Below are 57,671 nucleotides of genomic sequence, written 5' to 3' on the forward strand. Positions count from 1 at the left end.
AGAACAAATTATATCGGCATACTGTTGGGTCCTGAGAGAACACGCGAGTGTTTCCTCGAAGGAAGTAACGACAATGTTCAGGCGCGGTCATACCGCAAGAATTTTTTTCTTGTTGGTGTCTGCTTGGAGCCTGAGTGTTGTGTGTTGTTTGAGAACTGCACAGTGGACGCGAGCATCTTTGTTGTAAGTAATGAAGAGCGTACGGTGGATGCCTTGGCACCAGGAGCCGATGAAGGACGTAGGAGGCTGCGATAAGCCTCGGGGAGCTGTCAACCGAGCTGTGATCCGAGGATGTCCGAATGGGGAAACCCAGCACGAGTGATGTCGTGTTACCCGCGCCTGAATATATAGGGCGTGTGGAGGGAACGTGGGGAAGTGAAACATCTCAGTACCCACAGGAAGAGAAAACAACCGTGATTCCGTGAGTAGTGGCGAGCGAAAGCGGAAGAGGCTAAACCATGGGTGTGTGATAGCCGGCAGGTGTTGCATTCGTGGGGTTGTGGGGTTCATTTTGTCTGTTCTGCCGAGCAGGCCAACAGTAAGAAATCACAGGGTTAGTGGAAGTGGTCTGGAACGGCCTGTCGTAGAGGGTGAGAATCCCGTACACGAAAACTTTGTGACTGTTGTAATGGAAACCCAAGTAGCACCGGGCCCGTGAAATCTGGTGTGAATCTGTCGGGACCACCCGATAAGCCTGAATACTCCCTGGTGACCGATAGCGGACTAGTACCGTGAGGGAAAGGTGAAAAGTACCCCGGGAGGGGAGTGAAATAGTACCTGAAACCGTGCGCTTACAATCCGTCAGAGCCTTCGAACAGTTTACTGTTGGGGGTGATGGCGTGCCTTTTGAAGAATGAGCCTGCGAGTTAGTGGCATGTCGCGAGGTTAACCCGTGTGGGGTAGCCGTAGCGAAAGCGAGTCCGAATAGGGCGATCGTAGTGGCATGCTCTAGACCCGAAGCGGAGTGATCTACCCATGGCCAGGTTGAAGCGACGGTAAGACGTCGTGGAGGACCGAACCCACTTAGGTTGAAAACTGAGGGGATGAGTTGTGGGTAGGGGTGAAAGGCCAATCAAACTCCGTGATAGCTGGTTCTCCCCGAAATGCATTTAGGTGCAGCGTCGCGTGTTTCTCACCGGAGGTAGAGCTACTGGATGGTCTAGGGGGCCCACAAGCTTACCGAAATCAGCCAAACTCCGAATGCCGGTGAGTGAGAGCGCGGCAGTGAGACTGCGGGCGATAAGGTTCGTAGTCGAGAGGGAAACAGCCCAGATCGCCAGCTAAGGTCCCTAAGCGTGTACTAAGTGGAAAAGGATGTGGGGTCGCGAAGACAACCAGGAGGTTGGCTTAGAAGCAGCCACCCTTGAAAGAGTGCGTAATAGCTCACTGGTCAAGTGATCCTGCGCCGACAATGTAGCGGGGCTCAAGTACACCACCGAAGCTGCGGCATTCACGCAATAGCCCCCAGTTGATCCAAGGATTTTCTGGCAGGTGTGTGGATGGGTAGGGGAGCGTCGTGTGGCCATGGAAGCGGCAGGGTGACCTAGCCGTGGAGGCCACACGAGTGAGAATGCAGGCATGAGTAGCGAAAGACGAGTGAGAAACTCGTCCGCCGAATGACCAAGGGTTCCTGGGCCAGGTTAATCCGCCCAGGGTGAGTCGGGACCTAAGACGAGGCCGACAGGCGTAGCCGATGGACAACGGGTTGATATTCCCGTACCCGTGTGAACGCGCCCATGGTGAATCAGTGATACTAACCATCCTGAAGCCACGAGAAGACCTTCGGGTCTCGAGTTGGTGGATGCATGGGACCTGATCTGGTAGTAGCCAAGCGATGGGGTGACGCAGGAAGGTAGCTGAGCCAGTCAGTGGTAATACTGGTGTAAGCGTGTAGGGCGTGACCTAGGCAAATCCGGGTCACACATAGCCTGAGACGTGATGCGTAGCCGATTGAGGCGAATTCAGTGATCCTATGCTGCCGAGAAAAGCCTCTAGCGAGCTTTCACACGGCCCGTACCCCAAACCGACACAGGTGGTCAGGTAGAGAATACTAAGGCGATCGAGATAACTATGGTTAAGGAACTCGGCAAAATGCCCCCGTAACTTCGGGAGAAGGGGGGCCCTGTTTGGTGACGACATTTACTGTCTGAGCTGGGTGGGGCCGCAGAGACCAGTGAGAAGCGACTGTTTACTAAAAACACAGGTCCGTGCGAAGTCGTAAGACGATGTATACGGACTGACGCCTGCCCGGTGCTGGAAGGTTAAGAGGACCGGTTAGTTCCTTCGGGAGCGAAGCTGAGAATTTAAGCCCCAGTAAACGGCGGTGGTAACTATAACCATCCTAAGGTAGCGAAATTCCTTGTCGGGTAAGTTCCGACCTGCACGAATGGCGTAACGACTTCTCAGCTGTCTCAACCGTAGACTCGGCGAAATTGCATTACGAGTAAAGATGCTCGTTACGCGCGGCAGGACGAAAAGACCCCGGGACCTTCACTACAGCTTGGTATTGGTGTTCGGTTCGGTTTGTGTAGGATAGGTGGGAGACTGTGAAACGGTGACGCCAGTTATCGTGGAGTCGTTGTTGAAATACCACTCTGATCGAATTGGACCTCTAACCTCGGACCATGATCTGGTTCAGGGACAGTGCCTGGTGGGTAGTTTAACTGGGGCGGTTGCCTCCCAAAATGTAACGGAGGCGCCCAAAGGTTCCCTCAGCCTGGTTGGCAATCAGGTGTCGAGTGCAAGTGCACAAGGGAGCTTGACTGTGAGACTGACAGGTCGAGCAGGGACGAAAGTCGGGACTAGTGATCCGGCACCGGCAAGTGGAAGCGGTGTCGCTCAACGGATAAAAGGTACCCCGGGGATAACAGGCTGATCTTCCCCAAGAGTCCATATCGACGGGATGGTTTGGCACCTCGATGTCGGCTCGTCGCATCCTGGGGCTGGAGTAGGTCCCAAGGGTTGGGCTGTTCGCCCATTAAAGCGGCACGCGAGCTGGGTTTAGAACGTCGTGAGACAGTTCGGTCTCTATCCGCCGCGCGCGTTAGAAACTTGAGGAAGGCTGTCCCTAGTACGAGAGGACCGGGACGGACGAACCTCTGGTGTGCCAGTTGTTCCGCCAGGAGCACCGCTGGTTAGCTACGTTCGGAAGGGATAACCGCTGAAAGCATCTAAGCGGGAAGCCTGTTCCAAGATGAGGTTTCTCACCCCCTCGAGGGGGTAAGGCCCCCGGCAGACCACCGGGTTGATAGGCCAGAACTGGAAGTGCAGTAATGCATGCAGGTGACTGGTACTAATAGGCCGAGGACTTACCACAAAGAAGCTACGCGTCCACTGTGCGGTATCTGAAACAACACACAGATACTGATGAGAAACTCTGTTTTCTCCGTCATCCATCCACCCGGTAACGGGTTCGGGTTGGTGCACGGTGAAACCAGGTGATCAGAAGTTGGTTACTGTGACAGTTTCATAGAGTTACGGCGGTCATAGCGAAGGGGAAACGCCCGGTCCCATTCCGAACCCGGAAGCTAAGCCCTTCAGCGCCGATGGTACTGCACTCGACAGGGTGTGGGAGAGTAGGACACCGCCGAACACCCGTTAACCGAAAGGGGACCCAACATATTGGGTCCCCTTTCGTGCGTTGTATGAGAGGAATGACTGTGTCGGAGAATGGCGACGAGCGTCGGTCCTTCCGTGGGGGAGGAGCGCCTCGATCAGGTGGCCCCCGTCGTGACAACGACGGGCGTGGATCACGCGGCGCTGCAGGCGGAGACCGCCGCGGTGGTGCCGGAGACAACAACCGTGGCGGTGCTGGAAACAGTAACCGTGGCGGCGGATTCAACGGAGGACAGCGTCGCGGCGGCGAGGGTGGGTTCACCCCTCGTGGACGCGACGGCGACCGCAACCGTCAGCAAGCACGACCTGACGAACCGGATTTGCCCGACAACGTAGAGCCCACCGAGTTGGATCCGGCCGTTCGTCGGGATCTGCTCAGCCTCGACAAGGACAACGCCAACACAGTTGCGCGTCACCTGGTCATGGCAGGCAAGCTTGTCGACGAAGACCCGGAACTTGCACTGCTCCACGCTCGTGCTGCTCGTCAGCGCGCCGGCCGAATTGCGGTCGTTCGTGAAGCTGCTGGAATCACCGCGTACCACGCCGGTGAATGGGCTGAAGCTCTCTCCGAGCTTCGTGCTGCCCGTCGAATGGCTGGTGGACCGGGTCTGATCGCTGTCATGGCCGACTGCGAACGCGGTTTGGGTCGACCCGAACGCGCCATCGAGCTCGGCCGTAGCGACGAGGCTGCCCTGCTTTCCGGCGACGAGGCTTCGGAGTTGAGGATCGTGGTCGCCGGCGCCCGCATGGATCTCGGTCAGTTCGATCAGGCAGTTGTCACACTGCAGACCAAGGATCTGGACGCAGCGCGTACCGGTGAAGCGGCGGCTCGGCTTTTCTATGCGTACGCTGATGCCCTCGTTGCAGCAGGTCGTGTCGAAGACGGATTGAAGTGGTTCCTCAATGCTGCAGCTGCAGACCTCGAGGGTGACACGGATGCTGAAGAACGGGTGGCCGAGTTGACCGGAGAAGATCAGTGACCGTGCTTCGTACTCAGTACGACGTACTTTTGCTCGATCTCGACGGCACGCTGTACGCCGGAGCTCATGCGATTCCCGGCACCCAGGCTGCGTTGGGTCAGGGTACGCAGGCTTTGTACTACGTGACCAACAATGCGAGTCGCTCGCCTTCGGCAGTGTCCGCGCATCTGACCGAACTCGGTTTCGATTCCGAAGACGATCGCGTGGTCACCAGTTCTCAGACGGCGGTGCGTCTGTTGGCTGAGCGTCTCGAACCCGGTGCCGCTGTACTCGTCGTCGGTACCGATGCATTGGCCGACGAGGTGACGCGCGTCGGGTTGCTTCCGGTGCGCGAAGTCGCGGATTCCCCGGTTGCAGTCGTCCAAGGACATTCGACGGAGACCAACTGGTCGATCCTCGCCGAGGCATGCTTGGCGATCAGGGCCGGGGCGCTGTGGGTGGCTGCAAACCTGGACACCACACTGCCGTCGGAACGAGGTTTGGTGCTCGGCAACGGCTCGATGGTGGCGGCTCTGCGCGCCGCCACGAGGCAGGAACCCTTGGTGGCAGGCAAGCCTGCTGCTCCGCTGATGGAGGATGCGCTTGCACGCAGTGGGTGCTCGCGTCCACTGGTCGTCGGCGATCGCTTGGACACTGATATCGAAGGCGCACATGCTGTTTCGATCGACTCACTGTTGGTACTGACCGGTGTGAGCACGCCGGTCGACGTACTGCGGGCTCCGATTGAGCAGCGCCCCACCTACATTGCAGCAACTCTGGATTCGCTCAATCAGCCGGCTGTCGAATCGCTGGTCGGTGCGGACTCCAAGTGGTCTGTCTCCGTGAACGGGTCGGCGCTGGTTGTCGACGGCCCGGTTGTCGGGGACGAAATGTCACTTCTACGTGCGGTTGCGCCTGTCGCATGGGCTAATCCGTCGTTCCAGACGCTGGAAGCGTCGGATGCCGGCGTGGCGGATCTGTTTGCTTCCTGGCTGGCCTGATTTCTCGCATATGTGTTCGACTCGCGGGGGTGCGGGTGTATGCGCAACGGAGAGTCATGCACTAACGTTGTGCCCGATGAGCACGCCGACACCGCACCCCGGAAACTCGAGCAACGGATCACCGCTGCCCGGGTCACGCCCTACCGTCGATCCGGAACGAATACGTTCTGACGTCGACGGTTTGCTGGCACGCCTCGGCGGCATCGAACACGATCCGAACGATCATCACGGAGCAGGTGTGATTCCGCAGAAGGCACATATTTTGGAACAGGCACACGAGGTGCTCGTCCAGGCACTCGCCTCTGTGGACAGGGCTTGACGTGGCACGTAGAGCACGGGTGGACGCCGAATTGGTCCGTCGCGGTCTGGCACGATCGAGAGATCATGCGCAAGAACTGATCTCCGCGGGCCGAGTTCTCATTTCCGGAGCCGTTGCGACCAAGCCCGCGACGGCGATCGAAGCCGGAACGCCGCTTCGGGTCGTCGAGGTGGAGCAGGAAGTCTCGTGGGCGTCGCGCGGTGCTCACAAACTGATCGGTGCCCTTGACGCCTTCGGTGCCGAAGGATTGACGGTCGAAGGTCGCCGGTGCCTCGACGCCGGCGCTTCCACCGGCGGGTTCACGGACGTTCTGCTGACACGCGGTGCGAAGGAAGTTGTCGCCGTCGACGTCGGTTACGGCCAATTGGTGTGGCGCCTGCAGTCCGACGACCGAGTGCATGTCATCGACCGAACCAATGTTCGCGCTATCGATGCCGAGACGATCGGCGGAACTGTCGATCTCGTTGTCGCGGACCTGTCGTTCATCTCTCTCAAACTGGTACTCGGGGCGTTTGTCGCCTGTACCGCTGACGGCGCGGACCTGGTTCCGATGGTCAAGCCTCAGTTCGAGGTGGGCAAGGACCGCGTCGGTGCCGGTGGCGTCGTACGAGATCCGGAATTGCGAATCTCCGCTGTGCTCGACGTGTCGGAGGCTGCTGCAAAGGTAGGTCTGCGGACGTTAGGTGTCGTGGCCAGCCCATTGCCCGGTCCGTCGGGAAATGTCGAGTATTTCCTGTGGCTTCGAAAGACGGGTACATCCGGCGACGAAGAGACGGATACCGACGCCGAGACGAACACCGAGGGAATTCCTACGGTGGAGGACATGATTCGCAAGGCTGTAGAGGAAGGGCCCCAGTGAACGCGGTCACGAACGGCGAGTCGCGCGAGATCCTTCTTGTCGCACACCCTGGTCGACGTGACATCACGGAAACTGCCAAGCGGGTCGGGAAGATCTTCGAGCGCGCGGGAATCGGACTGCGAGTCCTCGTCGACGAAGCAGACAGCTCGCGCATCGAAGCAATGACGGAACCCGAGGGTTTCTCTGCGCCGGGTCTCGACGTCACGGTTGTTCATCCCGGCCCTGATGCTGCCGTTGGATGCGAGTTGGTACTTGTCCTCGGTGGCGACGGCACGTTTCTGCGCGCCGCCGAACTCGCTCAAGAAGCGTCCATTCCTGTACTGGGCATCAACCTCGGACGGATCGGATTTCTGGCAGAGACCGAGGCCGAGCATCTCGACGAGGCTCTCGCACAGGTAGTTCGCAAGGAATATCGCGTCGAGTCCCGTATGACACTCGACGTCGTGATTCGGGTGGACGACGAGATCATCGACCGCGGGTGGGCGCTCAACGAGGCCAGTATCGAGAACCGTTCGCGTCTGGGAGTTCTCGAAGTTGTCCTCGAAGTCGATGGCAGACCGGTGTCCGCGTTCGGTTGCGACGGTGTTCTCGTGTCCACTCCCACAGGCTCGACCGCTTATGCATTTTCCGCAGGCGGCCCCGTCGTGTGGCCCGAACTCGAAGCATTGCTCGTCGTACCCAGCAACGCGCATGCGCTGTTCGCGCGGCCGTTGGTCACCAGCCCGAATTCGATCATCGCGGTGGAGACCGTCGCAGGCAGCCACGACGGCCTGGTCTTCTGCGACGGCCGTCGTACCTTGGAACTGCCTGCCGGCGCTCGCGTCGAGATCGTTCGCGGCGCCACTCCCGTCAAGTGGGTCCGGTTGGACTCTGCGCCTTTCGCTGATCGGATGGTTCGCAAGTTCGAGCTTCCGGTTACCGGATGGCGAGGAAGGAAGCCTTAATCGTGCTCGCAGAGATCCGTATCGACAGTCTTGGTGTGATCTCCGAGGCCAGCGCCCAGTTTCACGAGGGCCTGACCGTCCTGACCGGTGAAACCGGCGCAGGTAAAACGATGGTCGTCACCAGCTTGCACCTCCTCAGCGGAGCGCGAGCGGATGCCGGTCGAGTGCGGTTGGGCGCGTCGCGAGCCGTTGTCGAAGGACGATTCATCGCCGACGACGTCTCACCGGCCACCGAGCGTGAGATCGTCCGAATCCTGGAATCGTCCGGCGCCGAGCGCGACGAGGACGGGACCATCATCGCCGTGCGGACAGTCGGCAGCGATGGGCGGTCTCGGGCTCATCTCGGCGGACGAAGCGTGCCGGCGGGAGTTCTCTCCGAATTCACGGACCCACTTCTGACTGTCCACGGACAGAACGATCAGCTGCGATTGCTTCGTCCCGACCAGCAACGCAACGCGCTGGACCGCTTCGGGGACAAGGCAATCGGAACGCTGCTGACGAGGTACCGCAAACACCGTCGTGAATGGCTCGATGCTCGTTCGGAGTTGATCGAGCGCACGTCGAAGGCTCGTGAACTGGCACAAGAAGCAGATCAGTTGACCTTCGCGCTCAACGAAATCGACGGCGTGGCACCCGAGCCCGGCGAGGACACGGCGATCGTTGCCGAAGTTCGTCGACTCAGTGAACTCGATTCGCTCCGCTCGGCTGCGGAAGAGGCGCACGCTGCGCTCGCCGGTAGTGACGACATGGCAAGCGGCGACGTCGGTGTCATGCCGGCGCTAGACCTGATGTCCGAAGCGAGGGCGCGCATCGAGTCGGTCACCGACGCCGATCTCGATGGCCTCGGTTCCCGGTTGGCCGACGCTATTGCCGTCGTCACCGACGTCGCCGGTGACCTGAACACCTACCTGTCCGGGCTGCCCGCAGACCCGGGTGCTCTGGACTCTTTGTTGTCGCGGCAATCGGAACTGAAGACTCTGACTCGCAAGTACGCCGCCGATGTCGACGGTGTTCTCGAATGGGCAGATACTGCTCGCGCTCGTCTATCCAAACTCGACGTGTCCTCGGATGCGTTGTCACTGTTGGCCAAGCAGGTCGAGGAGACGGCTGGCCTGACCGCGGAGGCAGCTACCAAGCTGAGCGCCGCGCGAGTCAAGGCGGCGGCAAAGCTCGCCAAAGCCGTCAGCGCGGAACTCGCCGGTCTGGCGATGGGACGTGCGGGCCTCGAAGTGACTGTGCGTTCGCAGCCTGCCGGCCCGCAGGACTCGGCGCCGCTCAGTGTCGGGGGAGTAGACCTGCATGCCGGGTCTGCCGGCGTCGACGAGGTGGAATTTCGCCTGTCCGCGCACAGTGGGGCACCGTCACTTCCGATCAGCAAGAGCGCTTCCGGTGGTGAGCTGTCACGCGTCATGCTGGCGCTCGAGGTTGTTCTCGCTGGTAGCGACACCGGTGCGACGATGGTTTTCGACGAGGTGGACGCGGGGGTCGGTGGCCGCGCTGCTGTCGAGATCGGCCGCCGATTGGCGAAACTTGCTCGCACGCATCAGGTTATCGTTGTCACCCACCTTCCGCAGGTTGCTGCGTTTGCCGACACCCACCTCGTGGTGGACAAGGTCGACGACAAAGGCGGAGTGGTGAGCAGTGGCGTGCGGACCTTGTCGGATTCGGATCGGGTGGTCGAATTGGCCCGTATGTTGGCAGGGCTGGACGACACCGAAACCGGTCGTGCGCACGCCGAAGAACTGCTCGAGATCGCGAATGCGGCCCGCGTCACAGATTGAAGGTTCTGTGGTGTTGGTGTGACTGATGTGGTAGTTGTCGGCGCGCCTCCACCGGTCAACGCGGTTTCAGGTTCATCATCGAAGCCATGAAGATGCCCGGATTGCTCTCACGTAACACCGAATCCTTGCCTGGGATCAGTGGCATCGCCAGGGCCGATCGGAACACGGCGAAGCTTCTGCGCCGTGTCGGTCCTGGAGACATCGTGATCCTCGACGAAATCGACATCGATCGCCGGACCGCCGATGCTCTGGTGAAAGCCGGAGTCATGGCCGTGGTCAACGCGTCGCCGTCGATTTCGGGGCGGTACCCCAACCTCGGACCGGAAGTGATCGTCGCCAACGACATCGTTCTGATCGATGCCGTCGACGGTGATGTCTTCAAGAACATCAAGGACGGCAGCAAGATCCGCCTGCACGAGGGCGAGATCTTCAACGGCGAGAAGAGCCTCGTCAAGGGTGAAGAGCAGACCGAGGCCGAAATCTCCGACCGGATGATCGAGGCCAAGACCGGCCTGGTCGATCACTTGGAAGCGTTCTCGGGTAACACCATCGAGTTCATCCGCACCGAAAGCCCGTTGCTCATCGACGGAATCGGTGTTCCGGACATCGATATCGACTTGAAGGACCGCCATGTCGTGGTCGTCTCCGACGGCCCCGAACGCGAGACCGATCTGAAGAACCTCAAGCCCTTCATCAAGGAGTATTCGCCGATCTTGATCGGTGTCGGCGCAGGTGCGGACGTGTTGAGCAAGGCCGGATACCGCCCCGATCTGATCGTGGGCGACCCGGAGGAAATCACCAGTTCCACGCTCAAGTCCGGCGCGGAAGTTGTTCTGCCTGCAGACCAGGACGGTCATGCGGCGGGGCTTTCCCGAATCCAGGATCTCGGTATCGGGGCGATGACGTTCCCGGCGACCTGCTCACCGACCGACCTTGCCCTGCTGCTTGCCGATCACCACGGAGCTTCACTGATCGTGACGGTCGGCAACGTGGTGTCCTTGGACGAGTTCTTCGACCGTGGGCGTCGTGAAAGCAATCCGTCGGCGTTCATGACACGGCTCAAGGTTGGACCGAAACTGGTCGACGCCAAGGCCGTCGCAACGCTGTATCGAAGTCGAGTGTCCGGCGGCGCGATCGCGCTCCTGGTGCTCGCCGCCCTGGTGGCAGTGATCGTCGCCCTGGTCGTGTCCAATGCCGGTAGTGAAGTTCTCGACTGGGCAATCGCAACGTGGAACAGCTTCGCGCTGTGGGTTCAGGGGCTCTTCAAGTGATTTCGATGCGTCAACATGCAATTTCCATAGCGGCAATCTTTCTGGCACTCGCGATCGGCGTGGTGCTCGGTTCCGGAATGCTGTCGAGTGGATTGCTGTCCGGTCTGCGTGACGACAAGGCGGACCTGCAGAACGAGATCGAAGACCTCAATCAACAGTCCAATCAGCTTCAGCAGCAACTCAATTCCGCGGACGGCTTCGATGCCGCTGTCGGCGGTCGCGTCGTGCGTGACAGTCTCGCTGGTCGCACCGTCGTCGTCATCACGGCACCGGACGCGGATCCCAGTGATCTCGACGGTGTCAACCGACTCGTCACTGCCGCCGGCGGTGCCGTGACCGGACGCGTCTCGCTCACCGATTCGTTTGTCGACGCCACCGGCGGTGACCGTTTGCGGACTGTCGTCACCAATGTCATCCCTGCGGGGATCACCCTCAGGACCGGCGCGGTCGATCAGGGCAGTCTCGCGGGTGATCTGCTCGGTTCGGTTCTGCTTCTCAACGGGCAGAACAGCGAACCGCAGAGCACTCCGGACGAGATGAATCTCGCGCTCGACTCGCTGCGTAGCGCCGGTTTCATCAGCTACGACGACGGAGCGGTCAAGCCGGCTCAGCTCGCCGTGGTTCTCACCGGCGACAACAAGAGTGAATCCGACGCAGCCACGGGTAACCGCGGCGCCGTCATCGCCCGGTTTGCCGGTGCTCTCGACGGACGCGGCGCAGGAACGATTCTCGCGGGCCGGCCTGGCTCGGCCGAGGGCAGTGGTCCGGTTGCCGTCGCGCGTGCGGACGCGGCGCTCTCAGCGGGCTTGACGACCATCGACAACATCGACCGGGAATCGGGCAAGATCACGACGCCGTTGGCACTTCAGGAACAGTTGAACGGCGGCGCCGGCCGCTACGGCACGGGACCGGGAGCGGCGGCGGTTACCGTCGGCGCACCCACCAACTGAACACCCCGGTATTGATACGCCGGTCACATCGGGGGCGGAAAGTCGGCGCGTTGTAGGCACCGACCCCCGATAGGTGTTACCGTGAAATCCCGTGGGTCGGCAGGCCCCAGCATGCTTCATCAGACCAAGCCCTGCACAGTCGTCACGGGAGCCCCTTTGCCACAGTCACGCACTAACACGCGTACCGCCACCAAGCACATCTTCGTCAGCGGAGGTGTAGCTTCCTCGCTCGGCAAAGGTTTGACCGCCTCGAGCCTGGGACAGTTGTTGACCGCGCGGGGAATGCGCGTGACCATGCAGAAGCTCGATCCCTATCTCAATGTGGATCCGGGCACCATGAACCCCTTCCAGCACGGCGAGGTTTTCGTCACCGAAGACGGTGCCGAGACCGACCTCGACGTCGGGCACTACGAGCGGTTCCTCGACCGTGACCTATCCGGTCAGGCGAACGTCACCACCGGCCAGGTGTACTCGACGGTCATCGCCAAGGAACGCCGCGGCGAGTACCTCGGTGACACCGTTCAGGTCATCCCGCACATCACCGATGAGATCAAGCGTCGCATCCTCGAGATGAGCGGCCCCGATCTGCAGGGACACCGCCCGGATGTCGTGATCACCGAAATCGGTGGAACCGTCGGCGACATCGAATCGCAGCCCTTCCTCGAAGCCGCTCGCCAGGTCCGCCACGACGTCGGCCGCGACAACGTCTTCTTCCTGCACGTCTCCCTCGTGCCGTACCTCGGCCCCTCCGGAGAACTCAAGACCAAGCCCACGCAGCACTCGGTTGCGTCGTTGCGTAGCATCGGCATTCAGCCCGACGCGCTGATCCTTCGTTGCGATCGTGACGTTCCGCAGGGCCTCAAGAACAAGATCGCGCTGATGTGCGACGTGGACGTCGACGCCTGCATCTCGACGCCCGACGCTCCCTCGATCTACGACATCCCGAAGGTTCTGCACCGTGAGGGCCTCGACGCCTACGTCGTTCGCCAGCTCGGTCTCCCGTTCCGCGACGTCGACTGGACCGTGTGGGGCAACCTCCTCGATCGTGTTCACCAGCCGCGTGAGACCGTGCGTGTCGCGTTGGTCGGCAAGTACGTCGACCTGCCCGACGCATACCTCTCCGTCACCGAGGCACTGCGCGCCGGTGGATTTGCCAACCGGTCGAAGGTCGAGATCTCCTGGGTCCCGTCGGACGCCTGTGAGACCGAAGCCGGAGCGCAGGCCGCTCTCGGTGACGTCGACGGTGTTCTGATCCCGGGCGGCTTCGGCATCCGCGGCATCGAGGGCAAGCTCGGCGCGATCCGTTTCGCACGTTCACGCAAGCTGCCGCTGCTGGGTCTGTGCCTGGGTCTGCAGTGCGTCGTCATCGAAGCTGCTCGCAGCGTCGGCCTCGACGATGCCAACTCGGCCGAGTTCGAGCCGGACACCAAGCACCCGGTCATCTCCACGATGGCTGATCAGGAAGACGTCATCGCCGGTGACGCCGACCTCGGTGGCACAATGCGTCTGGGTGCTTACCCGGCCGTGCTGACCAAGGGTTCCGTCGTCGCTCAGGCCTACGGAACCGAGGACGTCTCCGAGCGTCACCGTCACCGCTACGAGGTCAACAACACGTACCGCGACCGGATTGCCAAGTCCGGCTTGCAGTTCAGCGGAACCTCGCCGGACGGTCACCTGGTCGAGTTCGTCGAGTACCCGCGTGAGCAGCATCCGTTCTTCGTTGCCACCCAGGCACACCCGGAGCTCAAGAGCCGCCCGACGCGCCCGCACCCGCTGTTCGCCGCCTTCGTCGAAGCAGCGTTGACGTACAAGCTCGAAGAGCGCCTGCCCGTCGACGTCCACGGTGACGAGAAGATCGACACCGCTGCCACCGAGACAGCGCTCGACGCTGCAGTCGAGAACGTGGAAAAGGTCTAGCCACAGATGAGCGATCCCGGTCGGCACGAATTCGACACCCTCGGCTCCAAGACGGTCTACACCGGCGCGATCATCGCGTTGCGCGTCGACACCGTTGCGATGCCTGGTGGTCAGCGTGCCGATCGGGAAGTCGTCGAACACCACGGCGCCGTTGCCGTCGTGGCACTGGACGAGCACGACAACCTGGTGCTGATTCACCAGTACCGTCACCCGCTCGGGCACCGGTTGTGGGAAATCCCTGCCGGTCTGCTCGACGCTGCGGGGGAGAGCCCGGTCGAGGCGGCGGCGCGTGAGCTGGGCGAAGAAACCGGACTCGGCGCCGATCGATGGTCGGTGCTGGTCGATGTAGCTCTCTCACCCGGGTTCACGGACGAGGCGGTTCGCGTCTTCCTCGCCGAGGGGCTGCACGAGGTGGAGCGCGACGATCCCGAACACGAAGAAGCCGATCTCGAGATTTCGCGAGTTCCGCTCGCCGACGCCGTCGACATGGCGCTGCGCGGTGACATCGTCAATGCCACCGCGGTATCGGGCATTCTCGCGATCGCTACCGCACGCTCGACGGGAAAGCCGCTGCGCCCCGCCGACGCACCGTGGCCCGATCGTCCTCGCGCATTCGGAGAACGCAAGTCGCGAGCCTGAAGTGCTTGCCCGACAGGTGGACTCGTATCTCGACCATCTAGCGGTCGAGCGAGGATCTGCGCGCAACACTCTGCTTTCGTATCGCCGCGACCTGAATCGGTACGCGGAGTATTTGAACGGGCGCGGCATCGACGACGTTGCGGGCGTGACGGAGAACGACGTCACCGAATTCGTGACTCATCTGCGCCTGGGTGACAAAGATGCCGGAGTCGTACCGTTGGCGGCCAGTTCGGCAGCGAGGACCCTGATCGCGGTCCGCGGATTCCACAAGTTTTCCGCCGCCGAGGGCCTGGTCGGTGTCGATGTGGCTCGAACGGTCAAGCCGCCGACGCCCGGACGCAAGCTGCCCAAGGCTCTGCCGCTCGACGACGTGATCGCCCTACTCGACGCTTCGGGTGGCGGTGCGGCCGGTGACGGGCCCCGCGACCTGAGGGATCGCGCTCTGCTCGAGCTTCTGTACTCGACCGGAGCACGCATCACCGAGGCGATCGATCTGGACGTCGACGACATCGACACCGAAACCCGTTCCGTGCTGCTCAAGGGCAAGGGCGGCAAGCAGCGGATCGTCCCCGTCGGCAGGCCGGCGATCTCCGCCGTCGACGCGTATCTCGTCCGCGGGCGCCCCAGCCTGGCGACGCGTGGTGTTCCTGCCCTGTTTCTCAACGCTCGCGGGGGACGCCTCTCGCGTCAGAGTGCATGGCAGATTCTTCAGGACGCGGCCGCGTCGGCCGGGATCAAGGCGGACGTCTCACCCCATACGCTCAGGCACTCGTTTGCCACACACCTGCTCGACGGCGGCGCGGACGTACGTGTCGTGCAGGAACTTCTCGGTCACGCTTCGGTAACCACGACGCAGATCTACACACTGGTCACCGTCACAGCGCTGCGCGAAGTGTGGGCTCAGGCACACCCACGCGCCCGTTAGGCGTTGGTTGGCTCATGCGTGTCTGCGAGACCATTCGGTGATGTAAGCGGTAGCGTTCAAGGAGCGCGAGCGGCCTCCACCGCAGTTTCGGAGGTTTGCCGGCGCCGAGAGCAACCGCCGAAAGAGTAGGGGAGCATCGGACCGTGTCGACATCGCAGCCACCAGCGGCGGAGTCCGCGCCGCCGCATGTCAATGCCCAACTCTTCGAGCGCGTGAACGAATCAGCACCAGCTGTACCCTCCGAACCAGAGGCGATGTTCGAAATAGATACGACGCCAGTAGCCTCTCCACCTGCGGAAACCCCTGCTGTTTCCACGGAAGAACTCGGTCCGACGGGCCGGCCGGTCCGCGAGGTACCTCAACCGACACCGTTGGCGCACCACGGACCCGCGATGATCATCGCGATGTGCAACCAGAAGGGCGGCGTCGGCAAGACGACGTCGACGATCAACCTGGGCGCGTCGTTGGCCGAATACGGTCGCCGAGTGCTCTTGGTGGATCTCGATCCCCAAGGAGCGTTGTCTGCTGGTCTGGGCGTTCAGCATCACGACCTGGAACTGACCGTCCACAATCTCCTGGTCGAACCGCGTGTGTCCATCGACGACGTGTTGATGCGCACTCGGGTGGACGGTCTGGACCTGCTCCCCAGCAACATCGACCTTTCGGCCGCCGAGATTCAATTGGTCACCGAGGTCGGGCGTGAGCAGACTTTGGGGCGCGTGTTGCACCCGGTTCTCGATCGGTACGACTACGTGCTCATCGACTGCCAGCCGTCGCTTGGTCTGCTCACCGTCAATGCGCTGGCGTGCGCCGATTCGGTCATCATTCCGATGGAATGCGAGTACTTCAGCCTGCGCGGCCTGGCACTTCTCAACGACACCGTCGAAAAAGTGCACGACCGTCTCAATCCGAAGCTCGAGTTGGCCGGCATCGTCGTCACGATGTTCGACGCCCGGACCCTGCACGCTCGGGAGGTGATGGCGCGAGTGGTCGAGGTGTTCGGCGACGTCGTCTACGACACGGTGATCAACCGCACCGTTCGATTCCCCGAAACCAGCGTCGCCGGTGAGCCGATCACGACGTGGGCGCCGAAATCGGCTGGCGCCGAGGCATATCGAGCCTTGGCCCGCGAGGTCATTCACCGGTCTGGTCGTTAGTGGAACTGATTGCATCGCAAGAAGATCCGGTCGAAGTCGAGCCGGATTCGATCGATCCGAACGTCCCGACCGACGCTCAGACCGCAGCCAAGGCTGCCGGTTTCCGAGTCACTCTCCGGAACTTCGAAGGCCCGTTCGATCTGCTGTTGAACCTGATCAATCAACGGCAGCTCGACGTCACCGAAGTCGCCCTTCACACCGTCACGGACGATTTCATCGCGTACACCAAGGAACTCGGCAGTGCGATGGGCCTTGATCAGACGACGGAATTCCTGGTCGTCGCAGCTACGCTTCTGGATCTGAAAGCGGCCAGGTTGTTGCCCGCCGGGCAGGTCGAGGACGCGGAGGATCTGGCGCTTCTCGAAGCACGTGATCTTCTCTTCGCGAGACTGCTGCAGTACCGGGCGTACAAACAGGTTGCGGCGCTGTTCGGTGAGTTGGAGGAAGCAGCGCTGCGGCGCTATCCGCGCTCTGTTGCCGTCGAGGATCAGTTCACCGAACTCCTGCCCGAGGTGTTGTTGGGCGTCGACCCTCAGCGTTTTGCGGAGATCGCGGCGACGGTGTTCACACCGCGTCCGGTGCCGACAGTGGGCCTCGATCACCTCCATGTGTCCAATATCTCGATACCCGAACAGGCCGAGCGAATTCTCGAGTTGCTGCGCGAGCGAGGCATCGGGGAGTGGACACCATTCGGGGACCTTGTTGCCGAGTGCGAAATCACTGTCGAGATAGTGGCAAGGTTTCTCGCATTGCTCGAGCTGTATCGCCGGCAGGTCATCGTGTTCGAGCAACCCGAGGCCCTCGGACCGCTGATGGTGAGTTGGACCGGAGACGACCCGGCCGCGCCGGTCACAGAGGAGGACTACGGATGAATGCCGAACCGACGGAATCAGAGTCTTCGCAGCTAGACGAGATTATCGAACCTACCGACGACGCCTCGGAGTCCGAAGAGTCTGCACACGATTTCGACCTCGACGACGATCAACTCGACGCAGTGCTGGAGTCGCTTCTGCTTGTCGTGGATTCGCCGGCCGAAGTGAACCAACTCGCATCTGTCACCGGAACCGCACCGGAGCGCGTCGAAGAACGCCTGACGTCGATGTCGGCCGCATTGACCGCTCGCGGCAGCGGAATGGACCTTCGCTACGCGGGCGACGGATGGCGTCTGTACACGCGACAAGAGTTTGCCCCGTACGTGGAAAAGCTGCTATTGGACGGCGCACGCACCAAATTGACCAGGGCGGCATTGGAAACTTTGGCCGTAGTCGCATACCGTCAACCGTTGACTCGTGCGCGGATCAGTGCGGTACGAGGCGTCAACGTGGACGGGGTGGTACGCACCCTCCTTGCCCGCGGACTGATCGCGGAAGCCGGGCCTGACCCGGACACCAACGCGACACGGTACTCCACGACCGAACTGTTCCTCGAACGGCTCGGGCTGGCCTCGCTCAGCGAGCTCCCGGAGTTGGCCCCGCTCTTGCCTGATGTCGATCTCATCGACGACATCAGCGAAAGCCTGGAATCCGATCCGCGATTTGCGAGAATGAACAAGGCAGACGTGCCCACTGAGGTAGTGGACACCGAAGTCGACGACTGACCGGAATTCCGGCCGTCGTCAGCACCGAGAAAGACCCGACCACGCTCGGGAAACAGTAGAAAACTGACAGGAAAAAAGTGAACAATCCCGCTCGCCGAGATGGCACACCGGACCGTAACAACTCCCGCGACAACCGCGGCGCACGCAGCGATGCCCCCCGTGGTGGTCGCAGCGACGCCCCCCGCGGCGCACGTAGCGAAGCGCCCCGTGGTGGACGCAGCAACACTTCCCGCAGTACCTCCGGATACGACCGCAACGCCGGATCCGACCGTCCCCGCACGGACGACCGTCGCGGTGGATTCAATGATGACCGTCGCCCGCCGCGCAGCGATGACCGTCGCCCGCCGCGCAGCGACGACCGTCGCCCTCCGCGCAGTGACGACCGTCGCCCCGCACGTACGGACGACCGCCGCGGCGGTTACAACGACGATCGTCGCGGACCGCGCACTGACGACCGCCGCGGACCCCGCAGCGACGACCGCCGTACCCCCCACGTAGACGCCCGTCGGGCACCGCGCGGTGGCGCCGACCGTCGTAGTGACGATCAGCGCGGCGCACGCCCCGACGCTCCTCGCGGCGGCGCATGGTCGAACGCACCTCGTGGATCCAAGTTCGACGGACCTCCGCGCAAGCGCCCGGCAGCTCCCACACCGCCGGCGACCAACAAGCGTGGCAAGCCGAAGACCGAGAAGCCGCAGCGCGTGGTCTCTCAGAACCCGTTGGTGTCCAACGCCAAGCCGGCACGTCATCAGCACGCCGAGATCACCAAGCACGACGGCCCGCCGAAGGGCGACGGCGTCCGCTTGCAGAAGGTACTGGCTCAGGCCGGCGTCGCATCACGCCGTGCAGCTGAAGAACTGATCGACCAGGGTCGCGTCGAGGTCGACGGCCGCATCGTGGTCGAGCAGGGTCTGCGTGTCGACCCCGAGAACGCAGTGGTTCGTGTCGACGGCGTCCGCGTCGTCGTGCAGAAGGACCTCGTCTACCTCGCGATGAACAAGCCGCGTGGCTGGCAGTGCACCATGTCCGACGATCTCGGTCGTCCGTGCGTCGGTGACATCGTCTCCGAGCGCGTTCAGTCGGGTCAGCGGCTCTTCCACGTCGGCCGTCTCGACGCCGACACTGAAGGCTTGCTCCTCTTCACCAACGACGGCGACTTGGCTCACCGCCTGATGCACCCGTCGTTCGAGGTTCCGAAGACGTACCTCGCCACGGTTCACGGCGTTGTCGAGCGCAGCACCGGCAAGCAGCTGCGTGACGGTGTCACTCTCGATGACGGTCCGGCCAAGGTGGACGCGTTCACCGTGCTCGAGATCAACGAGGGCAAGACGCTCGTCAAGCTCGTACTGCACGAGGGCCGTAAGCACATCGTGCGTCGCCTCCTCGATGCAGTCGGTCACCCCGTTGTCCGTCTGGTTCGCACCAACGTCGGAGTTGTCGCTCTCGGCGATCAGCGTCCGGGAACGCAGCGCGTCCTCGGTCGTAGCGAGGTCGGTGGACTGTACGAGGCGGTCGGCCTGTGACCGATTCGTCCATGCCGCTGGTAGTCGCTATGGACGGACCGTCCGGAACCGGCAAGTCCAGCGTCTCTCGCGCGTTGGCGCAGCGTTTGGGCGCTCGCTACCTCGACACCGGAGCCATCTACCGGATCGCGACCCTGCACGTGCTGCGTCAGCGAATCGATCTGGCTGATTCCGCCGCGATCACCGCTGCCGTTGCGGCATTGCCGTGGTCCATCGGTACCGATCCAAGCAGTGAGCAGGTGCATCTCGACGGCGCGGACGTCAGTGAGGAGATCCGCGGCGACGCGGTCACCAAGGCTGTCTCCGCGGTCTCGGCTGTGCCCGAGGTTCGCGACCTGCTGGTCGCCACTCAGCGTGAGTTGGCGGCCGGTGCGGAGCGGATCGTCGTGGAAGGTCGCGACATCGGAACCGTCGTACTCCCCGATGCAGACGTCAAGATCTTCTTGACCGCGTCGGCGGAAACCCGTGCAGCACGGCGCAATACGCAGAACGTCGGCCAAGGCCGTGAAGACAATTACGAAGCGGTGCTGGCTGATGTGCAGCGCCGTGACCATCTCGATTCGACTCGGGCAGTGTCGCCGTTGCGCCCTGCCGAGGATTCCATCCTGGTGGATACGAGCGAATTGGGAATTGAAGATGTGATCGCCAAGTTGCTGTTGGTGGTCAGCGACAGAACTGGAGCAGTGCAGTGAGCGACGATCTGGTAACCGAATATGCCGGTGACGGAACTTGGTCCGAGGAATCGGAGTGGGATTACGCCGATCTCGAAGCGGACGGCGAAGGCGAAGCGCACATTGCCGTCCCGACCTTGGCTGTTGTCGGTCGACCGAATGTCGGCAAGTCGACGCTCGTCAACCGCATCATCGGCCGTCGTGAAGCGGTAGTCGAGGACATCCCCGGCGTTACCCGTGACCGCGTCTCGTACGAGGCGAACTGGGCCGGACGACGCTTCCTCGTCCAGGACACCGGCGGATGGGAACCCGACGCAAAGGGTCTTCAGCAGGCCGTTGCCCGCCAGGCCGAATTGGCCATGGGAACGGCTGACGCCATTCTCCTGGTCGTCGACGCCGTTGTCGGCGCTACGACGACGGACGAAGCTGTCGCTCGAGTGCTTCGCCGCTCGAAGACTCCGGTCATCCTCGTTGCCAACAAGGTGGACGACGGACGCACCGAGTCCGAGGTTGCAGCGCTGTGGTCCTTGGGTCTTGGTCAGCCGTACTCCGTGAGTGCGACGCACGGGCGCGGCACCGGCGACCTGCTCGACGAGGTTCTGGAGAAGCTTCCGGAAACCCCGCGTGAAGGTATCCCCGGCGGCGGTCCGCGTCGTGTTGCGCTGGTCGGAAAGCCGAACGTCGGAAAGTCCAGCTTGCTCAACAAGCTGTCCGGTGACGAGCGGTCCGTCGTGCACAATGTTGCCGGCACCACCGTCGACCCGGTCGACTCCATCGTCGAACTCGGCGGGCGCCCTTGGCGTTTCGTCGACACGGCTGGTCTGCGCAAGCGCGTCAGCCATGCCAGCGGCGCGGAGTTCTATGCGTCGCTGCGTACGAAGAGCGCGATCGAGGCTGCTGAGGTCGCGATCCTGCTGATCGACGCACACGAGCCGATCACCGAGCAGGACCTCCGTGTTCTGAGCATGGTGGCCGACACGGGTCGTGCACTGGTGATCGCGTTCAACAAGTGGGACCTCGTGGACGAGGACCGTCGACTCATGCTGGACAAGGAAGTGGACCGCGATCTGGTCCGCGTTCCGTGGGCTCAGCGAGTCAACATCTCCGCCCACACCGGTCGCGCCGTGGCGAAGCTCGTCCCTGCGCTCGACACGGCACTCGAATCCTGGGACAAGCGCATCCCCACGGGTCGCCTGAACACCTGGCTCAAGGAAGTTGTGGCGGCCACACCGCCGCCGATGCGTGGTGGTCGCCTGCCTCGCATCATGTTCGCGACTCAGGCAAGCACACGCCCGCCGACATTCGTTCTCTTCACCACAGGCTTCCTCGAGGCCGGCTACCGCCGCTTCATCGAGCGGCGTCTGCGTGAAGAGTTCAACTTCGACGGCAGCCCGATCCGCGTATCCGTACGAGTGCGCGAGAAGCGTGACCGTAAGGGCCGCTGATTCTGCGTCCAAATCGGTACCGAAAAGGCTCTGACCAGCCGATTGGTACTTCGGCCCGTCCCTGATGTAATCTTTCCAAGCGCCCGAAACAAGGGCGTGGGACGGGCTGTGGCGCAGCTTGGTAGCGCACTTGACTGGGGGTCAAGTGGTCGCAGGTTCAAATCCTGTCAGCCCGACCGAAGTAAGATCAAAAAGGCAGTTTCTCAGAAATGAGAAACTGCCTTTTTGTATGTGCCTCACAGGTTCGGCAACGGATCTCGTGGGAAGTCCTGCGGTGACGTGAGCTCCGCGTCGGCAGCATTCACGACTGCAACATATTCTTCGTCGATCTCGTACGTAATGCCCGCCGCAGTGAAGTGCGGTGTGGATGCAGTATCGACCGGGCCGAGAACGGTCATCCTCGGAAACCGTGTAAGGACCGTCCGCGGCACTTTTCTGGACCGAAAGCTCGTGGAGAACACGGTGATCGCCTTTCGGCTCACCACGGCAAACACACTCGGTTTCGCGCTCATCAGAACGTCTGCTGGAAATACGTCCCGGATCTCGTCATCTGGATCCAGGTAAGACCGAAGGCGCTCGCGAACATCCGCAGAAACCGGCATGCGCGGGAGGCTAGCTCAGTTTCGCTGACTGAGGCGAATATTGTGGACGGCAACGGTTGCTCCGAAGAGCACGATCAGAATGGCGGTAAAGATTGCTGCCAACCACCACGGCGCCGAACCTGCTGTATTCAGCCAGATGGCCAGTGCACCGAATATCGTAGTCGGAATGCCGACAGCACGAGACAGGTCGACGTTCCTCGGATTGACCGGCGGTGTTCTCCACCAATGAAGGCGATGTTCTCGATTCTCACGCAGCATTCGCAGGATGGACCAGACAGTAAGCGGCAGACCAATCGCGAGGATGACCATCCCGCCAATGATCGCCAAAGTGGACCCGTCTCGGAAGTACGTCACGGCAGCGCCCACAACACCTGCAAAACCGATGGCCGTGAATACTTTCCACGCCGGGGTTATGGACTGGCCATGCGGTTGTGTTGCCATGCAAGCACCCTTCCACAAAACATGCTCGAAAACTTCAAGCCTGTTGCGGCCGTCGATTGTGCATCAGAGTGACAGTCAAACTCGGCAGGCAGTTAACTATTCCGAGTACAGCGACTGCGATACCCGCCCTCAAAAGAGGTGCTGTCTCCCAATAGTTGTCAACGACGCGGAATGTCCCGATCAGGCTCAAAACCCAACCTGCGAGTTGCGCACGCCGAACATGGTGTGCCGCTCGCGATGAGGACGGTCCCACCGCGAGAGGTATTCTCCACCCGTAGTTTCCGTGAGCTGCGAGGCGAGCGCCGTAGACATGGGCAGCAGTAGCAAGAATCAGTGCGCCCAATGCGATCAACGTCGTTGGTCCCTTCTTCGATTACCGTCGACGTTATCGCTCCTTCGTGCATTTTGGGTTGCAACCGATTTCTGCGCCGGCGCACAATTTTCCCTACTGGCATGATCTCTTCGTATGACGGGGATTCGGATCGCGTGGGTTGTACTAGCGGTTGCCACCGGGATCTTAGGATCCGCGACGGCACAGTGGCCGCTGTACGAGATCACCGATTGCGAAATAGGTCTAGGCCCGCTCAGTTCTGCTGATTGCTACCGCTCGATTCATGACTATTTCGGGCGGGAGCTCTTCTTGGTGCTGGCGTTGCCGGTGGCTCTGTGCGTCATTCCAGCCGTGATTCCGCGACCATTAGTTTCCTGGATCGTCTCGGCGACAATGCTCTGCGCTGCAGTAGTGGGTTTCTTTACCGCTTTCAGCTCGGATATGCCTTCTCTGCTCTCGATGGTGGGGAGCCTCCCTGCGGCAGTGCTGGCATTGGTACTTGCCGCAGTGCATCAGGGGATCGCATTGCGCAACAAGGGCGGGCTTCGGTGCGGGCTAGGCGCGGAGTGACGCAATAGGTCGGAACTCGGGATTCAATGTCCGCGGGCCAGGAATTTTGCGTTGCTCGAGCGAGATCTTTGATATTGGAAGGTCTTGGCGAAGACATGTGGCCGCGCCTCCATCTCCCGTTAAGCTCGAGCGCTACTACCCGTCGCCACTCAACTCCGCATTGGTAGATCTATGCGCGGTGGGGTTCAGTCGGCGGAGGTGCCCTTCAAGTGCAATTGATTCTGACACGAGGCTGTGGTGCTGAGTCCACATGCGCAATACGTTGTTAGGTAGAGTGGCGCGAAATTGTTGCTTGTTTCGCTGCGGCGAATTCCGCTTCGTCGAGTATTCCCTGATGGTGGAGGTTGGCGAGGTTTTGGAGTTCTCCCGCTAGACCTATCGGCGGTGCGGTGGTGATCGAACTCGGAGTGTGCTGCACATTGATCGTAGGACGCTTGTAGTCGATGATCTTCTTCTGCAGGTCGGTTAGGCGCGGAAGGGCTATTCTGTGTTGCGCTTTGGGGAGGGGGAGGCAGTTTGAAAGAGTGAATGGACTGGCACCGGCCTTGTTTGGGCCCGCGCCAGCAGACCTCCAGTAGTCGTGGTTCGAAGTTCCCTGATAGCTCGGCGTCAGTACTTCGAGAACGCCAGTCATCATCCCGCTGTTGTATTCGATGTTGGTGATGTCGGAGTATGGGAAGGACGTAACTCGACCACCACCCATCGACCCCGTCATAAAGCCGGCCATACCACCGACTTTCGCGACGATGAGACGGTCTTCGAACGCAGCAAGGAATCCAGCGGAACCAGCGTTGATTACGAACCAGGGCAATTCGTCTGGGGTTGTGTGTTCGTCGATGGTTCGCCACGCGACTTCCTTGAGCGGTGCTCCAATGATTTCCACTTCGGATCGGCCGACGTCACGTGCGCGCGCAGATTCGGTTGTGGCCATGCTTCGCGTTATGAGGATCTCACGCATTCCGGGAGGAAAACCCGCTGACGCGAGATGATGGACATAGTGACAGACGAAGTCGACGTCCGCGTCATTGATTGCGCCAAACTGAAGCGTTTGCTGTCCGAGATCTGTGACGTGAAGGTGTTTGCCGGTCATCTTCTTGACGATTTCGAAGCGGGCGATGTTGTCTGCCTCCACGGACACTCGAGGTCCGGCCGTGGCGACATCGATGCTGCTGAAAGCCATGACGCGGGCATTCGTAATTGCCAATCCCTCCAGCGTAGGCCTGACTTGATTCGTCTTGGCCAAGGCCCAAATCTCTTCGCCTGGAAAGAGTTGTCCTCGAATGCTTGTCGCCCACTTCTCGGCAACTTTTTCCTTCAGCTTGGGGGCGTGTTGGGGTGCCAAAGTATGTTCCTTCGTCAAGGGCTGAATGCCGTTGAGTGGCTGATGCTTCAGTTGAGTACTTTATCGCCGCAACGGTCGGTAATGTTTCTCGCTCAGAAACCACTCAGGCTAAAGCCGTCGATCTCCGAACTCGGACTGCGACGCTTTGAAGTACTTTGGACGTGCACTCGCGGATGTTGGTCAACTGTCGGTGAGCGGTGATGAACGCGTGTTTCGAATGCGGCGCAGTGTGATCAATTTATGATCGGTCGCTTATCAAGTCAATGCTTGGTCGCTTCGAGTGTCGCCTCGTAGTACATGCGTCATGACAGACCAAAGCACTTCCAACTCCGAGTCTGTGGGATGCTGGTGACACTAACGAAGCGCAGCAGATTTCCGAATCGGACTTCCCAGAAGTCTAACCACTTCGGAATCGCGCTCGGCGACCCAGTTGTCAGCACAGCTCAGGTACACCTCACGCTTCGTTTGCTCCCGTTCGCCCCTTGTGCTCGCCGGAAAGTAATGGGTGAGCTCCGCGGGCTGCGGGCGACCACCGTCGACAACTTCGTCCTCGTCTTTGGAGTTGTGGCAGCGAAGGATCAGGTAGTGAATGACCGGTGTGACGTGTCGTTCGAGTCCGAACATCCCACTGGCGCATGCCTCGTTGCGGCTTTTTCAGTCGGGGCTGAAGAACAGTTCCATCGAGATCCAGAACCACGCCACCATTGCAGCGACCGGAAGGAACGCAAACACCAATGGCATCGCGAATTGCCGGCCGGTGCGACTGGGAATAGTCATAAGTCCGAGCAAGACGAACACGGCGGCAGGCGCCGCCCAACTTATCCAGTAGGTGAGCGGTGGTGGGTTGGGCCCGAACGACGTGAACGAACGGTTCGGATACAGCTGCGGCTGCGGGACATCCGCGAAGTGTTGCCACAGGAGTACCAATGGCAGGTAGCCGAACAGCCCCAGTAGGAGGCCGACGACGAGTCCCGCGAAGATTCGTTCGCCCCTCATCTCAACGCACCCGTCCGAATCAATCGTCCCACTGCCTATGCGACTTCTGGTAAGTCACGAGGCTGAATCCGTAGAGCCCACGCCCGGGCCGCAACGAACGTCATGGCCAATACGAGAACCACCAGCAGTACGACCGCGATCCAGGTGGGAGCGGCGGTGGAAAAGCCCAGCCTCCACGCAGTACCGACACCTACAGTCGTCGCCGCCAACGCCCCGACCGGAAGCATCGCCGCCACCGCCTGCGCCGTGCGCGTAGTAAGTCGATCCCCGGCAGCGCGAAGAACTCCGAACACGGCGGCGACCGCCAGACCGTAGGCCAGGAAACCGCTGACGGCATAAACCAGGAGCGGGGACCATCCGATGTCAACCGACCTGGTGAATGCCATGCTGATCAAGACCAACAGGGGCGTCAACCCAAGCGTGACTCCCACGAGGCCTGCCACCACAGTTCGAAGCATTCGATTGTCCTGACCTCCGGAGATTCGCACACCCGCGAGGTGGAGTACGAGCCCGGTCAGCGCGCCCAGAACGGCGCCGATCACCGCAGCCTCGATGGGCCAGGCCCATTGCGATTCACCCGCGAAGCCCGAGATTGTCGTGCCACCCGAAAAGAGGGTGATCGTGGCCGACGCCTGTGACGATCCTTGTGTCAGCGCCGCCGTGACGATGGCAACGGTCGCACCGAACAAAGCAAACCCGAGTGCCTGTTTCCACATCAAGCCATCTTGACCCATCCTGCGCGAGGATTCGGCACAACGGCAGTCTCATTCGGATGACGACCCGCTGCGCAGGTTCGGGGCTCAGTCGAATTTCGGTGAACGGGCTGGTGGTGATGCCCTCGTCGTATCACCACCAGCCACGTTCGACACTCACCTCTTGCTGTCACGCACGCAATCGGCGACGCGCTGCCAGAGCTGCCGGGAATCCGAGATCTGCATCGATCACTTCACCGGAGAGACGTTCCGAGATTTCGAGGAGTCGACTGCATCCGGTTTCACCGATCGCTTCGTACGGGTACGACCCCAGCACATCAGTCTGATGCTCAACCCTCTGCCGGCGATCACGACCCACCTCGTTCAGGTGAAGCTCGGGACCGTCTTCGAGCCATCCACGCGCCCGCACACTGGCGACGCCTTCCGCCCACTGATCGTTGTCCCATGCCCGGCTCATTTGCAGAGCAGCAGCAGGAACATCACCGGTTGCGGCGTGGACTACCAACGCTTCGACACCGTTGAGTCCTTCGGTGTGAAGAAGTGCGACATGAGAATCTCCGCGAAACTCCCGGAGCAAGGATTGGGCATGCCACAACACGAGATGAGGCTCATCAGGCCACGGCAATGATGCGTGCCCACCGAACAGGGGTCGCCCTTGTGGTCTGTTGCAGGCGCGTTCCGCGGCTCGACGTGCGAGTTCGGCAGCTTCGCGAACTTCGGTGCCGTCGACATGTTCTCCCCAGGCCTTGCGCAGCGAACGGTCGACAGCGTCGAGTCGAGCGGTGAGGATCTGTTCGGGGGTGGCGATTGTCCAGGCTTCCGGCAGCACCGCGTATACCAGTGCTGGGTTGAAGTTGAAGAACGTAGCGATGGTGACTTCAGCCGCTACTGCGCCCATGGGCGCAGACCGCGAAGCGAAGTAACCCATTCGAGGGTGTGTAAAGCCCAGTGCGGCATATGCTTCCGCGCCGAAAGGGGTGAAGTAGATCATGCCGTGTATCGGTTCGGCTCCACGGAAGACGCGGCGCGCGGTTTCTGGTGCGATCGAGGTCATCGATATTCCTTCATGCTGGTGGTGTGGTCTTCGAACAGTCGAGTCGGATGGTTGTTCTACGCCAGCTATCTCCCTCTGACATACATGCGGTCCCGGACGGCATCACCCACTCGGTAGACGGCCAGGACGACCAATGAAATCAGAATGCCGGAGGGGAGAATCTGTTGTGGTGCACTCAAGATGTGCAGGTACGCATCGGATAAGTCACCGCCCCAACTCGGAGTGGGGGGCTGTATTCCCAACCCCAGGAATGAGAGTGCCGCCTGCGCGAGAAAAGTCAGGCCGGTGAGCACGGTCACCTGAACGACAACCGGCCCGATTGCGTGCGGAAGAAGATGACGCAGGAGCACTACGTGCGGAGGGCATCCTGAGAGTCGCGCGCTCAGAACGAAGTCTCGGTTCCTCGTTTCGCTGACCCCGGCAGCCAGAATTCTTGCAATTGTGGGTGCATAGACGACTCCGAGCGCGGACATCGACGTGATCAGGCTCGGCCCCAGAACACCGGTAATAGCCACTGCGAGAACCAAACCTGGGAATGCCAGCAATGCATCCGCCACCCGGAGGAGTGACGCGCCGATCCAGCGTGGCCAATATCCGGCGATCAACCCCCACGGAATTCCCAACAGCAGACTGACGGCGACAGCGATCGCGACGCCGAAGAAGGCGGAGCGTCCTCCCCAGATCAATCGACTGAGCACGTCACGACCGAAGCCGTCAGTGCCAAGCAGGTGCTGTGCACTCGGACCGGCGAACGTGTTGGTCAGGTTCTGATCGGTCGGACTGTGCGGAGCCACGAACGAGGCCAAGACGGACGCCGCTATCAGCGTTCCGAGAAAGCAGTAGCTGAGCCATAATCCGGGGTGCAGTCGAGGGAGAGCCCACTTGGCGCGGGTCTCGCCTGCGGTGGTCAGCGCGAGTTGGCTCACGAGATCGTTCCCTTCCTTAATTGTGGGCTGATCATGTTGTTGGCGACGTCGACCAGGATGTTCACGAGAAGCACGATCACGACGAACAACAACACAATGCCTTGAAGCATCGGATAATCTCGCGTGTCGATCGCAATGACGAGAGCGCTCCCGAGGCCCGGCAGCACGAAGATCTGCTCGAGAATGACCGTCGCACCCAGCATCGCCACGGCGAGCAATCCATAGACAGTGACAATCGTGGGAACGATGTTTCGTAGCGCGTAGCGCCACACGATCTTCCGCTCGTCGATGCCCATCGCACGCGCAGTTCGTACGTAGTCACTTGACAGTGTCTCGATCATCGCAGCCCTGGTCTGCCGAACCGCAATCGATGCTGCGCCGGCAGCGAGCGCCGTTGCTGGTAGGACCAAATGGCTCAGGTTGTCGATCACACTGTTCTCGAGAGGAACCCAGCCGAGCACCGGTAGAACTCCCAAACCGAGGGCGAAGACATCGACCAGCACGATAGCGAGGAAGAAGTCCGGTACCGCGAGTCCGATCCCCGAAACCGTGCGAGTCAGACCATCGCTGCGTCGTCCCTGCCGCGTCGCGGTCCACACACCGAGCGGTATGGCGACGACGGCGGACAGTAACAGTGCGAGTACAACGAGCTCGGCGCTCGCCGGCAGGCGCGCAAGGATCTGTGGGCCGACGGGGGCGCTGTTCTGTAGCGACGTTCCCAGATCTCCGTGCAGAGCCGACACCACCCAGTTCCAGTACTGGACCAGCAGAGGTTGATTCAATCCGAGGCGCTCGTTGAGTGCCGCGATCGCTTCATCGCTGCCGTTCGGACCGAGAAGTGCCTCGGCTGGTCCACCGGGGATTATCCGGATAAGGGCAAAGGTTATGAAACTAGCGATAATCGCGGTAGGAATTATCTGTGCGAACCGGACGCCGATCATCCGTATGTAAGGATTCACCGGCGATCGGTGAGGGTTTCGGGTCGGAACGCTCTCAGGCTCGGGGGCCAACGAATTCTCTTGCGATACAACGGTCGTCGTCATGACTTCGAGAGGTACGTCAGATTGGGGGAGCCGTTCAGTGCGGGAACGGCCCCGTGGACGTTCTTCGTGTAAGCGACCACGTCGGGAGTGAAGTACAACGGTACGTACTCAGCGGACTTGATCACGACTTGATTGATCTGTTTGACGATGTCGAGCTGAGCGCTTTCGTCATACGTGTTGTTCAACAGTGCGATCAACTTCTCCAACTCCTCGTTGGGAACGGAATTCTGCCGGAAGTACGACCGCGAACCCAGCGAGGCTTCGAAATTGAGCGGTGCGGATGCTCGCGTGGGCCATCCCACGCTGAAGACGTCCGCGCTGTTGTGTGCGACGAACTCCGTAATCGCCTGAGGTCCACTCATTTCGACGAAGTCGACCTTGATGCCGACCTTCTCCCACTGTTCTCCGACAAGGACCGCGTTGGTCGAGTACGGCGGTAGATTGCCTGCTAATCCGCGCACGGTGACCCCGTTCGGATACCCAGCCTCCGCTAGCAGCGATTTGGCCTTCTCCGGGTCGTACGGCCATGCATCTTCGGTTTCCTCGTCGTAGAACTGCGAACCGGGAGGATATTGACCGAAGGCCGCAGTACCTTCCGCGCTGTCCAGTGCGGCTCGCGCAATTGCTTTGCGGTCGAGCGCATACTGCATCGCCAGACGAACCCGGACGTCGTTAACCACGGGGTTCTTGTTGTTGATCACTACGAGCGCAACTCCGAGTCTCGGGTCGTGACTGACGTTCAGGTTGGGATTCCGTTCGAGGATCGGAGCACTCGACGGTGTGAGCCCGTATGCAAAATCCGCGGCGTTCGATGTAAGGGCATTTGTCAGCGCTGTGGGGTTGGAGATCACCTGGATCTGGATCTTGGCGAGCTGGGGGTTTGGAGGACCTGCCGGTTTGTAGTCGTCGAATCGACTGAATGTGTACGAACTGTTCGGGACTGCGCTGGTGAACGTGTACGGCCCGGCGCCTACAGGCTTGTTGGCGAAGTCCGTCCCGGCCGCTGTCAGTGCAGTGGGGGAGACAATCATTCCCAGTCTGCCGTTGAGCCACCCTGGTAAGCCGGAGGTAGGTGCGCTCAACGAGATCTTTATCTGATCCGGGGACGTTGCTTCGACGCTCTTGATCGTCGGGACGGAAACGATTCCGAGACTCAAGCAGTGTTCCATGCTTGCCTTGACTGCTGCTGCATCGAGAGTTGTTCCGTCGTGGAAGGTCAAGCCGTTCTGCAACGTCATCTCGAACGTGAGGTTGTCCGGTCCGGAGAAACCCCACTCGCTGGCGATTCCGGGCCGCAGTTTCTGGGTGGCAGGTTCAGCATCGATCAGTGGTGCATACATCAACTGTAGGTAGTCGATGTCGTATCCGATGTTTCCCGCACACGGGTCGAGCGAAGCTGGGACGTGTGAAGTCGCGACCTTCAGTTCGGCGTTCGGATCAGCAGGTCCGGTACCGCCGGCGGTACCGGTGGCGCTGCTCGAACAGCCGCTGAGCACGAGGGCAGAAAGTGCGAACGCAGCCACGAGGATATGGGGTCCACGCTTCCCATGATTCTGGAAGCGTGTGATCGGATATCGGGATCGCAAAGACAGACGTGGATTCATATGGTGGACTTTCGCTTTGGTCTTCTCGGAATGGGGAGACTGACGCGGCACGCATTTACTGCGGCAGGTTCGAGATGCCGGTCGATGTGGCCGGGGACGATAGATGGCACGCGGAGCTGTGTGCGGAATTCGAGGCCGCGCGAAGTGCCGGCGATTCCGACGCGCAGCGATCCATCGCAAACGGACAGCGGGTGCGGAATCGACAGCCCGAGGGTGGATTACGCGGGTCGGGTAACTCCCCGCGCACCAATGCTTTTCGACGACTGCGGCGCTCGAGTTCGATGTGCGGGGCCGCGGCGAGAAGTGCCTGCGTGTAGGGGTGCGACGGAGTCCTCAGGACCGTGGCAACCGGTCCGATCTCGACGATTCGCCCGAGGTACATCACCGCGACGCGATCGGCGATCCGTGCCACCGAACCCAAATCGTGCGAAATGAAGATGTACGTGAGGTCGTGCTCATCCCGGAGCTCGGCAAGAAGTTGCAACACCTCTTCCTGCAGTGAAACATCGAGGGAAGCAACAGGTTCGTCGCAGAGAATCAAGGGTGCCTTGGAGGCAAGTGCGCGAGCGATGGTCACGCGTTGGCGTTGGCCGCCGGAGAGCTGGGTCGGGAGACGGTCGGCAAGCTCGGCGCCGAGACCGACTCGACGCAACAGCTCGACGGCTTTCGGCCGCAACGACTGCGGGATGCGTACGCGTCCTGGCGCCATCGGCTCGGCCACGCAAGCCCAAGAGGCCATCCGTGTGTTCAATGCAGACGTGGGATTTTGAAAGATGAGATGGGACGATCCGCCCTTGCCGAAAGCCGGGCTGTCGAGGTTCGTCGTGATGGAGCCTGCGGCTGTACCGACCAGGCCGGCCAGAGCGTGGGCCGTCGAAGATTTTCCCGACCCTGATTCACCGATGATCGCCAGGGTTTCACCTCTGTGCACGGAGAAGCTGACGTCGTCGACCGCTCGAAGAGTTTTGCGCCCTCGTCCGTACTCGACGGCCAGATTCCGAACATCGACGATGATGTCGGTGTTGCGCATCAGCTCACCAGTCCGAGCAACTGGAGTTCGGAACTGCGATGACATCTCGTTGCCGATTCCGGTGATCCGATCAGAGGTGGATGATCGGATGCGCAACGCTCCTCGGAGTAGTTGCACCGGGCGACGTATCGGCAACCCACGCCGTCAGCACGGGCGCTGGTGGTGAAATCGCCTCGAAACTTGGGTGATCGGTAGGAGATGTCTTCGAAGGTCGATCGTGCCGCCTCGAGAAGGCTGAACGTGTACGGATGCGCGGGCCGGCGAAGCAGCGCGTCCCGCGGCGCGACGTCGACGATCTCGCCGCGAAACATCGTGACTACTCGATCCGCGACCTCGGCGACAACCGCTAGGTCGTGACTGATCAACAACACGGCAAGATCGCGTTGTTCGGCCAGTTCTCGAAGGAGATCGACAATCTGAGCTTGGATCGTCACGTCGAGCGCTGTTGTCGGTTCGTCTGCGATCAGCAACTTCGGACCGCACGCCAGGGCCATCGCGATCATCACCCGCTGACACATCCCACCGGAAAGCTCGTATCCGTACGACTTCAAGGTTCTGTTCGGGTCGGCCAGACCGACCTGGTGGAGAAGATCTGTAGCTACGTCCTCCGCGTCGGCCTTCGTGATGTCGCGGTGGGCCTTCAACACATCGACGATCTGGCGACCGATGCTGACGGAGGGATTGAGCGCCGAACTCGGGTCCTGGAACACCATACTGACGTCGCGACCGCGTATTTTCCTCAACTCGGCGGCGGGCAGGCCGACAAGTTCCCGTTCCTCGAAGCGGATACTTCCGTTGACTGTCGCCGTGCGTGGCAAGAGCCCGAGCAGAGCGAGTCCGGTCAGTGTCTTTCCGCTCCCACTCTCGCCCACGAGGCCGGTGACCTCGCCGGCTCCCAACTCGAAGCTCACTCCGTCGAGGAGCCTGTTCGAAATCGTTTCTGTCCCAATGTCAACCGTGAGATCTCGGACTTGCAGAAGTGGGCTCATCGTCGAGTCGTCCACTGGTGATCGTTCATCGCATTCCTCCGTAAACAACTGAATTGTTGTGACTGGAATCACGTACCGGGGAACCATAAACACTCACCTGCAACAAAGTCAATGAATGTTGCAACGATTGTCGTTGATGGCTCTCGTTCGCTGTCTCCGGCTACCGACCAGCACGTCGTCAGGGATACATTCACTGCATGGCCGAGACACGTGACGTTCGCGCGGAGGCGTTGAGTGCTGCCCGCCGACAGTTCGCAGCCGGAAAACCGCTCGATGTGAATGCTTTGGCTGCCGAGTTGGGCGTGGATCGGACTACGTTGTTCCGGCGCGCAGGGAATCGCGACACGATTACCGGGGACGTGCTCGATTCTCTGGCGCGTCGAACGTGGCGAATGGGCCTCGCGGAGTGCGGCGGAAGCGGAGCGTCAAGGGTTGTCGACGTCCTCACTTACCATGCGCGGGCGACGATCGAGACCGAATTCTTCCGGGCATATTTGACTCGCGAGCCGCAAAAGGCGCTATGCATACTCACTACTGGACTCGGGCCGATTCAGGGGACGATGGTCGAATCCGTGCGGAGGCTGATCGAAGCCGAAATACCGGAGCAGATTCGGCCCGACCTGCCCGTCGAGGACATGGCATATCTGCTGGTTCGCGTGGGTGAGTCGTTCATCTACAACGATTTGCTCACCGGTGGCACTCCGGACGCAGAGAAGGCTCGCCTGGCGTTCCGGCTCATCCTCTCGCGTGACTAGCGCGCCGAGTTTTCGTTTTCTAAATTTTCGTGAAAGCGCTTCGAATGTAAGCTATTTCACAGCTATGCTGGTTGTGTGACAAACTCAGGCGGGTGGGATCGGCGCGAAGTTCCGCATCTCGTCCCGTCCGGGCCGGATGACGCCTGCGGCGGATTCGGGAACCTCGTTCCAGGCGCCGGGAAGGTCGCGCAGAGGCTCGGATACAACGATTCGGGTCTCCTCGCTCAGATGGTGCAGGGCTTCCACCTCTGGATGGAGCTTGCGCAGCGTGGAAATCTCGGTGGAGAAGTACAACGATCTCGACTGGTGCTTGCTCGAATAGCGAAAGATCCAGGTGGAGACGCCATCCGACGTAGCAACGGTCATCTGGACCGGATCGTCGATACCCTGCGAGCGAGCCGTGTGCTCGACAAATCCAACGGCCCTCGCGACACCTTCGAACGGATCGTCGGTCAGGCCGAACGTCAGCGCGAGGAAGAACAAGGTTTCCGAGTCCGTCGATCCTTCGAGATCCGGAAAGAGCGACGGATCAATGGCAGTCACCAATTCCCTTTTCATGTCGTGGAATCCGCGTAGTGAACCGTTGTGCATCCACAACCAATTGCCGTGCCGAAATGGGTGGCAGTTGCTGCGCTGCACCGCAGTTCCCGTCGAAGCGCGCACGTGGGCGAACATGAGAGGGGTGCGCAGTTGAGAGGTGACCTCGCGCAGGTTCGAGTCGTTCCACGCGGGTTCGATGCTCTTGAACACTGCTGGTTGGGGCCCCTCCCCGTACCAACCGATTCCGAAGCCGTCGCCATTCGTCGTCGTTGCCCCGAGTTGAGAATGCAGGCTCTGGTCGATCAGCGAGTGCTGTGGTCGGAACAGCAAGTCATGGGCGAGTATCGGTTCTCCCGAATACGCCATCCACCTACACATGCTTTCAACTCAAACAGATTGAGTCGGCGTTGTCGGTGCATGCGCAGCGGCGTGCGTCGTCTGGGTGGGCTTCCATGTCGACACAGCCCAGATCACGACGATGTTCAGCGCGATGATGAGAGTCGACCACCAGGGGTAATACGGCAGCCACAAGAAGTTCGCGATGATCGAGATCGCACAGATCACGACTGCCGATACCCGCGCCCACGCCGTTCCGGTGAACAGTGCGAGACCGACGAGAGCGACGAGCGCGCCCAGCACGAGATGGATCCAACCCCACGTCGTCAGGTCGAATTGATAGACGTAGTCGATCCCGACTACGAACACTTCGTTTTCGGCGACGGCAGCGAGTCCTTGAAAGAACTGCACGATGCCGACCGTCACCAAGATGACGGCTGCCCCGATCGATGTTCCTACCGCGAAACCCTGCTTGACTGACGTTGTATCCGACATGGCGGTTTCCCTTGATTCGGAGGGGTGACCGGACACGTGCCCGGCACGTTGTACCGATCGTTGTTCCACCGGCCGACTGTCGTGAAACGGAAATGCCGGTCCGGTTCGGTGAGAAATCAGTGCGTTCTGCTCCGATGTGCGGGCGAAATGTAACTTCTGGCCCCTGTTGATGCGATGTACCCCTTGCCGGAACGCGTGTGCGGAGGAATTGCTCGTAACCGAAGTTCACAGAAAACAAGAAGAATTCGGCACGGAATTCGACCTATTTGTCCAGCTGTACTGGTATTTTGACTGAATTGACCGGAAGCTACGGTCCGCGGAAAAGAGTAGCGAGAGAATGACGATCTTCGGCAGGCGTTCCGCGGGCATCTCCGCGACGGCCTTCGTCTTGGCAGCTGTTGTATCGACGGCACTTCCCGCGGTGGGATCGGCAGCACCAGTCGCACTCACCCACGCGTGCACTCCCGAGATCAACGACAATTCGATGTCACTTGATCCGGCAGTGATCGACGGTTGGTACGACATCTCGACTGGTTCGCCGGGAACGAAGATCAACTCGATCGAGGCTTGGCGGACAGTGCCGGGAGACATTCTCGAGTTTCGCGCAGCGGTGACGATCAGAGCCCACGGAAGTCCCGTCCGAGGGACCCTTCGGATCGACGGCGCCGGCTTGACCGGAGATCAGGATCTGATCTCCAGAATGACGTTGACCCAAGATCTCGGTCGCTCAGGATCAACGGTCACCGATGCCGACGACGGCTCGGTCATTCCGGTTCGTGCCAAGCTTGCATTCGACGTCACAACTCCTGGACAAGTGGCACAGAACCAGACGGTCAACCTCTCGGCAGTCAAGATTGTCTTGGCAGGCGACACCACCGATCCGGGAGGTGAATGCCCCGGCCCCGGCCCGGGCCCCGGCGGTGGGAATGGGAGCGGCGGCGGGAATGGCGGTGGTGACGGTTCCGGTGGGAACGGTGGGGATTCCGGTGACGCACTTCCCGGTCGTGACGTCGGAAGCCGAGTACCAATTTCCCAGATTCCGTCCGGCCCGACTTCTCGCCCGTGACAGCGGCACCTGGATTCACGGTCCGTCGAACATGGGCCGCTGTAGTAGTGGCGACAATGCTCTTGATCGGCGGATGTTCCGACGACGGCGACTCGCCGACCCGCGTCCTCGCGACCGGCCAACAAGATTTGCCGCCAGAGATTCGCGCTGTGGTCGACGGTCCGGATGTCCCGACCACGCTTCGCATAGTCGACAGCACCGGTGACGTTCTGTCGATCAAGACGACGACAGACGGCTCGCTCATTCCGCCCGAGGATGTCAGTGAGATCGGATGGTGGGCAGATTCGGCATTCCCGGGCTCGGGCGCGGGCACCGTGGTGATCACCGGACACATCAACGACATCTATCAGGGTGACGGTTTCGGAAAGAAGTTCTCGACACTGGAAATCGGCTCGATCGTGACCGTGGCGGGCGCCGGGGGACAGACCTGGAACTACCGTATCGATGCGGTCGATCACTACGGCAAGGACGGCGAGCTGCCGGTCGAGCGATTGAACAGCCTCGACGGACCGGAAACCCTCGCGCTGATCACCTGCGGCGGCGAGTTCGTCGGTCCACCCTTCGGTTACGAGGACAACGACGTCGCGTGGGGAACTCCGGTGCCCGCATAGCCGAAAACCAGACGTCGGAACGGTTGATAAACTGGGCCCCGCGTTCGTGGCCATCCACGCACGTTTCGAAAGTCCGAAGAAGGAGATTGTGCTGTGGTTGACCTCGCCTATGTCATCGCTGGGTCCGAAGCGACTGGCGGTGCCGGCCTGCAGGTCGACCTGAAGACGTTCCAGGCATTGGACGTCTACGGCGTAGCGACCACCACATGCATCGTCTCGTTCGATCCCAAGAACAACTGGGGTCATCGCTTCGTGCCGATCGCTCCTGACGTGATCGCTGATCAGATCGAGGCTGCCACTGCGGCTCACGACCTGGACGTCGTCAAGATCGGCATGTTGGGCACTCCCGCCACGATCGAGGTTGTGGCAGAGGGTCTGCGTCGGCAGTCCTGGCGCCACGTCGTCCTCGACCCGGTCCTGATCTGCAAGGGCCAGGAGCCCGGCGCGGCTCTCGATACCGATACAGCACTTCGTGATTCGATCCTCCCGCTCGCCACCGTCGTCACACCCAACCTGTTCGAGGCACGCACCCTCGCCGGAATGGACAGTATCGAAAGCGTGGACGACCTCATCGAGGCCGCACGTCGTATCCACGACCTCGGACCCAAGTACGTGCTCGCAAAGGGTGGTGTCGAACTCGCCGGTGGCGACGCCGTCGACGTGTTGTTCGACGGGACCGACGTGACGGTTCTCTCCGCCCCCAAGGTCGGCGAAGAGCGCGTCTCGGGTGCCGGTTGCACGCTGGCCGCCGCAGTGACCGCCGAACTGGCAAAGGGCGCCGACGTGGGAGAAGCCGTCGCTCTGGCCAAGAAGTTCGTCACGGCGGGCATCGAAGGCCGCGTCTCGGCACACACGCCGTTCGACACCGTCTGGCAGGGCGCTTTCAAGGGATAGGCACACTGCGGCTCACATCGCCGCGCGCGGCCTGGCAGGATCGAGTGCGTGAGTACTGCGAACCTGAATCGAAGCGAAGTCGCCGAACGATCTCGAACCATCGACGTCACCAGGTACCGGGTGGAGTTGGATCTGCGATCGGCGGCGGACTCTGCCGCGAAGACCTTTTCGACCGTCACGACAATTGATCTGACGTCGTCGGCGGAGTCCACGTGGCTCGACTTCATCGGTGCTGCAGTCGATTCCGTGGACGTCGACGGTGCGTCGATTCCGGTGGAGTACGACGGGTCCCGGATCGTGCTGCGCGGACTCGGCGGATCGAACGTCGTGCGAGTGGCAGCTCACGGCCACTACAGCCGTTCCGGCGAAGGGCTGCACCGATTTGTCGACGACGCTGACGATCAGACGTATCTGTACACGCAATACGAGCCTGCCGATGCCAGGCGTGTTTTCGCCTGCTTCGAGCAGCCGGACCTCAAGGCGCCCTTCACATTCGAGGTGACAGCACCTGACGGCTGGGAAGTCCTGTCGAATCAGCCCGCGACCCAGACTCTCTCCGTGGACGGTGCGCAACGCGTCACTTTCGCCCCGACGCTGCCGATCTCGACCTACATCAGCGCGATCGCGGCCGGGCCGTATCACCGCGTGGCGTCGTCGTGGAGTCGCGGCGAACTCACTGTCGAGTTGGGTGCGCTGTGCCGGGCGTCGTTGGCTCCACACCTCGATGCGGAGAACGTTTTCGACATCACCCGTCAGGGGCTGGACTTCTACGCCGAGCACTTCGACTATCCGTATCCGTTCGGCAAGTACGACCAGATCTTCGTCCCCGAGTACAACCTCGGCGCCATGGAGAACCCGGGACTGGTGACCTTCACCGAGGCGTATGTGTTCCGCGGCACCGCAACCGACGAGCAGCATCAGCGTCGCGCCAACACGATCCTGCACGAAATGGCGCACATGTGGTTCGGCGATCTCGTGACCATGGTCTGGTGGGATGACTTGTGGCTCAAGGAATCCTTCGCCGACTTCATGGGATCGCTGGTCAGCGCCGAAGCCACTCGCTTCACCGATGCCTGGGTAGCATTTGCCATCAAGCGAAAGGCGTGGGCGTACCTCCAAGATCAGCTGCCGACCACGCATCCCATCGTCGCCGACATCGTCGATCTCGAAGCTGCAAAGCTGAACTTCGACGGAATCACCTACGCCAAGGGCGCTAGTGTCCTCAAGCAACTCGTGGCTTTCGTCGGCCGTGACGCGTTCTTCGAAGCGGCACGACGGTACTTCAAGGCCCACGCCTTCGGGAACACCACGCTTGTTGATCTGCTCGACGTGCTCGCGGAGACTTCTGGACGTGATGTGCGCGAATGGGCCCGAATCTGGTTGCAGACCACCGGAGTGTCCACGCTGTCGCTCGACGGAACAGACCTGGTCCAGACGGACCCGAGGCCGCACCGGCTCGCAGTCGGAATCTACGACTACAACGAGTCCGGAGATCTTGTTCGCACCGAACGCGTCGAACTCGACATCACCGAATCCCGCACGTCGGTTGACCTTCCGCCCGGAGCGCTCACACTGCTCAACGACGAAGACCTCACCTACGCGAAGGTGCGATTGGACGCGGAATCTCTGTCCACGGTCGAGGCGTCCCTGGACCGCGTGAGCGATCCGCTTGCGCGCGGTGTGATCTGGTCGTCGCTGTGGAACTCGGTGCGCGATGCGCAGCTCTCGGTGTTCCGATACCTCGACATGGTGGAACGATTCGCTCCCGCAGAGACAGATCTTGCGATTCTCAGCGCGATCCTGACCGATGCCCAATACGCGGTTCTTCACTACGTTCCGAAAAGCTTGCGGCCCAATGTCAGTGCGGGCTGGTTGGAAACGACCTGGAAGGCGGTGTTCGAAGCCGAACCGGAGTCCGGAAGACAGCTGGCGTGGGCACGGGCTCTGTCGGCCGCAGCAGCGGTCAACGATGCTCGTGCCGGCGAGCTGCGGTCGATACTCGACGGCACGTGCCCGGGACCGGTCGGACTGGCTCTCGATCCTGATCTGCGGTGGGCATTGTGGATCGCCCTGTCCGCGACCGGGCATGCGAGTGTAAGCGACTTTGACAGTGAGCTGAGCAAGGACAGCACGTCAGCGGGTCGAACGGCGTACGTCCGCGCCGCGGCGTCGATTCCCGATGCCGAGACCAAGGCGGCTGCCTGGGCGTCGGCGACCACCGATGCCTCACTCTCGAACGACCGCCTGGATGCGACGATCGCCGGATTCCGTTCGGGCACGGACCCGTCGTTGATCGAGGGATATGCGGTCGAGTACTTCTCGTCCCTGGGGAAGTGGTGGTCCGAACGCAGCATCGAGATCGCGCGACGGTTGGTGAACGGGCTCTTCCCGGCAGCTGAAGACACCTCTGCTGTCGATTCCTGGATCCAGGCCAATGCGGAGGCGCCCGCGTCGCTGCGGAGGCTTGTTCTCGAGCGTCGGGATCACCTGGCCCGAGACCTACGTGCCCAGGCGTCGAACGCAGTGATCTGACGCCATCAGCTCCGAAATGTCCTGTTCTTGGATATTGTCTAAACAGGGCTGCGACGGGAGACGACGTGCACACGATCACGGATCTGTCGCTGGTCACGGGCCCGGTTCCGCCCGTGGTGACGGTGCTCGGAATTCTGGCACTTCTGTGGCTGATCTTCTCGAGATCGAGGCGTCACGTGCTGATCTCGATTCCGGTCTGCATCGTCGCGGCAATTGCGATCACTCTCGTGCTGTACTGGCTGATCGAGAAGGTGTGGCACCCGTTCCCCGATCCGATTGCCCGTCCGGTCTACGTGTGGATCGGGTTGGGCATTCTCGGCGTGCTGCTGGGTGTTTCGCGGGTCTTTGCGGCGACGCGGATCGACGGCCGCGTGCTCACCGTGGTCTCCGTGCTCCTGGTGGTCGTGTCGAGCGCGGCTCACGTGAATCTGCAGTTCCAGTCGTATCCGACGTTGGGAACAGCGCTGGGACTCTCGGACGCGGAGAAGGTTTCACTCGCCGACCTGGACGACGGCAAGGACGGGGCGGTACCGGTTTCGCAATGGAAGGCTCCAGCGGACATGCCGTCGGCCGGCAAGGTCAGCACGGTCACGATTGCGGGGACGGTCTCCGGATTCAGCGCCCGCGACGCCGAGATCTACCTACCGCCCGCGTATTTCACCAACCCACGACCGGAGTTGCCGGTGTTGGTACTGCTTGCCGGCCAACCAGGCGCGCCCGAGGACTGGCTACAGGGCGGACGTCTCGTCCAGACCATGGATGCCTACGCCGCTGCGCATTCGGGCTTGGCTCCCGTTGTCGTCGTTGCTGACGGGACCGGGTCGGAACTGGCGAATCCGCTCTGCGTCGATTCCCAACTCGGGAACGTCGCAACGTACCTTTCGCGCGATGTCCCCGACTGGGTGCGCGGGAACCTCCAGGTGGATCCCGACCCGAGGAAGTGGGCGATCGGGGGACTTTCCTACGGCGGTACCTGCGCGTTCCAGATGGCAACGAACTTCCCCGCGGTATATCCGACGTTCCTGGATCTGTCCGGTCAGATCGAACCCACCCTCGGTGATCGGAAGCAGACGGTCGATGCAGCGTTCGGCGGTAACGAAGCCGCGTTCGTGGCAGTGAATCCGCAGGATCTGCTCCGGGAGAAGAAGTTCCCCGACAGCGCCGGAGTGTTCGTGGTCGGCAAACAGGACAACGACTACCGCCCAGGTCTTCAAACGCTCTACGAAGCCGCAAAAGCCGCAGGGATGGACGTCCAGTACGCCGAGGTCGACGGAGGACACAGCTTCCAGGTGTGGTCGGCTGGACTGGCGAGTCAATTAGGTTGGCTGGGAACGCGACTCGGCCTGCCCGGATGAACGTTCGTCTGGAAGTTCCGAAGACCCGATGATCAGCGGGTGAATTCTTCCGGTCGCCCCGGCTTCGGAGCCCAATCCCTGCGGATCTGCCACACTCGCGAGCCGAAGGTCGAGTGCGCCGGTCCATTCTCGGGTCAATTGCGCATCGAGTGCGTCGACGCGCTCGAGTAGCGGAGGGTGCTGGTCCGGCGGGCAGGCTTCGAGCAAGGTCGCGAATACCGCGCGTAGACGGCGCTGGACCTGCGCGGAATTGGTACTGAAGTGCCGGATCTCGTCGGTGGCGACGGACACGTAATCGGTCCAGGTGCGTTGCTGCCCTCGGATCAGCGTGAGATCCGAGGTTGACGTGTCGAAGCGGACCCGCGGGGCGAGAAGTACCAGAAGATCTTCGATGTGGTCGAGAGCCTGCACGGCTCGGCCCGGGTCGTTGATGGCGGGTGACAGTGCCTTGAGCGCGATGTCCACGATCGACTGAAGCGCTGCACCGGGGCTGACGACCGGGCTGTGCGTGTCACCGAAGATCAAGCACGACATCAAGGTATCAGGACGTACCTTCAGCGACGGTCCGCGTACCTCGAAGAGGGGCGCGTTCTGGGCGACGAACTCGCCGATGCTGGGGACGACCTCGACCGAGACGTCCCAGCGGCTCGCCAACCGCTGCAGTCGTGCGAGATCGATCGCCAGCAGAATCCGGCCGTCGGGTGAGAGGTGGCGCAGGCGAATCACCAGTGCGTCGGCGCTCTCGGAGGTTTCGGACTCGCGCGGTTGGGGGAGGGGGAGCGGCTGACTGGGTTTCGGTGCGCCGGAAGGTAAGTCCTCGTACAGCGGATAGGCACGAATCGTCGCGCTGCGACCCTGGGCCGCTATCCAACGCAGCAACCGACTGGAATTGAGGATCGACCCGACCTTCGCCACCAACGCGATGAACAGGATCGCACTGGCCAATGCCAGAAGCAGTGCGATCGCCGTGGAGATGGTCGGTGAGGAATTCTCCGAATCGAGCGCCAGATCGAGCGCAATGATCAAGGAGAAGACGAACGTGGCCAGAAACATGCCGATCGACCACCGCATCACTCGCTGTTGCGCAAGCATCGGGACCACCCGCACCGAAATCTGCGAGGCGCCGAACTGCATTGCGAGGGTGATGGCGGTGAACACCAGACCGGTGAGAGTGATCATCCCGCCGGCGATGACGCTGAGCAGCGTTGCGGTGGCCCCGGCGTCCACGCCCTCGGAAATGGTACCGACGTCGCCGTCGCTCACCAGGTCTCCGTCGATTCCGACGAGGATGTTCGCGGTGACGACGGACAGCACGACGAGGATCACGGGGAGGCGCCAGACCGGGACTGTTCGTAATCGTCGGCGAGTTCGGCGCCAGCGAATTCTGTCCGAAAGCCGCCGTGATAGTCCGACTTTCGTCGTAGGCGTCGTGGTGTCGACGACGGGGAGCGGTGGTGGGGTCGGGGGAGTGGAACCGAAACTTCCCGACACCGTTTCCTGAACGTAGATCTTCGCGTGGATCATCGGCTCGCGATACCGCTGCTCACGGGCGACTGCCCGGCTCATCTTGGCGGGCTTGTCGCGGTAACGCGAACGCGCCCACGGCGCACCCGGGCGACTCAACCGAATTGCTCCGACCAACAGAAGTGGGGTGAAGAACAGTCCGATCAAGCCGGTCCAGAGTTTGCCCTTCATCAACGTGATCACGGCGAGTCCGAGTTGGATCACGATCGCGACGACAACGCCGATCAACGTCGCCAGGCTACGGTCCTGCTCATACGGGTCGAACTCTCCGGCGAACCCGATCGGGTGGACTCCGAGAAGGAAAAGGAACGAGATCGCGATGGCAACGAACACCGCGTCGATCGACGAGCGACCCTCCTCGGCCCAGTAGACGTCGCGCAGATGTAGCACGAGTGCGTACTCGTCGAGGACCAGCGCGCTGCCGATACCGAACACCGACGCAAGAACACAGTTGGCGATCGGCGTGTGATAGTCGGCCAGAGCGATGAAGGCAAAGCCGGACACGAGCATCATCATCAAACCGAAAACCATGTGGTGGATGTGCATTCCACCGGGCGTGACATTGCCTGGCCACCACGAGACCTCAGCTCGGATCATTCGAACGCTGAACCGAATGAACAGGAACGTCAGGACAAAGGCGAGCAGAAGGAAGAACAGCGGGAGTCTGCCGGTGTCGACGACCGTGTGCTCGAACCAGGACCGCACGGCGTCAGCTCTTGCTGGTGGCGAGCTTGATCAGCTGAGGAGCCGTCGCGTCCGGAAGGTAAGCACGCGTGAGCGCGATTCCGATTCGAGGCAGGTCGGCCTCGTCGCGGAAACACAGGAAAACGGGTTCGTATCTCGGCTTGAACTTCTTCTTGAACGCGTGAAGAGACCGGAAGCCGTAGAGCGGTTCCATCGCGGCTCCGAGCATGTCGAGCAGGCGGTCCATCGATGCGGCGTCGGCGCCGTCGTCGCTGCGGGCCAGCGGCGCGCCGGACAGTGAGACGAATTGGGCACCTTGTTCTTTGAATTCGAGGGCCGACGATGCGATGAGGAACTCGACCACCGGCCGGAAGCCGTCCGGGCGTCGACGCATGACGTCGAGCGTCCAACCCCGGACCACGCCGCCTTCGCCGTACACCGGCAACCACGAGGTGACGCCGTGAATACTTCCCGTCGGGTCGACGGCCAAACCGACCCGGACGTCGCGATCGAGCGCCTCCTCGACGCTGCCGAGGGTGAACCCCATCTCGGGGAGTCCCTTGTCGCCCACCCATTCCTCGGATATAGCGCGCACCTGAGCCAATACGGAGAACGGCTCGTCTGCCAGTGTTGTCATCCGGAAGGTGATGTCGTCCTTCTTGGCCTTGTTGAGCGCCGAGCGGATGTCCTGCCAGGACTTTCCGGTGAACTGCAATTCCGGCAGGTCGACGATCGTGTCCTCGGCGACCTGAACGGTGCGCCACCCCCGCCGTGTGGCGGCATCGGCTGTTTCCTTTCCTACGGAGAACAAGCAGGGAGTGAGGCCGTTGGCTTCGGACATCGTCGTGAACTCGTCGACCGCCGCGGCAAGTCGCTCGGGGCTCGCTATCGGATCGGCCAGCACCACGACGACACCGACATGCCGTTGGAATGCAACGACACTCTCACCCGACTCACCGAAGTAGTAACTGTTGCCGTCCCACGTCGTCATCCACGACATGGTTCCGCCGCCGTGCTGTTTGAGCAGTTCCCGCGCAGTGGCGCGAGGATCGTTCCCGGACAGCGGTCCGCCTCGAATCTTGCGCCGCATCGGCACGTGAAAAGCGTGACGGCCCTTGATCAACAAGATGAGTTCGAGAAGCCAGAGCAGCGCGGTACCGACCGTGACGGCTCCGGCGCTTTCGTAGTCGAAGAAGATGACCGAACCGAGGACGAGGGCGGTGGCCAAGACCGTCAGAGAGCCGAACACCACGGCAACCCACCAGGCCCAGCGGCGACCTCGTCGCAACTGATCCGCGATCAGTGCAACGATGATCACGTCGACCAATGCGGTCCAGCCCGAACCGGTTTCGGCTTCCGTCGGCCCGAAGGGTCCACTGCCGGGGAACAACCACACGGCGATCTCGACCACTCCGATCAGGAGCAGGCCGATGAATCCGAGCAGACGGATCTCGCGTCGCGTTCGGGGGATGAACCCGCGCTCTCCGTCACCGAAGAACTTTTCGCCGACCGGAAGGAAGATCGCGACCGCGATGAGGTGCTGTACGTCGGCGAGGCGACCTTCGAAGAGAAAGGCGATCGCGATGTACGCGCACAGGATGGCGCGCACTCGCATTCGCCAGGGCGAGCGCAGAGTTGCGGTGGTCGCGGCGAGTGCGGCGATGATTGCGGTGGTGACGCCGACGTCGCGGTGGGTGGCGAGGTTGCGAGCCCAATCCCAATCGGTGTGGCTGCCCGCCCAGAGGAGGAGCGATGCACCCAGTTCGCCCGCCAACTGACCGCTGATCGTGACGATGGCCGCGTTCTTGGTTCCCAGGCGCCACTCGCACCAGCCGACCGCAAAGGCAAAAACGACGATGATCGAAACATACTGACCCGGCGTCAATCCGAAGAACCAACCCGTGACGAGAGTCCACCACTTACCTTCCTGCAAGGCAGGGACTCCGTAGGCGATGTCGTCGAACCACGAGTAGGTACGGACGTGATTCCACAAGGCGCCGGTCGCGATCCCGACGACGGTGATGGTGAGCACGACGATCGAGGTGAACGGCACGCGCCGCAGGACGCTCAGCGCGTCGGAGGCAAAGCGAGAGGCCCGATTCGGCGCGCCAGGCGCGCTCTGGTCGGTCTGCGGGGTGGGGGTCTGGGACTGCTCAGCCATCGAGGTTCTCTTCTCGCCATGCCGCACGGTGGATTCTGCCTGTTCAGCATGACAGGAATACAGACCGATAATCAGGCGAAGCGGTCAAAATGGACGAGACTGGCTGGGGGTCTCAGTCTCGTGGCGCTACTGTCGAGCCATGGTGAACGGAGATTTACTGAATCGGGACCACCTGGTCGCCTCACTTGCCGCTTTCGAACCTCGGTCGGTCGAATTGGACGGAAGGCGCTCGGCGTCGGTGGTCATCGTCGTCATGCGGACTGCGGACGGAACACCCGTGTTCCCGGTGACGAAGCGGCCGAGCAAGATGCGCGCTCACCCCGGTCAGTTCGCGTTGCCAGGCGGAAGCGTCGACCCGGGTGAGTCTTCCGAACAAGCAGCGGTTCGGGAGCTGTCCGAAGAGTTGGGCGTCGACGTCCCTGAGTCGAACATCATCGGCCGGCTCGACGACTACGTCACCCGTTCGGGATTTGTGATCCGACCGTTCGTCGTCTGGTCCGGTGAGGACATCGGGGGACTGGTACCCAATTCCGACGAGGTGGCCCAGGTGTATGCCGTGACGTCGGAGGAACTCGACGTGGACTCGCGCTTCGTCACCATCGAGGAATCACCGAACCCGGTGATCCAATGGCCTTTCCGAACGAGCCTGATCCATGCGCCGACCGGAGCCGTCATCTATCAGTTCCGCGAAGTGCTGAACGGACGGAACACGCGCATCGACAACCTCGAGCAGCCGGTGTTCGCCTGGCGATAAGGTCAGCTCGACACGCTCGGGACAGTTCGGGCTACGGCGCCTCGGCGAATAGTCCGTCGTGCTGTGGAAAGCTGGCCGCACGGCAATCGAAAGACGCGAGGTGTGTGCAGTGAACTCTGGCGAACAAGAACTGGTCCCCACGGATCGGATTCTCACTGTTCCCAACGTGCTCAGTATCGTGCGTCTACTCGCTCTGCCGCTGTTCGCCTACCTGCTGCTCGTCACGCACTCGGACGGCTGGGCATTGGCGCTGCTGATGCTCAGCGGGTTCACCGACTGGCTCGACGGCAAGTTGGCCAGGGTGCTCGGGCAGACCTCGCGTCTGGGAGCGCTTCTCGACCCGCTGGTCGACCGTCTCTACGTCGTCACGACGCTGGTCACCTTCGTCGCCCGCGATTTCATTCCCTGGTGGGTCGCGGCGATTTTGATCGGCCGTGATCTTCTACTCGCGTTGACGCTGCCGATCTACCGCCGGCGTGGACTGCCGCCGCCCGAGGTCATCTACCTCGGCAAGGCTGCGACCTTCCTCCTGATGTTCGCGCTGCCCTTGATTCTTGCCGGACACGGAGACTGGGCCATCGGACCGTTCACCCATGCCTTCGGTTTCGCTTTCCTGATCTGGGGAACCGTCCTGTACGTGTGGACTGCCGCGATCTACGTGCTCAAAGCCGTTGACGTTGCGCGAACGCACGAGGTCGTGCGCCGATGAAGTCGACCGGGGAGGACGTCCGTCGTAACCCGGTACCGTCGCTGCTTCGGTCGCTCATGACCGAACATCTCGATCCGGGCTACGAAGCGACGGCATTCGAACGCCAACACGAGCACACGACGAACAGATCCTCGAAGACGGGGCCGTGGCTGGCCCTCGGTGCACTGTTGATCGGGTTCATCGTCACGGTCTCTGCAGTTCAGGCCACCAAGCAGGTGACCGGCACCGAGGAGGTTCGAAGCGAGTTGGTCGCCAAGGTCCGTGACGCGGAGGATCGAATCGATTCGCTGGCCGCGTCCCGCGATTCACTCGGCGGCGACGTCGACGCCGCCCGTGGCGTGGCGCTCGAAGGCGATGCCAGAGGCAGCGCGGTCCTCGATCAATTGCGAGCGGTCGAATCCGGCGCGGGAGCCGAAGCCGTTCACGGGGAGGGGCTGGTGGTGACGTTGACTGACCCGGCCGGGCGCCCGAACCTCTCGGATGCGTCCCAGCGCAGCGTCGGCGGTAAGACAGTTGTCCTCGATCGCGATCTGCAGACCGTCGTCAACGCCCTGTGGGCTGGCGGAGCGGAGGCAATCGCCGTCGGCGGCGTGCGAATCGGGCCGACGGTGACCATCCGTCAGGCGGGCGGCGCGATGCTCGTCGACAACCAACCTGTCTTCTCGCCGTACCGCGTCGAGGCGATCGGCGACACGCGCGCGCTGCAGCGAGAGTTCGTCGTCAGCGACGCCTACGTGAGAATGTCGAGCGTCTCGCAACTGTACGGAGTCGGTTTCGCAGTGGCCGAGGACGAATCGTTGACACTGCCGCCCGCGACGCCTCGTGCGGTCCGGGTGGCAACAGAACCCACAGAACCCAAGTGACAGAAGGAGTTCGATGAAGGCCGGTTCCGCCCTGTACGGACTCGCAGCACTGGTCGTCGGCATCGTCTTGGGCGTCGTTTTCAGCCCGCAGGTGCCCGACGTCATCCAGCCCTATCTTCCGATTGCTGTCGTTGCGGCACTCGACGCCGTCTTCGGCGGACTACGCGCGTATCTGGACGAGATATTCGACGCAAAGGTGTTCGTGGTCTCCTTCGTCTTCAACGTGCTCGTCGCGTCGTTGATCGTCTGGCTCGGCGATCAGTTGGGTGTGGGTACTCAACTCTCGACGGCAATCGTCGTCGTGCTGGGTATCCGGATCTTCGGCAACGCAGCGGCATTGCGACGACGACTGTTCGGAGCGTGAGCCATGTCCGACCACGCAGCGACTGACCCCGAAGAACCACCAGTGACGACTACGGGAGAAGGTCGTCACGAGTTGCGTTCGCCGTCGAAACATCGCACGAACGTGGTGTTCGCGATCCTCGCCGCCGTGCTTCTGGGTGTGCTCGGTGTCGCGATTGCCACACAGGTACGCAGCACCGTGGCCGGAGATTCACTCGACGCCGCGCGCCCTGCCGACCTCCTGGTGGTTCTCGACAACTTGAATCGGCGTGAAGCCGCGCTGAGGCAGGAAGTCGCGAATCTTCAGGAATCGCTTGCCACTTTGGAAGCCGGCGGCAACACCGGCGCAGCGCTCGACGAGGCGCGGGCGCGGCTGACCTCGCTCTCCATTCAGGTGGGGACCGCTCCTGCTACCGGACCGGGTGTGACGATGACCCTGACGGATCCAGCAGGGGGCGTCGGCTCCGAAGTGATTCTCGATCTCATCCAGGAACTACGTGCTGCCGGGGCCGAAGCCATCTCGATCGCAGGTGCGAACGGCGAACCCATTCGTATCGGCGTGAACTCGTGGGTGAGTGGGCGCGGCGGCGAGATCGAATTGGACGGAACCCGGATCGAGCAGCCGTACACTGTGACCGCGATCGGGGATCCACCGACGTTGGCAGCAGCGTTGAACATTCCCGGAGGCGTTTTCGACAACGTCGCACGCAACGGCGGAACTTCCTCAGTCGACCAATCGCAGCAGGTCACGATCTCCGTCTTGCGACAATTGAATCCGCGCCAATACGCTCAACCCGGAAATTGATCTTTTGCGTCCGACTTTCGGACGGCCTGTGAAAGGAAGCCACTGTGAGTGAGCTCGATACACCTACCGATCTGCGCTACACCGCGGAGCACGAGTGGGTGAAGCGGACCGGCCCGACCTCAGTTCGAGTCGGTATCACCGACTTTGCTCAGTCGCAGCTCGGTGACGTCGTGTTCGTCCAGCTTCCCGCTGTCGACGAAGACGTGACCGCCGGTGAATCGCTCGGTGAGGTCGAGTCGACCAAGAGCGTCTCCGACATCTTTGCTCCGTTCACTGCGAAAGTTCTTGCAGCCAACGGTGAATTGGACGGACAGCCTGACCTCGTCAACACCGATCCGTACAACACGGGTTGGTTGGTCGAGCTCGAGGTCGCCGACGAGGCCACACTCGACGCCGCACTCGCGGCAACGCTGGACGCGGAGGCATACAAGGGACTCACGTCCGAGTAGAAAACCTGCGCGTGGACCGGCCAACTCGTGTTGTGTCGCGGCCTGTCTCGCTGCACGCGGCGGTCTGCGCAGGGTACGGTCGTTAGGTACGCATGTGCCGAGTCGGGGCGCAGGGCCGTATCGAACGTGACTGTGAAAGATGCTCGTGAAGAAAGTGCACTGCGTAGTCCAGTGATTCATGATCTGGATGATTGACCCAGGAGGAGAAACAGTGAGCGAGAACGGTAACGACGCGGGCTATGGGGAGTCGCCGGCGGAGACCACTTCGGTTTTCCGTGCGGACTTCCTCAATGAGCTCGACAACACCTCCTCTGCAGCACCGGCCGCCGAGCAGCCGGTTTCGGGCGTGGAAGGCCTTCCCGCCGGAGCCGCCCTTCTGGTGGTCAAGCGGGGACCGAATGCAGGATCCCGCTTTTTGCTCGATCAGCCGACGACGTCGGCAGGTCGGCACCCGGACAGCGACATCTTCCTCGACGACGTGACCGTCAGCCGTCGTCACGCCGAGTTCCGTCAGGAAGATGCAGATTTCCACGTCGTCGACGTCGGAAGCCTGAACGGCACCTACGTCAACCGTGAGCCTGTCGATTCGGCAGTTCTCGCGAACGGTGACGAGGTTCAGATTGGCAAGTTCCGTCTGGTGTTCCTCACCGGCCCTCGTGCCGGCGGTTCGCAGGTCGGCGAGTCGTCAGCAGGTGCGGGTAGCTAATGACGGCAGTGCGGCAGCAGAGCCAGCCCGGAATGTCGATTGGTTCCGTGCTGGATCGGTTGCGTCCAGATTTTCCCGACGTGACGATTTCGAAGATCCGTTTCCTTGAGTCCGAGGGCTTGATCAGCCCACAACGGACACCGTCGGGATACCGCAGATTCTCTGTCGAGGACTGCGAGCGTCTTCGCTTCGTGCTGACCGCTCAACGCGATCAGTACCTGCCGCTCAAAGTGATCAAAGAACAACTCGAAGCGATCGACAGCGGCGCAGCGACGGTGAGTGCAGAAGTTCCTGCGCCTCGTCGTGCTCGCGTCCTGTCGATCGCTACGGGCGATGTCTCACCCGAGGCTTTCCGGGTCGATCGCGAAGTTCGAGTCGGTCGTCAGGACCTTCTCGCTCGCGCCGACATCGACGATCGGTTTCTGACCGATCTGATCCGTACCGGTTTGGTCGTTCCCGGCGCAGCGGGCTTCTTCGACGAGGACGCCGTGACGCTGGCGCGCACCGCGAAGGCGATGTCCGAGTACGGCTTGGAGGTTCGTCATCTGCGGGCGTTCAAGTTGGCTGCTGATCGTGAAGCGGGACTCGTGACCCAGATCGCCGGACCGGTTGCCAAGGGTCGTGACGCCGGAGCACGTGATCGTGCCGAGGAAATGGTCCGGGAACTGGCTGCGCTGTCGCTGACATTGCACACATGTCTGGTCAAGTCGGCGGTTCGGGGAAGTCTCGATCGCTGAGTTCCTCGATCAGCGGGGCACACTCGAATAGAATTTCAGTACGACCGCATCGGAGTCGGTCGGCTGGATCACGTCAGGTTGGAGGCAAGCTCGATGGGCGAAATGCGTGTGATCGGAGTTCGTGTCGAGCAGCCTCAGAATCAGCCGGTCCTGTTGCTGCGAGAGTCCGACGGCGATCGGTACCTGCCGATCTGGATCGGGCAAACCGAAGCTACCGCGATTGTTCTCGAACAACAGGGAGTCGAGCCGGCGCGACCGCTGACTCATGACCTGATCAAGATCTTGATCGAATCATTCGGTCGGAGCCTCAAGGAAGTGCGGATCGTGGACCTGCAAGAGGGCACCTTCTACGCGGATCTCGTCTTCGACGAGCAGACCACCGTCTCGGCACGTCCGTCGGACTCGATTGCATTGGCCCTGCGCATCGGCGTTCCGATCTTCGCGTCGGAGGCTGTTCTCGCCGAGGCCGGTCTGGTCATTCCCGACGAGCGCGAAGACGAGGTCGAGAAGTTCAAGGAATTCCTTGACACCATCTCGCCGGACGACTTCAAAGCCACTGACGGTTAGTCCTGTTTGTCCGTAATCAGGCTTTAGTCTTCAACTCTCAAGTAGAGGTTGAGTCTCGGTCGGCGTGTTGCGTTGACCGAGCACCCTCGTGGTCTTACCGTTGCGTGCGGTGGAGATCTTCTCGCCTTGTCGATCGAGGCGTACTCTGGGTAAGTCCACTCATGGAATTACCTGCCTTGGATTCACATCTGAAAGTTCGGTCGGCACGGGATTCTCGTGACTGCTGATAGCACAGGTTGGTTACATGATGGCGAAGCGAGAGGGAGACGGCAGTGGAAGAACAGTCGAATGAGCGCGGAACGGGCATAGCCGATAGTGCCGAGCCGACTGCAGAAATGTCTTCCGAAGAGCTGCAGCCAGGCCTGTTCCCGGACGATTCCATCCCCGACGACCTCGTCGGATATCGAGTACCCAGTGCGTGCCAGATCGCCGGGATCACGTACCGCCAACTCGACTACTGGGCACGGACGTCGTTGGTTGTTCCGTCGATCCGTGGCGCTGCCGGATCCGGTAGCCAACGTCTGTACTCCTTCAAGGACATCCTCGTTCTGAAGATCGTGAAGCGTCTGCTCGACACCGGCATCTCACTGCAGAACATTCGCGTCGCCGTCGATCACCTCCGTAAGCGCGGCGTCCGCGATCTTGCCAACATCACCCTGTTCTCCGACGGCACCACCGTGTACGAATGCACGTCCCCCGAAGAGGTCGTCGACCTCCTTCAGGGTGGGCAAGGCGTATTCGGCATCGCAGTCAGTGGAGCGATGCGTGAACTCACCGGAACGATCGCCGACTTCCCAGCCGAGCGGGCTGACGGCGGCGAAAGCGATCCCAACCCGGAAGACGAGTTGGCTTCGCGACGCAAGAATCGCGCCAGCCGCAAAACCGGATAACGCACGTCACATCTCTTTGGAGGATGCCACGGTGCAGGTAGGCGTTTCGGTCAACTAGACTGGGCCTGCGTCGCCGGCGTACGGGAGAGCCTCGGATACCGATTCACCGAACTTGTCTTTGTTTCAGTCTTTGTCTCAAAGGTCAGTCGTGAGCGGGATCAGGGCGCCGAAGGAGCAATACCTCCCCGTCAATCTCTCAGGCACCAAGGACCGTACGGGCTCCGACGCCTCTGGAAAGCGGTGGGACAACCCACCCGCCGACGGGGAAAGGCTGTGGCTTCCGTCTATCGGCGGATCACTACCGAATCTCTCAGGCGCTCGGGAATCGAGCATGCGACAGAGGGGGAGGAACGCACCGCAGTTCGGTGTGTGTCCTGATCCTCCGATCTGTCTGGGAGTTGTCGTGATCGACGCTGCAAGCCGTATATTTGCCGACCGCCATGTCGGTCCGAACGCCGCGGAACTCGCGCGCATCCTCGAACTCGTCGGTGTCGATTCACTCGACGAACTGGCAACCAAGGCCGTTCCCTCCGTCATCCTCGACGCTGCCCCGAACGGCATCGCGGCCGGACTCGACGCTCTGCCGCTTCCGGTTGGGGAGCACGAGGCACTTGCCGAACTGACTGCACTTGCAGCCCAGAACACTGTCGCGACGTCGATGATCGGCCTCGGCTACTTCGACACGTTGACGCCGCCGGTGTTGTTGCGCAACATCATCGAGAACCCGGCCTGGTACACCGCGTACACCCCGTATCAGCCGGAGATCAGCCAGGGCCGCCTCGAAGCCCTCCTCAACTTCCAGACCATGGTCGCCGATCTCTCCGGCATGGAACTGGCCAACTCGTCGATGCTCGACGAGGCCACCGCCGCTGCCGAAGCCATGACGCTCCTGCGCCGCGCGAACCGCAGCAAGTCCCCACGCTTTGTCGTCGACGCGGACCTGTATCCGCAGACCCTCGCCGTCATCGAGACACGCGCCGAGCCGCTCGGCATCGAGATCGTCTCCGCAGATCTCACTGCCGGACTGCCCGAGGGTGATTTCTTCGGTGTCATCGCCCAGATCCCGGGCGCTTCGGGACGCGTCGTGGACTACACCTCGATCATCGCGGAAGCTCACGAGCGCGGCGCGCTAGTTGCCGTCGGCGCCGACCTTCTTGCGATGACGCTCATCACCTCGCCGGGTGAACTCGGTGCGGACGCGTGCTTCGGCACCACCCAGCGCTTCGGTGTTCCCATGGGGTACGGCGGACCGCACGCCGGTTACCTGGCCGTGCACTCCAAGCACGCGCGTCAGCTGCCCGGCCGTTTGGTCGGCGTCTCCATCGACGCCGACGGAGACAAGGCATACCGCCTCGCGCTGCAGACACGTGAGCAGCACATTCGCCGTGAGAAGGCGACGTCCAACATCTGTACCGCGCAGGTGCTCCTCGCGATCCTCGCTGCGATGTACGCGAGTTACCACGGCGCCGAGGGGCTCAAGGCGATTGCGTTGCGCGTCGCTGCCCGCGCACACGCGTTGGCAAACGGCCTGCGCGAGGGCGGCGTGACCGTAGTCCACGATTCGTTCTTCGACACTGTGCTGGCTCAGGTTCCGGGTAAGGCGGCCAGCGTTGTCGCTGCGGCCAAGGAATCCGGGATCAACCTGCGTCTGGTCGATGCCGATCATGTCGGTATCTCCTGCGACGAGGCCACCACCGCCGACCACGTCCTTGCCGTGCTCGACGCGTTCGGGATCGAGGATGCTGTTGTCGCCATCGAAGCCGAGGGCAATTCGGTTCCGGCTGCTCAGGAGCGCACCTCCGACTACCTGCAGCACGAAGCCTTCACCCGTTACCGTACGGAAACGGCAATGCTTCGCTACCTGCGCGCGCTCTCCGACAAGGACATCGCCCTCGATCGCAGCATGATCCCGCTGGGTTCGTGCACCATGAAGCTCAATGCGACCGCCGAGATGGAATCCATCACCTGGCCCGCGTTCAACGCGATCCATCCGTTCGCGCCCACGTCGGATGCACCCGGTCTGCTGAAGATCATCAAGGATCTCGAAGACTGGCTGGTCGCGGTCACCGGCTATGACAACGTCAGCCTGCAACCCAACGCCGGCAGCCAGGGGGAGTACGCGGGCCTGCTCGCGATCCGCAACTACCACCTCAGCCGGGGCGACGACCACCGCGACACCTGCCTCATCCCGTCGAGTGCTCACGGCACCAACGCGGCGTCTGCCGTCATGGCCGGGATGCGCGTCGAGGTAGTCGCCTGCCGTCCCAACGGTGACGTCGACGTCGACGATCTGCGCGCGAAGATCGCCGATCACGCCGAGCGTCTCGCCGCGATCATGATCACCTACCCTTCAACACACGGTGTCTACGAGCATGAGATCTCCGACATCTGCGCAGCGGTACACGACGCCGGTGGCCAGGTGTACGTCGACGGCGCCAACCTCAATGCGCTTGTCGGCCTTGCCCGTCCGGGCCGATTCGGCGGCGACGTCAGCCACCTGAATCTGCACAAGACCTTCTGCATCCCGCACGGCGGCGGCGGACCCGGCGTCGGCCCGATCGGTGTGCGCTCACACTTGACGCCGTTTTTGCCCGGACACCCGATGGCCCCCGAACTCGGTGGTAGAGGAACGATCTCGGCAGCGCCGTACGGCAGTGCGTCCATTCTGCCCATCACCTGGACCTACATCCGGATGATGGGTGCTGCGGGCCTGCGCCGCGCCAGCCTGACCGCCATCGCGTCGGCCAACTACATCGCGCGTCGACTCGACGAGTACTTCCCGGTTCTCTACACCGGCGAGAACGGCATGGTCGCGCACGAGTGCATCCTCGACCTCCGTGGGTTGACCAAGGACACTGGCGTCACCGTCGACGACGTGGCAAAGCGTCTGGCCGACTACGGTTTCCATGCACCGACCATGAGCTTCCCCGTGGTCGGCACACTGATGGTCGAGCCCACCGAGAGCGAGAACCTCGAAGAGATCGACGAGTTCTGCGAGGCGATGATCGCTATTCGCGGCGAAATCGATCGCGTCGGCGCCGGCGAGTGGACGGTGGAGGACAACCCGCTACGCGGTGCTCCCCACACTGCCGGAAGCATTGCAGCGCAGTGGGATCACCCGTACTCGCGTGAGATCGCCGTCTTCCCGCGAGGCAAGGCTCGCCCGAAGGTGTGGCCGTCCGTGCGTCGTATCGACGGTGCACATGGCGACCGCAACCTGGTCTGCTCGTGCCCGCCGATCGAAGCGTTCGCAGGCAACTAAGGCGTGTGCCCGCCGGAGATCATCACCTCTCGCGTACGAGTTCGAGAACGGTGATCTCCGGCGGTGCGCCGACGCGTACCGGCGGGCCCCAAGCCCCGGCGCCACGCGTCGTGTACAGCACTGTGTTTCCGACCTTGTCCAAGCCTTGCACCGAAGGCTGCTGCAGCGGAACGAGATACCTCAGCGGCCACATCTGACCGCCGTGAGTGTGCCCGGACAGCTGCAGATCGATACCCATCTCGGACGCCTCGATCGCCTGACGCGGTTCGTGCGCGAGAAGCAAGGCGAAAGTATTCGGATCGCGACCTGCGAGCGCGGCAGTAAGGTTCGGCTCGTACGGGGCCGGCGACGTGTAGTCGTGGATGCCCACGATGTCGATGGTGTCGCCGTCATGCTGGATCGAGGCGCGACTGTTGCGAAGTGTGGTGATCCCCAATGTTTCCCACACGTCGAGCCATTTGCCACCGTCGTCCGCGTAGAACTCGTGGTTTCCGCTGACTCCGAAGATTCCGTCCGGCGCCTGAAGATCGGCGAGCGGAGCAAGATCGGGAGCAACTTTTGCGACGGTGCCGTCCACGAGATCGCCGCCGATCGCGATCAGATCGACATTCTGCGCGTTGACGATTTCGACCACCTTGCGGGTGAAGTCGACCCCGCGGGCCGGTCCAACGTGCAGGTCGGTGATCAAGGCGATCCGGTATCCGTTGAAGCCCTCGGGCAGGCGAGCAAGCGGCACGCGGACGCGTGAAATCTTGGGGCCCGACGCCTCGTAGACGCCGTAGCCGGCGGTGCCGATCGCCGCGAGAGTGACTGCTGCTGTAGCCAACTGCAACGTACGACGCTTGGCCGGGTCGACTTCGGTCGTGGTATCCGTCCGGCGTGCACGTAGTCGACTGATCCCGGCAAACAGGCCGATCACGAGCAGTCCGGGAATCAGGTACAGCCACGAAGCCAGCCAGACCCATCCGAGAAATCCGATCGGTCGCGCCCAGGACGTCGGGAAGATTTCGCCGCTGCCGACCCCGATGAGCGTCGAGACCGCCAAGACGACAAGCGCAGTGTCGGCAAGACGAGCCCATCGCCTCGGGATGCCGGTGGCGCGAACGAGTCGGCGGTGCAGGAACCAGGTCAGAATGGCGAGAAGGACTGCAAAAACCGCGACGCGCCCCATCAGGACAGCATCTTGGTCACTGTGGCCGCGAGAGCGGGGTCGGACGTCGAATCGACGCGAACCAAGGTTCCGCCGGTCCGATCCGAGACGTCTTGGAGTGTGGAGACGTCGTCGCCCGCACCGACGACGATCACGTCGACCTGTACCGGACGCGACGGATTGCCCGCAGCGGCGATCGCGCTGAGCAGTTCGGCTCGCGTCGTGGTGGATTCGTCAGGTGTACTCGAGGTGATCAGCAGCACCGAGTTG

At 61.8% G+C, this 57,671-nt stretch carries 51 protein-coding genes, 1 tRNA gene, 2 rRNA genes and 1 riboswitch (1 of these 55 running past the window's edge); of the genes, 37 read left to right on the top strand and 17 right to left on the bottom strand.

The window, feature by feature from the left end; all coding sequences use genetic code 11:
- The first annotated feature begins 181 nt into the window (after window positions 1-181).
- From CPI83_RS13680 to CPI83_RS13775, 20 genes are all read left to right on the top strand, one after another.
- Window positions 182-3,316 (top strand): 23S ribosomal RNA (locus tag CPI83_RS13680).
- Window positions 3,317-3,475: 159 nt separating this feature from the next.
- Window positions 3,476-3,592: ribosomal RNA gene (rrf, locus tag CPI83_RS13685) — 5S ribosomal RNA — on the top strand.
- 61 nt (window positions 3,593-3,653) lie between these two features.
- Entirely contained in the window at window positions 3,654-4,595 is a 942-nt protein-coding gene (locus tag CPI83_RS13690; protein WP_073513327.1) for a hypothetical protein, read from the top strand.
- Window positions 4,592-5,575, top strand: coding sequence for an HAD-IIA family hydrolase (locus tag CPI83_RS13695; protein ID WP_092763924.1), 984 nt, complete (start codon window positions 4,592-4,594; stop codon window positions 5,573-5,575). Before CPI83_RS13690 ends, CPI83_RS13695 begins: the two co-directional genes overlap by 4 nt.
- A gap of 76 nt (window positions 5,576-5,651) precedes the next feature.
- The gene (locus tag CPI83_RS13700; RefSeq protein WP_019748595.1) at window positions 5,652-5,894 is read left to right on the top strand and encodes a hypothetical protein; all 243 of its coding nucleotides are present in this window, start codon (window positions 5,652-5,654) and stop codon (window positions 5,892-5,894) included.
- Between the two features lies 1 nt (window position 5,895).
- Window positions 5,896-6,753 (top strand): TlyA family RNA methyltransferase, encoded by an 858-nt coding sequence (locus CPI83_RS13705; RefSeq protein ID WP_019748594.1) that lies wholly within the window; start codon window positions 5,896-5,898, stop codon window positions 6,751-6,753.
- Window positions 6,750-7,697 carry an NAD kinase gene (locus CPI83_RS13710; RefSeq protein ID WP_019748593.1) on the top strand — a complete coding sequence of 316 codons (948 nt, stop codon included), beginning with the start codon at window positions 6,750-6,752 and terminating at the stop codon, window positions 7,695-7,697. Before CPI83_RS13705 ends, CPI83_RS13710 begins: the two co-directional genes overlap by 4 nt.
- Before the next feature lie 2 nt (window positions 7,698-7,699).
- Complete coding sequence (gene recN, locus CPI83_RS13715) at window positions 7,700-9,478, top strand: DNA repair protein RecN (protein WP_003946143.1); 1,779 nt, start codon at window positions 7,700-7,702, stop codon at window positions 9,476-9,478.
- Between the two features lie 86 nt (window positions 9,479-9,564).
- The gene (gene steA / locus CPI83_RS13720; RefSeq protein WP_020907868.1) at window positions 9,565-10,749 is read left to right on the top strand and encodes a putative cytokinetic ring protein SteA; all 1,185 of its coding nucleotides are present in this window, start codon (window positions 9,565-9,567) and stop codon (window positions 10,747-10,749) included.
- Window positions 10,746-11,699: a copper transporter gene (locus CPI83_RS13725; RefSeq protein WP_092763926.1), complete on the top strand. Its 954-nt coding sequence runs from the start codon at window positions 10,746-10,748 to the stop codon at window positions 11,697-11,699. The genes steA and CPI83_RS13725 overlap by 4 nt, the downstream gene beginning before the upstream one ends.
- A 156-nt stretch (window positions 11,700-11,855) precedes the next feature.
- Window positions 11,856-13,616 (top strand): CTP synthase, encoded by a 1,761-nt coding sequence (locus tag CPI83_RS13730; RefSeq protein ID WP_003946139.1) that lies wholly within the window; start codon window positions 11,856-11,858, stop codon window positions 13,614-13,616.
- A 6-nt stretch (window positions 13,617-13,622) separates the two neighbouring features.
- Window positions 13,623-14,255 (top strand): NUDIX hydrolase, encoded by a 633-nt coding sequence (locus tag CPI83_RS13735; RefSeq protein ID WP_020907867.1) that lies wholly within the window; start codon window positions 13,623-13,625, stop codon window positions 14,253-14,255.
- 1 nt (window position 14,256) lies between these two features.
- Window positions 14,257-15,180, top strand: coding sequence for a site-specific tyrosine recombinase XerD (gene xerD / locus CPI83_RS13740; RefSeq protein WP_092763928.1), 924 nt, complete (start codon window positions 14,257-14,259; stop codon window positions 15,178-15,180).
- A gap of 143 nt (window positions 15,181-15,323) precedes the next feature.
- Window positions 15,324-16,337, top strand: coding sequence for a ParA family protein (locus CPI83_RS13745; RefSeq protein ID WP_020969711.1), 1,014 nt, complete (start codon window positions 15,324-15,326; stop codon window positions 16,335-16,337).
- Between the two features lie 50 nt (window positions 16,338-16,387).
- Entirely contained in the window at window positions 16,388-17,209 is an 822-nt protein-coding gene (locus CPI83_RS13750; RefSeq protein ID WP_046379919.1) for a segregation/condensation protein A, read from the top strand.
- Window positions 17,206-17,934 carry an SMC-Scp complex subunit ScpB gene (gene scpB / locus CPI83_RS13755; protein ID WP_092763929.1) on the top strand — a complete coding sequence of 243 codons (729 nt, stop codon included), beginning with the start codon at window positions 17,206-17,208 and terminating at the stop codon, window positions 17,932-17,934. The genes CPI83_RS13750 and scpB overlap by 4 nt, the downstream gene beginning before the upstream one ends.
- 77 nt (window positions 17,935-18,011) lie before the next feature.
- Window positions 18,012-19,457, top strand: coding sequence for a pseudouridine synthase (locus CPI83_RS13760; RefSeq protein ID WP_080910933.1), 1,446 nt, complete (start codon window positions 18,012-18,014; stop codon window positions 19,455-19,457).
- 11 nt (window positions 19,458-19,468) lie between these two features.
- A complete protein-coding gene (gene cmk, locus CPI83_RS13765) occupies window positions 19,469-20,149 on the top strand; it encodes a (d)CMP kinase (protein WP_175470297.1) in 681 nt (226 codons plus the stop codon).
- Entirely contained in the window at window positions 20,146-21,573 is a 1,428-nt protein-coding gene (gene der, locus CPI83_RS13770; protein WP_019748583.1) for a ribosome biogenesis GTPase Der, read from the top strand. Before cmk ends, der begins: the two co-directional genes overlap by 4 nt.
- Window positions 21,574-21,675: 102 nt before the next feature.
- Window positions 21,676-21,749: transfer RNA gene (locus tag CPI83_RS13775), tRNA-Pro, on the top strand.
- 60 nt (window positions 21,750-21,809) lie between these two features.
- Here the strand turns inward: CPI83_RS13775 and CPI83_RS31000 are convergent.
- The 11 genes from CPI83_RS31000 to CPI83_RS13845 all read right to left on the bottom strand — a co-directional run bounded on the left by CPI83_RS31000 (window position 21,810) and on the right by CPI83_RS13845 (window position 33,136).
- On the bottom strand, window positions 21,810-21,971 hold the full coding sequence (locus CPI83_RS31000) for a hypothetical protein (protein WP_198586352.1): 162 nt from the start codon (window positions 21,969-21,971) through the stop codon (window positions 21,810-21,812).
- 219 nt (window positions 21,972-22,190) lie between these two features.
- Window positions 22,191-22,616: a hypothetical protein gene (locus CPI83_RS13785; protein WP_092763933.1), complete on the bottom strand. Its 426-nt coding sequence runs from the start codon at window positions 22,614-22,616 to the stop codon at window positions 22,191-22,193.
- 1,166 nt (window positions 22,617-23,782) lie between these two features.
- The gene (locus CPI83_RS13800) at window positions 23,783-24,859 is read right to left on the bottom strand and encodes a hypothetical protein (protein ID WP_041815006.1); all 1,077 of its coding nucleotides are present in this window, start codon (window positions 24,857-24,859) and stop codon (window positions 23,783-23,785) included.
- 654 nt (window positions 24,860-25,513) lie between these two features.
- A complete protein-coding gene (locus CPI83_RS13810) occupies window positions 25,514-25,855 on the bottom strand; it encodes a hypothetical protein (RefSeq protein WP_020907856.1) in 342 nt (113 codons plus the stop codon).
- 35 nt (window positions 25,856-25,890) lie between these two features.
- Window positions 25,891-26,571 carry a hypothetical protein gene (locus tag CPI83_RS13815; protein WP_041686197.1) on the bottom strand — a complete coding sequence of 227 codons (681 nt, stop codon included), beginning with the start codon at window positions 26,569-26,571 and terminating at the stop codon, window positions 25,891-25,893.
- Between the two features lie 166 nt (window positions 26,572-26,737).
- Complete coding sequence (locus tag CPI83_RS13820) at window positions 26,738-27,622, bottom strand: hypothetical protein (protein ID WP_020907854.1); 885 nt, start codon at window positions 27,620-27,622, stop codon at window positions 26,738-26,740.
- 65 nt (window positions 27,623-27,687) lie between these two features.
- The gene (locus CPI83_RS13825) at window positions 27,688-28,548 is read right to left on the bottom strand and encodes an ABC transporter permease (protein WP_041815005.1); all 861 of its coding nucleotides are present in this window, start codon (window positions 28,546-28,548) and stop codon (window positions 27,688-27,690) included.
- A complete protein-coding gene (locus CPI83_RS13830; RefSeq protein ID WP_157920617.1) occupies window positions 28,545-29,507 on the bottom strand; it encodes an ABC transporter permease in 963 nt (320 codons plus the stop codon). The genes CPI83_RS13825 and CPI83_RS13830 overlap by 4 nt, the downstream gene beginning before the upstream one ends.
- 80 nt (window positions 29,508-29,587) lie before the next feature.
- Window positions 29,588-31,114, bottom strand: coding sequence for an ABC transporter substrate-binding protein (locus CPI83_RS13835; RefSeq protein ID WP_041686151.1), 1,527 nt, complete (start codon window positions 31,112-31,114; stop codon window positions 29,588-29,590).
- A 136-nt stretch (window positions 31,115-31,250) separates the two neighbouring features.
- Window positions 31,251-32,225 carry an ABC transporter ATP-binding protein gene (locus CPI83_RS13840; RefSeq protein WP_020907850.1) on the bottom strand — a complete coding sequence of 325 codons (975 nt, stop codon included), beginning with the start codon at window positions 32,223-32,225 and terminating at the stop codon, window positions 31,251-31,253.
- Window positions 32,225-33,136 carry an ABC transporter ATP-binding protein gene (locus CPI83_RS13845; protein WP_232816923.1) on the bottom strand — a complete coding sequence of 304 codons (912 nt, stop codon included), beginning with the start codon at window positions 33,134-33,136 and terminating at the stop codon, window positions 32,225-32,227. The genes CPI83_RS13840 and CPI83_RS13845 overlap by 1 nt, the downstream gene beginning before the upstream one ends.
- Window positions 33,137-33,411: 275 nt before the next feature.
- On the opposite strand from CPI83_RS13845, the gene CPI83_RS13850 reads away from it, so the two are divergent.
- Complete coding sequence (locus tag CPI83_RS13850) at window positions 33,412-33,969, top strand: QsdR family transcriptional regulator (RefSeq protein WP_092763941.1); 558 nt, start codon at window positions 33,412-33,414, stop codon at window positions 33,967-33,969.
- An 84-nt stretch (window positions 33,970-34,053) separates the two neighbouring features.
- Here CPI83_RS13850 and CPI83_RS13855 read toward each other — a convergent pair whose 3' ends face one another.
- Window positions 34,054-34,875 carry a class II glutamine amidotransferase gene (locus tag CPI83_RS13855; protein ID WP_097387346.1) on the bottom strand — a complete coding sequence of 274 codons (822 nt, stop codon included), beginning with the start codon at window positions 34,873-34,875 and terminating at the stop codon, window positions 34,054-34,056.
- A 21-nt stretch (window positions 34,876-34,896) separates the two neighbouring features.
- Window positions 34,897-35,340, bottom strand: a complete 444-nt coding sequence (locus tag CPI83_RS13860) for a hypothetical protein (RefSeq protein WP_020969697.1) — start codon at window positions 35,338-35,340, stop codon at window positions 34,897-34,899.
- Window positions 35,341-35,677: 337 nt separating this feature from the next.
- Between CPI83_RS13860 and CPI83_RS13865 the strand changes: the two genes are divergently transcribed.
- The 5 genes from CPI83_RS13865 (at window position 35,678) to CPI83_RS13885 (ending at window position 41,798) form a co-directional block, all read left to right on the top strand.
- The gene (locus tag CPI83_RS13865) at window positions 35,678-36,406 is read left to right on the top strand and encodes a hypothetical protein (protein ID WP_092763945.1); all 729 of its coding nucleotides are present in this window, start codon (window positions 35,678-35,680) and stop codon (window positions 36,404-36,406) included.
- On the top strand, window positions 36,403-37,017 hold the full coding sequence (locus CPI83_RS13870) for a class F sortase (protein ID WP_232816924.1): 615 nt from the start codon (window positions 36,403-36,405) through the stop codon (window positions 37,015-37,017). The genes CPI83_RS13865 and CPI83_RS13870 overlap by 4 nt, the downstream gene beginning before the upstream one ends.
- Window positions 37,018-37,110: 93 nt before the next feature.
- Window positions 37,111-37,911: a bifunctional hydroxymethylpyrimidine kinase/phosphomethylpyrimidine kinase gene (thiD, locus tag CPI83_RS13875; protein WP_003946192.1), complete on the top strand. Its 801-nt coding sequence runs from the start codon at window positions 37,111-37,113 to the stop codon at window positions 37,909-37,911.
- Window positions 37,912-37,959: 48 nt separating this feature from the next.
- Window positions 37,960-40,443 carry an aminopeptidase N gene (gene pepN / locus CPI83_RS13880; RefSeq protein ID WP_097387348.1) on the top strand — a complete coding sequence of 828 codons (2,484 nt, stop codon included), beginning with the start codon at window positions 37,960-37,962 and terminating at the stop codon, window positions 40,441-40,443.
- 65 nt (window positions 40,444-40,508) lie between these two features.
- Window positions 40,509-41,798: an alpha/beta hydrolase-fold protein gene (locus CPI83_RS13885; RefSeq protein WP_007731985.1), complete on the top strand. Its 1,290-nt coding sequence runs from the start codon at window positions 40,509-40,511 to the stop codon at window positions 41,796-41,798.
- On the opposite strand, the gene CPI83_RS13890 is transcribed toward CPI83_RS13885, so the two are convergent.
- The gene (locus CPI83_RS13890; protein ID WP_097387349.1) at window positions 41,760-44,027 is read right to left on the bottom strand and encodes a DUF2254 family protein; all 2,268 of its coding nucleotides are present in this window, start codon (window positions 44,025-44,027) and stop codon (window positions 41,760-41,762) included. The genes CPI83_RS13885 and CPI83_RS13890 overlap by 39 nt on opposite strands.
- 4 nt (window positions 44,028-44,031) lie before the next feature.
- Window positions 44,032-46,167 (bottom strand): DUF2156 domain-containing protein, encoded by a 2,136-nt coding sequence (locus CPI83_RS13895; RefSeq protein WP_029538163.1) that lies wholly within the window; start codon window positions 46,165-46,167, stop codon window positions 44,032-44,034.
- Between the two features lie 139 nt (window positions 46,168-46,306).
- On the opposite strand from CPI83_RS13895, the gene CPI83_RS13900 reads away from it, so the two are divergent.
- From CPI83_RS13900 to gcvP, 11 genes are all read left to right on the top strand, one after another.
- Window positions 46,307-46,921 (top strand): CoA pyrophosphatase, encoded by a 615-nt coding sequence (locus tag CPI83_RS13900; protein ID WP_021333501.1) that lies wholly within the window; start codon window positions 46,307-46,309, stop codon window positions 46,919-46,921.
- 109 nt (window positions 46,922-47,030) lie between these two features.
- A complete protein-coding gene (locus tag CPI83_RS13905) occupies window positions 47,031-47,630 on the top strand; it encodes a CDP-alcohol phosphatidyltransferase family protein (RefSeq protein ID WP_020907837.1) in 600 nt (199 codons plus the stop codon).
- Complete coding sequence (locus CPI83_RS13910) at window positions 47,627-48,493, top strand: DUF881 domain-containing protein (protein ID WP_092763951.1); 867 nt, start codon at window positions 47,627-47,629, stop codon at window positions 48,491-48,493. Before CPI83_RS13905 ends, CPI83_RS13910 begins: the two co-directional genes overlap by 4 nt.
- A gap of 13 nt (window positions 48,494-48,506) precedes the next feature.
- The gene (locus CPI83_RS13915; protein WP_003946178.1) at window positions 48,507-48,857 is read left to right on the top strand and encodes a DUF1290 domain-containing protein; all 351 of its coding nucleotides are present in this window, start codon (window positions 48,507-48,509) and stop codon (window positions 48,855-48,857) included.
- Between the two features lie 3 nt (window positions 48,858-48,860).
- The gene (locus CPI83_RS13920) at window positions 48,861-49,640 is read left to right on the top strand and encodes a DUF881 domain-containing protein (protein ID WP_019748558.1); all 780 of its coding nucleotides are present in this window, start codon (window positions 48,861-48,863) and stop codon (window positions 49,638-49,640) included.
- Between the two features lie 44 nt (window positions 49,641-49,684).
- A complete protein-coding gene (gcvH, locus tag CPI83_RS13925) occupies window positions 49,685-50,089 on the top strand; it encodes a glycine cleavage system protein GcvH (protein WP_019748557.1) in 405 nt (134 codons plus the stop codon).
- Between the two features lie 211 nt (window positions 50,090-50,300).
- Window positions 50,301-50,795 carry a glycogen accumulation regulator GarA gene (garA, locus tag CPI83_RS13930; protein ID WP_003946166.1) on the top strand — a complete coding sequence of 165 codons (495 nt, stop codon included), beginning with the start codon at window positions 50,301-50,303 and terminating at the stop codon, window positions 50,793-50,795.
- A complete protein-coding gene (locus CPI83_RS13935) occupies window positions 50,795-51,532 on the top strand; it encodes a MerR family transcriptional regulator (RefSeq protein ID WP_003946161.1) in 738 nt (245 codons plus the stop codon). Before garA ends, CPI83_RS13935 begins: the two co-directional genes overlap by 1 nt.
- 93 nt (window positions 51,533-51,625) lie before the next feature.
- Window positions 51,626-52,099: a bifunctional nuclease family protein gene (locus CPI83_RS13940; protein ID WP_003946194.1), complete on the top strand. Its 474-nt coding sequence runs from the start codon at window positions 51,626-51,628 to the stop codon at window positions 52,097-52,099.
- A 335-nt stretch (window positions 52,100-52,434) separates the two neighbouring features.
- Entirely contained in the window at window positions 52,435-52,989 is a 555-nt protein-coding gene (locus CPI83_RS13945; protein WP_021344354.1) for a MerR family transcriptional regulator, read from the top strand.
- Window positions 52,990-53,209: 220 nt separating this feature from the next.
- A riboswitch (glycine riboswitch) is annotated at window positions 53,210-53,339 on the top strand.
- A 53-nt stretch (window positions 53,340-53,392) separates the two neighbouring features.
- On the top strand, window positions 53,393-56,251 hold the full coding sequence (gcvP, locus tag CPI83_RS13950; RefSeq protein ID WP_092763953.1) for an aminomethyl-transferring glycine dehydrogenase: 2,859 nt from the start codon (window positions 53,393-53,395) through the stop codon (window positions 56,249-56,251).
- 22 nt (window positions 56,252-56,273) lie between these two features.
- Here the strand turns inward: gcvP and CPI83_RS13955 are convergent, their stop codons facing one another.
- On the bottom strand, window positions 56,274-57,422 hold the full coding sequence (locus CPI83_RS13955; protein ID WP_097387350.1) for a metallophosphoesterase: 1,149 nt from the start codon (window positions 57,420-57,422) through the stop codon (window positions 56,274-56,276).
- Window positions 57,422-57,671, bottom strand: partial view of a VWA domain-containing protein gene (locus CPI83_RS13960; RefSeq protein ID WP_097387351.1) — the end only. 1,445 nt of this gene lie beyond the right edge of the window; only the last 250 of its 1,695 coding nucleotides appear in the window; its start codon lies beyond the right edge, outside the window; the stop codon is at window positions 57,422-57,424. Before CPI83_RS13960 ends, CPI83_RS13955 begins: the two co-directional genes overlap by 1 nt.

The organism is Rhodococcus sp. H-CA8f, from assembly GCF_002501585.1.
GTDB lineage: Bacteria > Actinomycetota > Actinomycetes > Mycobacteriales > Mycobacteriaceae > Rhodococcus_F > Rhodococcus_F erythropolis.

Excerpts from the sequence above, each read along its gene's own strand:
- CPI83_RS13850 (WP_092763941.1), top strand. The coding sequence starts at position 33,412 with ATGGCCGAGACACGTGACGTTCGCGCGGAGGCGTTGAGTGCTGCCCGC.
- CPI83_RS13700 (WP_019748595.1), top strand. The coding sequence starts at position 5,652 with ATGAGCACGCCGACACCGCACCCCGGAAACTCGAGCAACGGATCACCG.
- CPI83_RS13940 (WP_003946194.1), top strand. The coding sequence starts at position 51,626 with ATGGGCGAAATGCGTGTGATCGGAGTTCGTGTCGAGCAGCCTCAGAAT.
- scpB (WP_092763929.1), top strand. The coding sequence starts at position 17,206 with ATGAATGCCGAACCGACGGAATCAGAGTCTTCGCAGCTAGACGAGATT.
- CPI83_RS13785 (WP_092763933.1), bottom strand. The coding sequence starts at position 22,616 with ATGGCAACACAACCGCATGGCCAGTCCATAACCCCGGCGTGGAAAGTA.
- CPI83_RS13810 (WP_020907856.1), bottom strand. The coding sequence starts at position 25,855 with ATGAGGGGCGAACGAATCTTCGCGGGACTCGTCGTCGGCCTCCTACTG.
- CPI83_RS13820 (WP_020907854.1), bottom strand. The coding sequence starts at position 27,622 with ATGACCTCGATCGCACCAGAAACCGCGCGCCGCGTCTTCCGTGGAGCC.
- CPI83_RS13735 (WP_020907867.1), top strand. The coding sequence starts at position 13,623 with ATGAGCGATCCCGGTCGGCACGAATTCGACACCCTCGGCTCCAAGACG.
- CPI83_RS13945 (WP_021344354.1), top strand. The coding sequence starts at position 52,435 with ATGTCTTCCGAAGAGCTGCAGCCAGGCCTGTTCCCGGACGATTCCATC.
- CPI83_RS13935 (WP_003946161.1), top strand. The coding sequence starts at position 50,795 with ATGACGGCAGTGCGGCAGCAGAGCCAGCCCGGAATGTCGATTGGTTCC.
- CPI83_RS13910 (WP_092763951.1), top strand. The coding sequence starts at position 47,627 with ATGAAGTCGACCGGGGAGGACGTCCGTCGTAACCCGGTACCGTCGCTG.
- CPI83_RS13840 (WP_020907850.1), bottom strand. The coding sequence starts at position 32,225 with ATGCGCAACACCGACATCATCGTCGATGTTCGGAATCTGGCCGTCGAG.
- CPI83_RS13690 (WP_073513327.1), top strand. The coding sequence starts at position 3,654 with ATGACTGTGTCGGAGAATGGCGACGAGCGTCGGTCCTTCCGTGGGGGA.
- CPI83_RS13915 (WP_003946178.1), top strand. The coding sequence starts at position 48,507 with ATGAAGGCCGGTTCCGCCCTGTACGGACTCGCAGCACTGGTCGTCGGC.
- CPI83_RS13955 (WP_097387350.1), bottom strand. The coding sequence starts at position 57,422 with ATGGGGCGCGTCGCGGTTTTTGCAGTCCTTCTCGCCATTCTGACCTGG.
- CPI83_RS13815 (WP_041686197.1), bottom strand. The coding sequence starts at position 26,571 with ATGTGGAAACAGGCACTCGGGTTTGCTTTGTTCGGTGCGACCGTTGCC.
- CPI83_RS13920 (WP_019748558.1), top strand. The coding sequence starts at position 48,861 with ATGTCCGACCACGCAGCGACTGACCCCGAAGAACCACCAGTGACGACT.
- cmk (WP_175470297.1), top strand. The coding sequence starts at position 19,469 with ATGCCGCTGGTAGTCGCTATGGACGGACCGTCCGGAACCGGCAAGTCC.
- steA (WP_020907868.1), top strand. The coding sequence starts at position 9,565 with ATGAAGATGCCCGGATTGCTCTCACGTAACACCGAATCCTTGCCTGGG.
- CPI83_RS13900 (WP_021333501.1), top strand. The coding sequence starts at position 46,307 with ATGGTGAACGGAGATTTACTGAATCGGGACCACCTGGTCGCCTCACTT.
- CPI83_RS13860 (WP_020969697.1), bottom strand. The coding sequence starts at position 35,340 with ATGTCGGATACAACGTCAGTCAAGCAGGGTTTCGCGGTAGGAACATCG.
- CPI83_RS13865 (WP_092763945.1), top strand. The coding sequence starts at position 35,678 with ATGACGATCTTCGGCAGGCGTTCCGCGGGCATCTCCGCGACGGCCTTC.
- CPI83_RS13895 (WP_029538163.1), bottom strand. The coding sequence starts at position 46,167 with ATGGCTGAGCAGTCCCAGACCCCCACCCCGCAGACCGACCAGAGCGCG.
- CPI83_RS13855 (WP_097387346.1), bottom strand. The coding sequence starts at position 34,875 with ATGGCGTATTCGGGAGAACCGATACTCGCCCATGACTTGCTGTTCCGA.
- CPI83_RS31000 (WP_198586352.1), bottom strand. The coding sequence starts at position 21,971 with ATGACCGTTCTCGGCCCGGTCGATACTGCATCCACACCGCACTTCACT.